We start from the raw sequence: 54,563 nt of genomic DNA on the forward strand, positions 1-54,563 counted from the left end.
TTCCGGTTTCGCTATCGTCAACGATGAACTTCAGTTCACCGCTGATAAGACCTACTACGAGCCCAAGATTAACCCCGACAAGACCGTGGTTAACTCAGAGGGTGTAGAGGTCGATAACACCCGTGTACTACCCGGCCAGGAACTGAACTACCAGCTGACCCTCTCAGCTGCTGACCTGGCAGATACCACCAGCGAAGTGACCAAGCTGGGCAAGTACGATAACTACGATGAGACCAAGTGGGCCCCGACCGGCGAGTTCACCGTCGTTGATTCAGAAGGCAACACCGTTTCTTCTGACCAGTTCACCGATGAATGGAACCTGGAAACCGGCGAAGTCACCATCTTGGCCAAGAACCCTGCCGAACTGGTCGGCAAGGACTACACCATTACCCTGCTTGGTCATGTGAAGCAGGACGCCACCCCCGGCGAGTTCACCAACCAGGCAACCCAGCTGACCAACGAGGATAAGACCCTCACCAAGGTCGTCCGTAACTACGTCCCTGTTATCGCCCCGTCTAAGGTTGATACCTCAGCTACCGATGGCTCCAACATCGACGGTAAGGCTGTGACTGTAGGGGATGTTATCTCCTACAAGCTGGTTGAGGATACCACCAACCTGGAAAACACCGCCGACACCATCAAGGTCTCAGGTATGGTCGATGACTTCGATGAGCGCTACGGTCAGGTTGACGCCTCCCAGGTACGTGTCTACCAGGTGCCCGGCGATACCGACACCTCCACCCCCGAGGCAGTATCAGCTGCTGTGAAGCTTGATTCTGCAAAGGACGTCACCGATTCCTACACCATCACCAACGGTGAGGTCGAGGGCTTCACCAACGGCGGCGCTGTAGGCATCTCTTCCATGATGAAGACCGATGGCGAAGGCAAGGTTGTTCTGCCGATGGGCTACAAGTACATCCACGTACTGCCCTACACCGTGACCGCTAACGCCGATGGGGACATTCTCAACACCGCATGGCAGGTCACTAACGATCACCGCACCCAGACCGAAACAGTTGCGAACAAGCTCAAGGAAATCAACCCCACCAAGGACGTTGTTATCAACGTTGGGGATGGGGACTCGATTGACGGCACTGAAATTGCTCTGAACACCGTCTTTAACTACGAGCTGAACTCTTCAACTCTGCCTGCTGATCGCGCTGGCCTGACCGATTCCTGGTCAATCGTTGATGACTGGGACGAGTCAAAGGACGCCTACGAGGGTAACTTCAAGGTTCTTTCTCAGCACTCATTCGTTGATGAGAACGGCGCTAAGGTCGATGCCGGTGAGGACATTACCCGTTACTTCACCCAGAAGGTAGAGAACGGTGTTGTCACCTACGATGCAACTGAGGCATTCCTTGAGCTGATGTCGTCAGAGGCTAACCGTGCAACTGAGCAGGGCTTTAGCGTCTACATGCAGGTTGAGCGTATCGGCACTGGTGAGGTCGAGAACACTTTTGTGGAGAACTACAACGGTGAAGAGCTGACCTCTAACACCGTGAAGACTTTCACCCCTGAACCGGTTGTTCCTGTTACCCCTGAGAACCCCGGCACTCCTGATGTGCCCACTCCTGGCACTCCTGCTGTGGTCAAGGGTGAGGGCGCTAAGACCGGTGGCCAGGCATCTGTTGCTGGTATCCCCGTAAGTGGTTTGTTGACTGCTGGCGGTGTGCTGCTAGCTGGCTTTGTCGGTGCTGGTGCGTGGGCGCTGGTGGCTGGGGCCCGAAAGAAGAACAGCTAGCACCCTTTGAGTGTGCCAGCGAGGCATAGTACAGACTGGCTCTCTTCTTGCCCCCGCTCTCATCCCCCTGGGTGTCTTGATTTAAATCCATTCTTTTGTACACGTGTGGTAATGAGTCATTGAGGGATTTTGCTCACGATAGATACCCAAGGGGGGGAGAGCCTAGGGGCAGGGAGGCTGTAGGTTCTGGTGCTTTGCTGGCCTTTGATAGGGGGCGGTGAACTCGTTTCAGGGTTCACCGCCCCTCTTCCTTAAGGGGTGAAGACCTAGGAGCAAGGTAAAAAAAGGGGGAATAAGAACAATGACACAGAAGAAGACGATGACGGCAATGGTAGGTACTGGGCGGAAAGCGCGGGCGGTACTAGCTGCGCTGCTGGCTGCCCTAGTGCTGGTGGTGGGCACTGCGTTGGCCGGTGGGTTCTTCTCGGGCTGGGTTATCAAGGATGGGCAGGTCTATGCCCCGTATCAGCTACGGCACCCGGAGGCGTCGGGTGAGGTCTTCGAGCAGGACGGCCAAGAATACTATGAGCCTGCCTATGGGTTCATGGCTGAGAATACTGACCCGACGGCTGAGTTTTCTACTCCGCAGGTAAAGAACCTAAACCCAGTACCTGCCCGGTGCACGGGTGAGGCGCTGGGCGAGGTGATCCCTGAGCCTGGTTCGTGGGTGGTGCCGTCTTTGTCGGATGGGGCTGGTGGGTATGCTACGGGGTATTTCACGGATGGGTTGTTTTCTGATGGTATTCCGTCTGCTCCGGGCGGGGAGCGGTCGGTACTATCGGCGCCGTTGGGGGCTAAGGGTAAGGCCTCTGTTCTGGCAGGGCATGTGAATATGGATTTCCCGGATGACCGGCTTTCGGGGTGGGGGTTGTTGCACTATATCGATACGTGCGCGCATGTGTATATCACCGATAGTGACGGGGTGACGCGCGAGTACCAAGTGATAGTGATTGACACGATTAAGCAGGGAGAGACTGAGACTAATCCTGGCTTGTGGGGCTCTGCTGAGCTGACCCCGGAGGAATGGGCGAAATATGGCACAGACGAACTGGCGTGGTTGCTGAGCTGTTCGGGTGCTTTTGTGGGGGATTCGGGTGTGGGGAATACTTTCCTCTTTCCCTATACGGATAATCTGCGGGTGGGATTGACACCTGTAGCGACAGAGTAAAGGGGCAAGCGGGCAGACTATTATGAGGCACCCCGGGGGTGTTCCTTGTGAAAAGTGAAGGTGGCTCTCTCTGAGTTTCAGAGAGAGCCACTCTTTACTTCACTGAGCCTCGTCAGTGAGCTGGGAGTTGAACCAAATCTTTGTAGCTACACCGGCAAGAGCAGGTACAGCCAGGAAAAGTAAAAACTTAAGATACGGTTCACCTACTATATGCAGGGTAGGTAGATACCGGAACGATATGATACCTAGCCCCAGAGTGAAGAAAATTGCTAGGAGTGTATGCTGATTTTCTTTTCTTTTTGCGGGAAAGCTTGTAAATCCCCAGCAATATGAGACAAAAATAGAGAACGTTGCGATAGTAAGGAGGTGAATCATTAAATATCCGGGAATCCTGCGAACTGAACGCCTAGGTCATAGCAAGAGCCAATATCTAAAATACCTACAAGAGCTTCATCTCCATCCCTGAGGATTCTTTGCAATATTTTATTTGATTAATAGATGTTGTTATGCAAATATTATTCTAGATTTTTTATTTGCCTAAATGATAAAAAGCTTGAAACAATAATTACTGGCAAAATAAACCATAGTATAGTTCCTATGAACTCCTGTATGAACGATAGATTGGGGATAAAAAGGAAAACGGTAGCGCAAGTAACAACAATCATTATGGGAAGATTCTTGATAATAACCTTTTGGCGCTCGGGAGACACCTTATCCCTTAGAATATAGGAGGTTAGAGTGAGCGTTGAAAGCAGAAAAGAAGCTGCGTATATGAAGAGCTCAATAATTAGCATAATAACCCTATCCTAGGGACGGCCAGCCTAAGAACTCTACACCAAGCTGATAACATGAACCAATTCCAAGAGCGTTCGCAAGTGTCCCGCCTCCGTACTTAAGAAGTTCTTCAACTGCGGCCGCGGCGCCATCGTCGATCTCTTGCTTAGAGAAGAAGTATTTTCGAATTTTATCAACAACCTGATCCATCTTGCCACCTAGCTTCTCGTATGCTTCAGTAAGCTTTTTCGAGTTTTTAATGACTCTCTCAGATTTTGAAATGGCAGCTGCAAGTTTGGCGCCAGGTATTGCGATAAGGGCAATCTCTCCTGAACAAGCCAGTGCGGTTCCTGTAGTCTGCCACCATTCAGGATCTGCTGTAACAGGGAAAGCCGTGTCATGAGAGAACTCAACATGCTGAGTCAGGGTTGAATCTTCAATCTCAAACCAAGTCTTTACGGGATTTCCGTTAGCATCATAGGCCCAGGGCTTCTTAACTTCCCCAATTACTAGCTGGTCTTCATTAGAGATGTCAACAGAGCCATCTTCATCCATCGCTAGGAAAGTTCCATCTTGCAGCGCGAGATCAAAGGAGTACTCGCTAGGCGCGCTTGAAGACTCAATCGTGATGACGCTCTGCGCTCCAGTTTCTGTTGCTCCTGTCGTGATGGAGGCAGCATCACCTATCTTTGTTGAAATCTGTTGATCTTCTTCATCGAATCGAATGAGACTATCTATGGAATGGTTGTTGGTATCAGGGGCTTGGACTTCAGTCGGATCCCCAACCTGTGTTATCTCTTGAATTGGAGAGCCGAGGTCGAAAGCGGTTTTCTGTCCTTCCATGGACGAGACAGGGGTGTAGCTGTCGAGAATCTCCTGAATGAGCCGGTCAGTATTCTGGTGTGAGCTCTCTATGGTGGTTGCTTGTGCTACTGGTGCTGTAACTATACTTCCTGAGACAATCAGGGCGAGAGCACCTGCCTTATGGAAGAATCTCATGGCTTGTACCTTTCATCTGTGTTGAGTGAACTGAGCCATTCATCAGCTGCCTGACTGATTTGATAGTAGGCACACTTATGTTTTCTTCTCAAACTATGCGTATATGCTTGATGCTTTCACTTACAGATGGTAGGGGTGGGTATGGTGTTTGCGTTTAGTTGCGATTGCTTCCATCCGTCCTCCTCCTTGCGCTCTTTGGGGTGTTGCGCCAGTCTTTGCATCTGAACCCTGGTGCTATTGCTAGGTATTGTGTGTGCCTATTTGGCTATCTTTGATCTTCAATAAATAGAAACAAATCTTAGGTGTTATAAATATTTGAATGTTCTATGGCTAATTATTACGATGTGATCTCATGCTACTTGGGAGTATAAGCTTCAGTGAGTAAAGGCTCCTACGCGCTCATGAGGTCTATAAAGTTAGCTGTAAATTACCTCTTGCTGATGCGGTAGCTATTGGGCTGTTCTTGTGGCAGTAGCTCTTCAGGTGCTGAATAGCCTAGTTGCTCCAACTTTGCTATGAGAGCATTGCTTTCGCCAGGGCGGGCTAAGTAATAGAGAGTATGTAGAGTCTCTCCAGATAAACTAAGAATTTTTGCTTCATAAAGGTCCTCATGGCTGGGAGAGCTAGCGATGGGTGAGTAGTGATGGCGGGGCTGCTTGCGGGTGCTGAGAGTATAGGTTGTATTTTTCATGAGATTTTTCCTTGTTTGGGGGCAGTATGATGTGCAGGTAAGAGAGGCAGTGTCCTGAAGAGGGTGAGCGTGCTACTGCTAAAGCCCTTGACTGATTGAGTGGAGTCAATGTGCCCGCGAATTATCTCTCCTCGCCGGTGAAGGTAACTATGGGCATAATTTTTTCAGCAGTACGGTTGCTTGCAGGACTTGACTGAAGATTGGGTCTTTTAATCCGTGGGTCGTGGGTTCGAGCCCCACAGGGCGCACAAAACAAGCCCCTCACCTGGTAAAGCAGGTGAGGTGCTTTTTCTGTATGGGTCGAGCGGGCATGTTTTGGGCTTCGTCAAGGAACGGCCGTCCAACTGTGGCACTCGCCGCCAAATGTGGCGGTGCTGCTGCCACATTTGACGGTGGGTGGAACATGTTGTGCGTATGAACAAGTGTGGGCATCCCCTGGGTGCTAGGCGACACACGCCTTAATATTTTCTCTGTAAAGCTTTTCTTTTGGGGTAAGCGGGCGTAGTATTTATTACATCAATGAAATGCAACTTCGAAGGAGAAGATGACCATGTCACGCGAATTCAAGACCGTAGCTGTTCTGGGTACCGGCGTCCTGGGGTCTCAAATCATCATGCAGGCAGCCTGGCACGGCAAGAAGGTATTTGCCTACGACGCCTTCCCCGAAGCCCTCGAAAAACTAACCGACCGCTGGGCCTGGATCCGTCAGGGCTACGAACAGGATCTTCCCGACTACACCCCCGAAAAGTTCGACGAAGCCATCGCCCGCATCGTCCCCACCAGTGACCTCAAAGAAGCGGTCGGCGACGTTGATATCGTCATCGAGGCTGTACCCGAAAACCTCGACCTCAAGCGCGAAACCTGGGCTAAGGTAGGGGAGCTGGCTGACGATCGCACCCTGCTCGCTACCAATACCTCGTCTCTGCTGCCCTCTGACTTTGCAGACGCCAGCGGCCACACCGACCGCTTCCTGGCTATCCACTACGCCAACCGCGTCTGGATCCGCAACACCGCAGAGATTATGGGCACCGCCAAGACCGACGAAGAGAACATCAAGGACGCCATCCGCTACGCCGAAGAAACCGGCATGGTTCCCGTCCACGTCCACAAGGAACAGCCCGGCTACCTGCTGAACTCCCTGCTCATTCCCTGGCTCGACGCCGGTGCGAAGCTCTACGTCAATGGCGTAGGCACCCCCGAGGAAATCGATAAGGCATGGACCATCGCCACCGGTACCAAGTCCGGTCCCTTCGCCGCCTACGACACTGTAGGCTTCAACGTCGCCTCCCATATTGCCTCAGCGAGTGACGACGAGACCGTTCGCGAGTTCGGTGCCAAGCTCAAGGAAGCTCTCGACGCTGGCTTCAGTGGCGTTGCCGACCGCAAGGGTTTCTACCTCTACGACGAGGACGGCAACATCACCGGCGCCAACGACTACTGGACTGAAAACTTCGGTCAGTAAGCTCAAATCCCTCTCCTCTGCACAAGCTGCCCGGGAGGTCCTGACACAGGATCTCCCGGGCAGCTTTCAGTGTTGGATTCAGTTGACCATGCGGTTAGCGTTCAACGGGGCGCAGACCGGCAGGGTCCTCTGCGCCCCATTCAGCCCAGGAACCGTCGTAGACAGCCAGCTCGGTATAGCCCGAAACGTAGGCGGCCAGGGCGTCGATACAGGCAGTGACGCCAGACCCGCACGAGAAGATGAGGGTCTCAGCATCCCCGGCGACGGCGTCAACGGCAGCCTTCACCTCTTCGGGGGCGCGGAAGCGCCCCTGTTCATCGAGCAGAGACGTGAAGGGCAGATTGACTGAGCCGGGAATATGGCCAGCCCGAAGACCCGGACGGGGTTCGGGTGCGGTGCCGGCAAAGCGTTCGGCGCTGCGGGCGTCAATGACGGCGGCGTCCTCCCGCTCTGCAAAGGCCTTGGTGGTGAGCGCGTCAACGAAGAGGCCGCGGTCTTCTGCCACGAATGAACCGGGAGTAAAAGGCCCCTCGTTGAGAGGGAGTTGGCTGAACCCAGCTGCCTCCCAAGCGGGTAGGCCGCCGTCAAGGACGGCCACGTTGTCGTGCCCCATAGCCACAAACATAAACCAGCCGCGAGCGGCAGAAAACATGCCCTGGCGGTCATAGACCACGATGGCGGCGTCCTTGCTGATACCCAGAGCGCGTACCTGAGCTTCAAAGTCCGCGGCCTCCAGCATGGTGTGTACCCCTTCGGGTGCGCTGAACTGTCCGTCAATATCGAAGCGGCGGGCTCCCGGAATGCCCGTGCTTGCCCCGGCGAACTCGCCCACTGAGGCGTCCAGAATAACCAGGTTAGGGGCGGCGATATTAGCCGAGAGCCACTGGGCTCCCACGATGGGAAAGCGCAGATGAAGAGCGGAAGTTTCGGGCATGATCAGCCTTTCAGTGAGGTGTTGTTACCATCCCATGCTACTGACATGGCAGCTGCCTGTGAAAGGCTGCGCCCCGGCGTCCTGCCGTATCGAAGGCAAGGACATCGGGGCGCAACTAGCCGGGCAACCGGAGCTTGGGTCTGGGCGGCTTAGAAAATGCCGGTAGCCTTGCGGCCGGTGTCGGTCAGGGTAATCTCGCGGGAGTCACGGTTCTGGTCGTTGCCGGTTGAGGTATCCCCGGCGATGCGGCCTACCTGGGTGACGGTGATGTAGTTGCGCAGGCGGCCTTCGGAGGTGAGGCCATCACCGAAGTTGAGATTGGCAACCAGCTGGGTTTCACCAACCTTGATGGGGTTGGCCAGGGTGACCAGGAAGCTGCGGGTTGAGGTAGCAGCGTTGAAGCCCAGGTGCCTGACTGAATATCTGCCTGACTGAATATCTGCACTGGGTAGGTGTATAAGCACGTAGACCTTGACGGGGTTAGCAAGAGTGCTTTGGGGGTAACTATCTCGTCGCTGTCGTTTTCACTAGCTATGACGGCAGGTCATTAAAAGTAAAGAACCGCATACCACTCTGAAGAGTTGGTATGCGGTTCTTTATAAAGTCATCCGGTTACTTTTTCTGTTGCTTAGAGTCACGGCTATTCCAGAGGAACCAGCCCAACCCAACAAGCAATGTAAACAACCCGAATAAATAACTTACGAGAAACTCTTTCAATGCAGCGGCAGAGCCGTGCAAAATACCTTCAACGCCAGTCAATGCCAACGCTAGAGGAAGAGGAAGCACAGCAAGGACAAGTACGGTAACGACAATGGAAATTAGATTCTTATTTTTCACTAAATAAACTCTTTGGTCGGGTTGGCATAAACCGGCGTGACAGCCGTCCCAGCAGACAAGGTCGCGGAGATAGCGATGCATAGAGTGGTAGCAAGACCACGGTAGGGAGCTTTCATAGGGGGCCTCCGAGGGGAGTTAAGAGTGAGCTATGTGTGACTTTAGTCATAGTATTCTCTCGGCTCCTAGAGGTTGTCAAGAGGCTTTTTCAGATTGGCAGGGCTGGACCAGAGTGAGGGTAGTCTCGTGGCAGACGGACGGAACCGTAATACCCTGATTAAGCTCCGTAAGTGTCGCCCTAGGCTTAGTTCCAGGCTTGCTGCACTGTTCTAACGTTTAAATTTAATTTTTCTGCAATCTGCTTCTGTGTGTATTCGGCCTCTTTTAAAGCCTGAATTTGTGTCTTGCGCCCAATACTCTGGGCGCTATGAACAGCCCTAGAAGCATTCGCACCTTTAGCTAGCGCATAGCTCTGTGCCTCGGTCTTTCGGCTGCCACCCTTACGCCCAATCTCAGCCATAAACTCACGCAAGGCATCAGGCATAGGCTCCCGCCCCTGGGAACCTGTTTTCGGGGTGTACTTCTCACGCATGAACTTCTGAACACTCCTTACGATTCCAGCGACCTCAGACAAGGTTAACGGCGGATTGCACCGTTCGTGCAGCTCATAGGCTTGGGCTTCAAAGCCCCCGCCACGGTAGGCAGTACGCCGAATGGTCTGAAAAATCGTCTCGTTACGTTGACCTGCCTCTAACTCGCCCCAAATCGGCGTAGGACGCGCTAGGTGGCTCTGGGGGTCTTCAGTCGCTAGAAAGGCTCTCAGGGGCTCTGAGAAGGCTTTGAGGGCATAAGGCTGGCAGTCAGCCAGAAAAACCACATCAGCACCCTCATAGAGCGGATTACGGTACTTGGAGGGGGGTAGCGGGTTCACCGCGTTATCGCCCTGGCGGACCTGGCGCAGAAGCTCTGCAACGTCCCTCGCGAACTTGATAGGCGTACAGTGGGCTTTGGCTGTCAGAAGGACGCCCTCAATGAGCAGAAAGCTTGTACGCCTTGAGCGGTAAAAACTAGGGCGTGGGGCTGGATTTCAGAGGGCAGATCAAAGACATAATTTGCGGCGAAAATGTGGTCGATGTCGATAACCGGGTGACGACTTTAAGGTTGTATAGACTTGACGTTTTCGGGGTAAAATTTTGTGGCCCACCTTACTTTTCCTGGTGTTTACCGAACCCTCGCACGACCCTGTTCGCTATTGGTGAAAGTTGCGGGGGTGCTGAGCTACCGTTTCGCCCACTGAGCCAGCCACGGGCGTCCGCTTGGCCCTCCACTAGACTGAGAAGCAAAACCCCGCAACCCCTCAAGGAAGCCATGCCCATCAACAACGCAGAAACCGTGACCATCCTGACCACCGGCGGCACCTTTGACAAGGTCTACTCCGTAGCCGGTGAACTCGAAATCGGTGAACCCTCAGTACCCGAGCTGCTCAGCTACGTGCTTACCGATACCGCTTTTGAGGTTCAAAGCGTGCTCAAGCTCGACAGCCTCGATATGGTTGATGCTGACCGCGCCGTGCTGACCGAGGCCCTCGACGCCGTGCAGAACGACCATGTCATCATCACCCACGGCACCGACACCATGCCCGAAACCGCCCGCTACCTCGAAGCCAACGCCACCCTCGGCAACAAGGTAGTTGTGCTCACCGGGGCCATGCAGCCGGCGTCTATGCGAAAGTCCGACGCCAGCTTCAACCTGGGTGCAGCCGTCGCCGCCCTCAACCTGCTCGAACCCGGCGTCTACATTTCGATGAGCGGCCGTATCTTCCCCGCTTCAGCCGTCAAAAAAGACCGGGCCCGCGGCATCTTCGAAATCGCGTAAACCCTGGTGAGCGGGGCTATTGGCCGGTAGGCTTAAAATAAGCATCGGCCACCCACTGACCAGGAGGACCCCGTGAGCCAGTACCCCGGCAACGACAACACCACCGGTAACTACCAGCCCCAGCAGCCCCCCACCTACCCCAACCAGGCCCAGCCCCCGGCCTACTCGGCAAGCCAGCCCGGTCACTATACCGAGCAGGGAGCCTACGCTGGCTACGCCCAGGCTTACGGCCAGGGCCTACCCGCCCACATGGATGCCCCCGAGCGCCCGCAGGCCCTCAAAACCGCCAGCCTCATCATGTACGTGATGATTGGTCTGGGTGTTCTGGGGTCTATTCTGGGCACTATCTTCTACCAGGAGATTCAGCAAGCAACGAGCAACAGCATCCTCTCCCTCTTCAGCGGGATGATGACCGAAGAAGACATCGCTGCGGCGGAGGCTGAGATAACTGCGAGTGCAGATACAGGTTTCGCCACCGCCGGTCTCATTATGGGTCTGGTCTTTGGTCTTATCTGGTCTGCCCTGCTCGTCTTCTTCACCATCATGATGAACAAGGGTCATAACTGGGCCCGTATCGTTCTGACCGTCGTGGCGAGCTTCCAGATTCTGAACCTGCTCATGGGTGCGTTGACCCTGCTTCTGGTCTTCCACTGGACCATGCTGGTAGATCTGCTCGCTGGCGTGCTAGCTATCGTCTTTTTGGTCTTCGTCTGGAAGAACCCCGTCTCAACCTACATGCGTCAGATTAAGGCCTACCAGCAGTGGAAGCTGCAGCAGGCCTACCTGGGCGCTGACCGGGGTCAGCGCTAGTGCCCCTGCCCCAACAGCAGTCAGACCCGGCCGTGGGCGGCGTCCTTTCGCCCGGGAGCCTGCGAGCCGAGGCCACCGAGCTCCTTGCCCGCCTGACCGGCAACCCCGCCGCCACCTTCCACCCCGGCCAGTTCGAGGCCATTGAGGCCCTGGTGCAGCAGCGCCGCCGGGCCCTGGTAATCCAGCGAACCGGCTGGGGTAAGTCGGCGGTCTACTTCCTCTCCGCCCTGCTCCTGCGTAGGCGGGGGAGCGGGCCCGCCCTCATCGTCTCGCCCCTGCTGGCCCTCATGCGCGACCAGGTAGAGGCTGCTGCCCGCGCCGGGGTGCGGGCAGCTATGGTTAACTCATCGAACGTGACCGAGTGGGACGCCGTACGGGCTCAGCTTGCTGCCGGTGAACTCGATGTGCTGCTGGTAGGCCCTGAACGGCTCAATAACCCCTCCTTCCGATCAGACTGGCTGCCCGAGCTGGTGCGCACCTGCGGCCTGCTGGTCATTGATGAGGCCCACTGCATCTCTGACTGGGGGCACGACTTCCGCCCCGACTACCGCCGTATCCGTGACCTGATCGCGGCCCTGCCCGCCGGCGTTCCCGTGCTGGCTACCACCGCAACCGCTAACGAGCGGGTGGTGCAGGATGTCGCCGAGCAGCTCGGCACCCGGCAGCAGGGTAGCGCGGGCTCCACTGACGACGTGTTTATTCTGCGGGGCCCGCTGTCCCGCGACTCGTTACGCCTGGGCGTCCTTACCCTACCTACCGCCAGCGATCGCCTGGGCTGGCTGGCCACCCACCTTGGCAGCCTGCCGGGCTCTGGCATTGTCTACACCCTGACCGTTTCGGCGGCTGAAGACACCGCCACAGCCCTGCGGGCCGCTGGCTACGAAGTGCTGGCCTATACCGGTAAAACCGACCCCGACGAACGGCGCGAGGCCGAAAGCGCCCTGAAAGAAAACCGGGTCAAAGCCCTGGTCGCTACCAGCGCCCTGGGAATGGGCTTCGATAAGCCTGACCTGGGGTTTGTGGTGCACCTGGGTGCTCCCTCCAGCGCTGTGGCCTACTACCAGCAGGTGGGCCGAGCTGGTCGTGGCGCTATTAAGGCCGATGTGCTCCTGCTACCCGGCAGTGAAGATAAGGAAATCTGGGACTACTTCGCTACCGCCTCGATGCCGACCGAAGAAAACACCGGTGCCGTGCTGGCGGCGCTGACCGAGGCAACCGCTGCGGGCACAGAACTGAGTGTGCCTGCCCTCGAAACCCGAGTCGATGTTAAGCGATCCTCTCTTGACCTGCTCCTTAAGGTCTTAGCGGTGGAAGGGGCTGTAGAACGCGGCGCCCGCGGCTGGGTGGCGACCGGAGCCCCCTGGCACTATGACGCCCCCCGCTACGCCCGGGTGCGCCAGGCCCGTCAGCGCGAGCAGGAAGCCATGCTGGCCTACCAGCACACCGATACCTGCCGCATGGTCTTCCTCGCCCGCGAACTCGACGACACCACAGCCCGGCCCTGCGGCATCTGCGACGTGTGCGCTGGCCCCTGGTACCCCACCGGCTTCAACCCTGCCCTGACCGAGCAGGCAGGGGCGTCCCTGGCCCGCGTGGGCGTACTCATTGAGCCGCGCGGCATGTGGCCCACCGGCCTTGACCGCCTGGTTCCCCAGGCGGTACATGAAGTCACCGGCAAGCCCCTGCGCGGCAAGATCGCCGAGGCTGAACGCGCTAGTGAGGGCCGGGCACTAGCCCGCCTGACCGACCTGGGCTGGGGGAACCGCCTGCGCGAGATTTTTGCCCCCGGCCCCGACGGGCAGGCTGCGGACGGCCCCGTCCCCGCCGACCTGGGCCGAGCCAGCCTGCAGGTGCTGGCTGAATGGGGATGGGAAGAGCGCCCGGTTGCCGTTATTGGGCTGCCCTCGCCGGTGCGTCCGCAGCTGGCATCCTCGCTGGCCCGCGGTATCGCCGCAGCCGGACGCCTGGCCGACCTGGGCGACTTTGAACTGGCGGACGCTCCCGCCCACTTCGGCGGCAACAGCGTCTTCCGCTGTGCCGGGGTACTGAACGCCTACCGCCTACCACCGGCGGCAGCCGACTATCTGGCGACCAACCCGGGCCCGGTTCTCATCGTCACCGATAGAATTGACTCTCGCTGGTCAACCACCGTCACCGCCCGTACCTTGCGGGCAGCCGGTGCGACCGCCGTCCTGCCCTACGCACTGGCCCTCACCAACTAAGCACGCGCCGAAGGAACCATGCCCCGATCCGCCCTGCCCACGCGTCCGCGCAACCTACAGCACGAAGCCCTCATGCGCCAGGCCATCGATCAGGCAAAACTGGCCCTAGCCAGTGACGATGTGCCCATCGGAGCGGTGGTTGTGGACGCCGCCGGGCAGGTGATCGGGCGCGGCTACAACCGGCGCGAAGCCGATGCCGACCCTACCGCCCATGCCGAAGTCATCGCGATTCGGCAGGCCGCCGAACACCTGGGGAGCTGGCGGCTAGAGGGCTGTACCTTAGTTGTCACCCTCGAACCCTGCCTCATGTGCGCCGGGGCTATCCTGCTGGCCCGCCTGCCCACCGTGGTGATGGGGGCCTGGGAAGAAAAAACAGGGGCTGCCGGGAGCGTCTACGACGTGCTGCGCGACCGCAAAGTCAACCACTGGGTAGAGGTCTACCCCGGCGTGCTTGAGAGCGAATGCGCCGAGCTGCTGACTACTTTCTTTAGAAAACATCGGTAGTAGGGGAAGGCCTACCCTAAAACGCCCGCAGAAAACTGCACAGCCGCCCCACAATCATGTATCTTTGAAAAAGGAATACTATTTTTTCAAATACGGTAAGGGGGCAGGCGTGGCCAAACAACAGGTAGAAGCGGTCGTCTACGCACACCAAACACCGGTGGTCGAGGCGAGCAGTCGCCGCCCCGGACGCACCAACAAAACCCAGCTCAAACTCTTTGAAGCTGCCATGGACATCATGAGCGAGGGTGGCCCCACCGCCACCACTGTCGAAGACATCGCGGAGCGGGCCGGGGTCTCAAAGGGCACGGTCTACTACAATTTCGGGTCGAAGAAGACCATGATTGACCAGCTCCTGCAATACGGTGCCAAGCTACTGCTGGCCGAGATGACCACGGTTGCCAGCAACCACGACGACCCCCGAGAAGCCCTGCGGAGCGCCCTGCACGCCGCCATTATCTACCTGAGCGAGCACCCCGGCTTCGCCCGACTGTGGGTATCAGAGCTCTGGCGGGCCGGTGCCGACTGGTCGCCCACCACCGACCTGATTCGTGCAGACATCATGCGCTTTATCCGCGAGCTCATTAGCCGCCTGGCTACCCGCTACACCGTGCGCACAGACCGCTCCATCGAGGGGGTCTCCCTCATTATCTTTGGCGCGGTCTTCATGCTCTCCATGGACGAAACCCGCCACGGCGCAGAGCGCACCCCCGACGAGGGAGCCGAGCTGGCTATGCTCACCATCGACGGCTACATCCAGGGCTAGAGCCCTGCCTACTGGCCCCACTGAGTTGAGTGACCAGGGTATCTAGGGTAAAATTTCCAGAGTTTGGTGACGTGTCCGAGCGGCCGAAGGTGCAACACTCGAAATGTTGTGTACGGTAACCCCGTACCGAGGGTTCAAATCCCTCCGTCACCGCCAGCGATAAAAACCCGTTTCCCCTAGTGAAAGCTAGGTGGGGCGGGTTTTTTCATGCCCGAAACACACCATCAGCAACATTTCCGCACATAAATACCACGTAAATGCGTAAAGGCAGTGACACTAATCGTGTCTGTAACTGTGGCACCGACCGCCACATGCGGCACTCGCGAACACAGCGTCGGCTGGCAACTCTTTACGGACTGGCGCCCAGTGGTAGCTTTTAACTATGCGTATTAAAGTTCTGGACCACCCCCTGGTTGACCACAAAATTACCGTTCTTCGCGATAAGAACACCCCCTCCCCGATTTTCCGCCAGCTTGTTGACGAGCTCGTCACTCTGCTGGCCTACGAGGCTACCCGCGAGATTCGCGTTGAGCCCCGCGAAGTTGAAACCCCGGTTGCTACCACCGTCGGCTCGCACATTGCCAACCCCCGCCCCCTGATCGTGCCGATCCTGCGCGCCGGTCTGGGCATGCTAGAGGGCATGACCCGCCTTATTCCTACCGCTGAGGTGGGCTTCCTGGGTATGGCTCGCAACGAGGAAACCCTGGATATCGTCACCTACGCCGAGCGTCTCCCCGAGGATCTCACCGGCCGTCAGGTCTATGTGCTGGACCCCATGCTGGCCACTGGCGGTACCCTGATCGAGTCCATCAAGTTCCTGCGCGCTCGCGGCGCTGAGCACATCACCTGCGTATGCGTACTGGGTGCCCCTGAGGGTATTGAGGCCCTTGAGAAAGGCGTTGACGGCCTTGAGAACGTCGACCTCTTCCTGGCCGCCCAGGACGAGCGCCTCAACGAGAAGGCCTACATTGTGCCCGGTCTGGGCGATGCCGGTGACCGCCTCTACGGGGTCGCTGAGTAGGGATTTTTTAGCTCACTGCCTTTAGCCTAGGGGTAGCTCGCCAGGTGGCGGGCTGCCCCTGTTTTTGTAGGGGCGGACGCCTGCTGCGGGCCCGGTACGTGATGGCAAATAAATTGCATGGTGAGATTTACTCATAAAAAGGTATTGACATTTGAATTTCAGGCGTTCTAGCTGTCTGGTTTTTTCGGTAGGTAAAAATATGCAGAAAACCGGGGGTGTCAAGGCTTTATTCAGAACCTAGAGTGTAAAAGTATGCCGTGGGGTGTAAGAGTTTTCATGTTTGCTGACGCCCACCCAGAGGCTAGACTCAGATAAGTTGAAAAAATACACGAATATTACTTGCTTTAAATACAAATTCGGACAATGATTAAAAGTAGACAGCAGGCCCACCCGCACACGGGGTTTGCTTTCTAGCGGAACCACACACTAATGCTCGACTCATACAGGGAGAAGGTAGGCAAAATGTCAGGTGCACCGGGGTATGTTCACATCTCGCAGCGCAACCGTTCTGCCGCTCAGCGCCAGCAGGGTGTAGCCGGTCATAGCCGTGGTATTGCAAAGCAGCAGCCCGCTAATCTTCGCCCTATGACCTACAAGCCTGAGCCTCCGCGCGCAGCTGCGCAGGAGAACGAAGCTCGCGGCTTCGTCATTTATGTTGGCCTTAGCGAAGAAGCTGCCGCTAACCATGGAACCTCTTTGGTGCGAATCGTCCAAGATACCCGCGCCTATGTGCAGAACCAGGTGCCTGGCGCAGAGTCCTACGCCGCTGTGGCGCTGGCCCCTGCCGATGCGCAGGGTAGCGACCTTGAGGTCGTCCGCAATGCGCTGGGCGACCCCACCGCCGTGCATTACCAGCCTGAGGCGGTACCGGCGTCCGCTCATCACGGTGGCGAGGACGCCAAGCCCACCCACTCAGTGGGCGTGCTGATTGATCTTTCCCGCCGCGAGGTTTACCTGGACGGCGAACTGCTCAACCTCACCTACAAGGAGTTTGAGCTCCTCAACTACCTGGTTGAGAACGGCCAGCGCACCGTTGCCCGCGAAGAGCTGCTCACCAGCCTGTGGCGTGATGCGGAAGAAATCCCCAATGAGCGCACCATTGACGTGCATATCCGTCGTCTGCGCTCTAAGCTGGGTCGCCTGTCGAATACCGTGCGTACCGTGCGCGGCCAGGGCTACCGCTTCTACGAGCACCCCGAGGTTGTTGTCTGGGCGGCACCGGAATACTCCATCTAGGCTTACACCCACCGTGCGAAGAGCGCCGCACTCAGCTATAGAAGCTGGGTGCGGCGCTCTTTATATGCGCGGACGCTCCCGCCCGGCTACCTGCTACCGGGGGAGCGGGCGGTAGTAGAGTAGAGGGCATGACTGTTCCCTCTCTGAAAACTTCTCTTGTTGGCTCTGGACCCATCAAAACTGTCTTTTTGCACGGTCTGCTGGGGCGGGGCAAGAACTTCACCCGAATCGCTAAGGGGCTGGGGGAGGGGGTGCAAACCCTGCTCGTTGACCTACCCAACCACGGGGCTAGCTACTGGACAGAGAGCTTCGACTACCGGCAGATGGCGGACTTGGCAGCTCAGGCCGTTGAAGAGTTTGGGGCTGGGGAACCTGTGGTGCTCATGGGCCACTCGATGGGCGGCAAAATCGCTATGCTGCTGGCCCTGCGCCACCCCCACCTGGTGAGCAAGCTGGTCGTTATCGATATCGCCCCGGGGGAATCTAAGGGTAGTTTTGAGATTCTCATGGATTCTATGCTGAACCTGCCGATCGACACCTACACTACCCGTTCCCAGGCCGAAGCTGACCTGGCAGTCAATGTGCCAGCTGCCGGCACCCGAGCTTTTCTTCTACAGAATCTGACCATGTCAAAGGCTGGTAACTCCTGGGAGCCCAACCTGCAGATGCTCCGTCGCCACCTGCCCGAGATTATGGGCTGGCCGGGGGCTGACGGAGTTTTTGAGAAGCCTGTGCTGTGGGTTGCAGGCGGGGACTCCCCCTACATCACAGATGCTGACCTTGAGCCCATGAAAAAGCTCTTCCCCCTGGTACGCCGTGTGGTGATCAAGGGGGCCGGGCACTGGGTGCACTCTGAGAAGCCCGAAGAGACCGTTTACCTGCTCAAGCGCTTTATTGGTCTCGACGGCTAGGATGGGTGTATGACCGACTTCGCCCTACCCCGTCACGACGCCCGCACTCTCATTATCATGCGTCACGCTGAAGCTGACTGGGGGCTTGACGACTTCAATCGCCCGCTGACCCGTCATGGGAGCGAGCAGGCCCAGCGGGCCGGGGAGTGGTTGAAGGAGAAGGGGTTGATACCCGAGATGCTGGTCAGCTCAGCGGCACTACGCACCAGGCAGACCACAACCTGGGTTTCAGATGCCCTGGGAGAAAAGGCCCCTACCGCCAGCCTGGATGAACGCCTCTACAACGCGCCGGCCTCAGCCCTGCTCACAGCTATCAACCGCACCCCTGCCGGGGTGCAGTCCCTGATGCTGATTGCCCACCTCCCCGGAGTGCAGGACGCCGCCCTACAGCTTGCCCGCCCCGATTCAGAGTACGAGGCGCTGATGGATGCCTCCTACGGGTATGCCCCATCGTCCCTGACCGTTTTTGAGGTAAGCGGTGACTGGGACCAGCTGATTGAGGGCGAGGCCCGCCTGACCCATTTCGCAAGCTTTTAGCGGGAGCTGACGGCGGGCGTCCGTACCTGTGGCGCTAACCGCCAAATGTGGCGGCGGCATCGCCACATTTGGCGGTCAGTAGCACACCTGCCAGCGGAGTGCCGTGAAGGTACAGAAAAACCCCGGTCGACCAAGGTCAACCGGGGTTTTGTGGCGGAGACGGGGGGATTTGAACCCCCGGTCGAGTTTAACCCCGACCCTTCATTAGCAGTGAAGTCCATTCGGCCGCTCTGGCACGTCTCCATAGTCTGTGTAGAGGCTCGTCAACGTGGCCTAGCAACACAGCTCTACCCATACTAGCGACAAAAGTAGCGGCGGTCAAAACCCCGTGAGATGCAGGTGCTAACCCTGGAGCTTGCTGTGGGCTACTTGATAAAATGGCACAGATAACACTCAGCACCCAACGGTAAGGAAATCGGCATGTCAGAATCGTACAACCAGCAGAATCCCCAGAATTCAGGTCAGAACTACGGCTCCTACAGTGCGCCCAGCGAGCAGCCCTACGCCCAGAACTACAACCAGCCCTACGGTCAGGTTGCTGTAAACCCTGAGGGACAGAAGCACGCCCAGAACGCCATGATTTTCGGCATTCTGTCCATCGTGATTGCGGGCCTCGGCGTAGTTTTCGGTCCCCTTGCCCTTTCCCAGGTCCGCAAGGCTGAATCCTACGGAGCTGAGGCAACCGTCGGTAAGGTCACCGGCTGGATTGGTCTGGTGCTGGGCATCCTCTCCCTGCTCTTCATCATCGCCTACATTGTCTTTATCGTTGTTCTGGTCAGCACTGCTGGTACATCTTCTACCTACTAGCGTCAGAGTTTCTTACTGAGAGAACGGGGGCAGGTTAAATACCTGCCCCCGTTTTATGCCCGACTCCGAGCATGAAAAAACCCGCTCCCTTACGGAAGCGGGCTTCGTGGCGGATGGTGTGGGATTTGAACCCACGAGACGGGGTTGCCGCCTACTGGTTTTCAAGACCAGCTCCTTCGGCCGCTCGGACAACCATCCAAACTGTGCTGAGCACTCCTACCATGGTACACAGTTGCCGCCCCAAAGCAAAATAGTGGTCTTTGTGCCCTTGCTCTCGTTAGGCTGAGGTGTAAGGGTGGGAGGTAAGCGTCCGTCCGCCTAACTGCCCCGGTAAGGGGCAGAAAACCCTGTGAGAAAAGGAGTCCCCATGCGCGCCATCCTCGAAGAAGAACACGGCGGCCCCGAGGTGCTGATCGTGAGCGAGCAGCCTACACCGACACCCGGCCCCGGCCAGGTGCTGCTGCGTGTGGCGGCCAGCGGGGTAAACCGGGCGGACGTCTCCCAGCGGCAGGGCTTTTACCCTCCGCCCCCTGGGGCTAGTTCCATCTACGGTCTGGAGGTCTCGGGCACGGTGGAAGCCGTGGGGGAGGGTGTCGACGAGGGCTACCTGAACCTGGAGCGGGTCGCCCTGCTCGCTGGCGGTGGGTATGCCGAGTACGTGGCGGTGGATCTGAGCCATACCCTGCCGGTGCCTGAAGGCACCAGCCTCGAAGACGCCGCCGGCCTCATTGAGGTGGCTGCAACGGTCTACTCCAACCTGGTTCTTACCCTGGGAGTTGCACCCCGCCCCGAGGGAAACGACGGTAAAACCCTGCTCATTCACGGTGGTACCGGTGGCATCGGCACCCATGCTATCGAGCTGGCCCGAGCCCTGGGGCTGCAGGTTTTTGCCACCGGCGGTAGTGATGAAAAGTGCGATTTTATCCGGGCGCTGGGCGCTGAGGCTATCAACTACCGCACTCAGGACTTTCGCGAGGCCGTCCGCCAGCTTACGGACGGACGCGGGGCCGACTACATCCTGGACGTTGTGGGGGGAGCCTACCTAGAAGAGAACATTAAGACCCTGGCGGTAGATGGCTCTATGGCCGTCATCGGCCTGCAGGGCGGCCCCAAGGGGCAGCTCAACCTGGGCTATATGCTCCCGCGCAGGCTGAGCTTACATGCCACGTCTCTGCGTTCTCGCTCAGCAGTTGATAAGGCCCGCATCGTGGAGGGCGTGGGGCGGGTTGTGTGGCCGCTGATTGAAAGCGGGGAAATTTCGATCCATACGAGTGCTGCTTTCCCGCTTGAACGCGCATCAGAGGCGCACAGCCACCTGGAGTCCGGGGAGCACCGGGGCAAAATCCTGCTGATTCCCTAGGGTGCGTCCTCCTGTTCAATCCCCGGTAGGTACCATCGTACTCAGAAAAACCCACGAACTAGCTGGGTATTTTTGAGTGCGATGGTACCTTTCACCGAGGGGGTAGATGTTAGGGTAACCTAAGTATGTAGACCTCGTGAAAGGAGTAGCCGTGGGTATCAAAGACTTCCTGCAGAGCCGCAGGGACGACGCCGAGCTTGGAAAAGGCCTCTGGCGTCGGGCCCACGACCGCTTCGTACGCGGTCTTGACCGCTTCCACCAGATCCTCGAACGCGTCCCCTCCGGGCCTACCCTCGAAGAGCTTGTGCCCCTGGCTAATGATTTGGCTGACCTGCTGCCGCGCGTCCGCTCTATCGCTAGCGAGGCCCAGCGCCTAGCTCCCAGCGCATCAAACGACATCCCCGCCTCGCCCTCTGGCGTCTACTCCGACCTGCACCGGGCTCTCTCCAAGGCCGGTAACTCCCTGGCTCTCTGCGCCGAAGCCCTGGCTATGACCCGTTGCTCCGGTGACTGCACCAGCAGCTGCACCCGCACCACCATTATCGCCCGCCGGGTTGAGACGGTAGAGCAGCACGTTGCGGACGCCGAAGCCCGCCTCGAAGCCGCCCGGCAGGAAAGCTTGACCCCGGCGTCCTGACAGATTCTGTCACCTATATCGCGTAGCTATCCCCCAAAAAGCGCCTGCCCGGTGCGGTGACGAGCCGGTAAGGTAGTTGGGTGCCCGTTCGCGCTTTTCAGGGCACAAGGGCACCGCAACACCATGCGCACAGCCACACACCGCACCTGAACCAGAGGGGACTTCTACGCCATGAACCGCTACGCCCACATTGACGCAATGCGCGCTTTTGCGGTGCTTCTGGTGGTGTTTTCCCACGCCGGGCTCACTTTTGTGCCGGGTGGGTCGGGCGTGACGATTTTCTTTGCTATCTCGGGTTTCATCATCACCTACCTGTTGCTGCGGGAGCGTGATAAGACCGGCGGGTTTGATGTGTCGGGTTTCTATATCCGACGCCTGCTCAAAATTGCCCCGCCCCTGATTCTGGCGATTGTGCTACCCACGCTGGTGTACCGGTCGATGGGTGGGGCCGTCGATACCCTGGATTTTCTGGGGCAGATTTTCTTCTTCTTTAACCTGCGCTACCTAGACTCGCAGATTACGGTGCTGCCGGGTACGCACGTGATGTGGTCCCTGTCGATTGAAGAGCAGTTTTACTTGGTCTTTGCCCTGATTTGGCTGGTGCTGGTGCGCTGGACTGCCTACCGGCGGGCCCTAACTGTGCTGGGTGTGGCCGTGGTGCTCTACTCGTCGCTCTCCCGCTGGGTTCTCCACGATGCGGGGGCTAGCACCGATCGCATCTACTTCGGCACCGATACCCGCATGGAAGCTATCGCCATCGGTATGCTCACCGCCCTCTGGTACCACCGCTACGCAGCGGACGAGATGGTGCTGGGGCGCGAGGTCACCGGCCGTCGCTACCGGTCGGGGGCCCTGATTCAGGACGGACGCACCATCCCACTTCTAGGGCGCAACTGGGTGCTTTTCGTCGCCCTGGGGGTTTACCTGCTGACCCTGATTATCCGTGATGAAACCTTCCGCGATACGGTGCGCTATTCGCTCCAGGCCTGGGCAGCATCCGCCGTGATGCTCTGGGGTCTGGTTGCTTCGCGCCAGCCGCTGGGTGCTACGGTGCACCGCCTTCTAGCATGGCGACCCTTACAGCTCATTGGCCTGTCGAGCTACAGCATTTACCTGGTGCACGATGTGCTTTTCAAGGCCCTGGAACCCCACCTGCACGGGCTTCCGACTCTGGCCCAGGTAGCCCTGCTGGCCCCGCTGGGTGTTGCCGCCGGTGTAGCCATGTACCTGGTCGTCGAGGTGCCGGTTATGCGCTTTAAAGACCGCTACTTCGGGGCAAGCTGGAAGAAGCAGGCGGCAGCGGCCGATACCCCCGGCCCCATGGGAACCAAGAGCTAAAGAAGAGCTAGAGCAGCCCCTCGCGGCGGGCTGCCGCAATCGCTGCAGTGCGGTTATCAACCCCCAGCTTGGTGTAGATATGCACCAGGTGGGTTTTGACCGTAGCCTGAGAAATAAAAAGGGCCTCAGCCAGCTCTTTATTGGTGGCTCCGGTGGCCAGTAGTTTCAGTAGTTCCATCTCCCGGGCCGATAGGGAAATAGCTGGCCGCTGCATGCGTTCCATCAGGGCCGCAGTGATCTCGGGCGAGAGCGTCCGCTCACCCCGCGCCGTCGCCAGCACCGCCGCCTGCACCTGCTCGGGCGGGGCGTCCTTGAGTAGATAACCCAGGGCTCCGGCCTCGATAGCCGCAACGATATCTCCTTGGGTGTCAAAGGTTGTCAAAATGAGTACCGGCGGCCCGCCCGCAGCCTTGAAAGCGCGGGTTGCTTCGATGCCGCCCATGGGCTTCATCTGAATATCCATGACCACCACATCTAGCGCCGCACCAGCCTGTGCCTGGTCGGCGGCTACGGCGAGCGCAGCTGACCCGTCGGCTGCTTCAGCTACGACTTCGATGCCTTCAAAGCTTTCGAACATGGCGCGCAGGCCGGCGCGGACGACGGGGTGGTCATCAACGAGTAGGGCGCGGACGGTCACTGGGCCTCCTGGGTGGGTAGCGGCTGGTGGGGTGGCTGCTGACTGGTCTGGTTGAGGGGGATCCGGGCTGTGAGCACTGTGCCTTCACCTGGGGTGCTTTCAATGTCTAGGCTACCGCCGATGCGGGTGACTCGCTCGGTGAGGGAAGTGAGCCCGTAGCCGGTTCCGGTGTCGCTGAGGGGGCTGGTTTTGAGGGTGGCAGACCCCAAGGAATGAGGGGTGAATCCCCGGCCGTTGTCGAAGACATCGAGGGTGATGTCGTTTGGCCAGATGCTGAGGGTCAGAGCAGCGCGGCTTGCCTCGGCGTGGGCTGCGACGTTGGCGAGGGCGCCCTGGGCTATGCGCACGAGGGTTGCTGAAACCTCCTCGGGCAGGGCCTTAGCGGTTTCTTCGTCACCTTCAAGAATAAAGGCGCAGGTGAGGGGCTTACCTGCGGCTCTCTGGGCGGTTTCGGTGGAGGCGGCGAGTGCCCTGAGCGCCGAGACCAGGGAATCGTCGAGGGCGGGGGAGGAGAGATCTCGGATAAAGCGGCGGGCTTCGGCCAGGTTGGCGGCGGCAGAGTCCTGGATGACGCGCACCTGGGCGGCTGCGGCGTCCGCCTTTCCCTCTTGGAGGGAGGACGCTGCTGCCCGGGAGACCAGCACGATGGATGAGAGCCCCTGGGCGAGGGTGTCGTGGATTTCGCGGGCTAGGCGCTCGCGTTCTTCGAGCTTACCGGCGCTGTACTGCTGCTGGACGAGTTCTGCCTGCACCGCGCGGAGCTGCTGGGCGAGCTGGTACTGGTGGGCGGCGTCGGCTCGTAGGGCTCGGTAAGTGAAGGAGATGACGATAGCTAGCAGGGCGCCGAGGGTGGGGCCGATGAGGTAGCCGGGGGCTAGGCCTTCTGCCAGCAGGTAGTCGAGGCCGAAACCGGCAGGGCCGACCAGGGGCAGGGCAATGGCCAGGGCGCAGAGGACGAGGGTGGCGGCTACCCCCGCTACAGGGGCGAGCAGGTGCAGGTAGAGGAACATGATGGGGAAGACCACCCAGGTGAAGGAGCTATCGAGCGCCATAAGCCCCAGCCACAGCAGGGTGATGATCAGCAGCCACAGGTAGGCAGGAGTAAAGCGGGCTGCCTGCCGGTAGCGGGCGGACGCACCTGGCCGGGGGAAGAGGTCGGGGAAGGTAGCCGGTAGTCCCCGCCGGTTCTCGTAGACCGTTCCGGCAAGGTAGATGCCCCCGAGTACCAGTGAGAGTACCCCGAGCGCGGCATGACGTACCTGGTAGACGCTACCGATCAGGGCTAGCACCGCACCGAAGCACAGCAAAAAAGCGAACATCACGTGCAGGCTCACTCGCAGAATCTTGAGCACCAGCAGGGTCTGGTGGGAGGACGCTGCGGGTGGGGGAGGGGGCTCGGTCATCATAGAAATTCACTTTACCTTTAGCTGAGGCTGGGCAGGTTTTTTAGGCTGTGTGCAGAGAAAAACCTGCACACGCACCAAGAACCCTGCACAGCTAGCGGGGAGCACATCAACCAAACGGTTGATTCCAGGTTCAACCCTTACCCCGATGTGGGCGGTGCCGGTGGAGGGCTTGAATAGAAGTATCAAGTTCTCCTGCATCTGAAAGGTAGTGCTGTCGTGTTCGTTGGTTGGCGTGACATTCTCTTTGCTAAGGGTCGTTTCACCCTGATTGGGGCGACTGTAGCCCTGATTACCCTGCTGCTGGTCATGCTCACCGGCCTCACCGGTGGTCTGGGCAACCAGAATACCGATGCCCTTGAAAAGATGGGGGCTGACCGCTTTGTCTTCGCCCCGTCAGAAAGCGGTGGCAAGGCGTCCTTCACCGATTCTGCTGTCACTGCCAGCCTGCAGGACGAGTGGCAGGCAGCCGGTGCGAGTGCCACCCCGGTTGGTTTCCTCACCGGCAAGGTGGAGGGTAACGGGGCCGCTTCCATGAGCCTGATTGCCACCCCGGCAGGGTCTGACCTGACTGAGCGCACCGCGCCCCTGATCCAGGGCACTGAGCCCGGTGACGGCCAGATCGCCCTACCCGCCGGTGTCGCTGAAGAGATTGGCGCGACTGTGGGCGATACCGTTACCTTCTCGGGCACCGACGTAACCGTCTCAGGCATCACCGAAGACACCTTCTACTCCCACACCAACGCAGGCTGGGTAACCACCGCTACCTGGCAGAACATCACCCACCAGCGTGAAACCGAAGGGCAGGACGCCGTACTCGGCACCGTCCTGGCCGTAACCGGTAGCGCAGACTACGCAGCCACCGCAGATGCCACCGGAACCCAGGCTTTGACCACCCGCGAGTCCTTCGCAGCCCTGCCCGCCTACTCCTCCGAGAACGGCTCCCTCAAAACCATGCAGGGCTTCCTCTACGGTATCTCTGCCCTGGTGATTATCTCCTTCTTGACCGTCTGGACCATCCAGCGCACCCGCGACATCGCCGTCATGCGCGCCCTGGGCGCCTCCCGTGCCTTCCTCACCAAGGACGCCCTCGCCCAGGCAGCGGTGATTCTCGCCGTCGGTGCCGCCCTCGGTGCCCTGGTGGGCTGGGGGCTCGGCACCCTGGCCGCAGGAGCCGTACCCTTCCAGCTCTCAGCCCTCACCATTGCCGGCCCCGCCGCCGGCATCTGGGCCCTGGGCATGGGCGGCGCCCTCATCGCCCTGCGCCGCGTCGCCACCGTAGACCCCATGATTGCCCTCGGCGGCAACTAGAACAGTCTGCCAAGAGGGATCGGGTGCGCTTTCGCCTGCCGACCCTCTCGGCACTCGCGCCGGGGCGCTCGGCCGATTCACGCCAGCCCCGAGCCAGCAGGCTCCAGCACACCCGCTCCCTCTATCTAAACTCGCTTACCTCCCCTGAAAGAGACCATTCATGACTGACCTCCTCACCCGCCCCCTGGCCGAAGAAACCCTAGCTGCCCCCAGCGTCCTTGAACTGCGCGACATCGTGCTGGACTACCCCGACGGCGTAGACGAGCAGGGAAACCCGCGCACCATGCGCGCCCTAGATCACGTGAACCTCACCGCGAGCCGCGGCGAGTTCATCGCCCTGACCGGCGCCTCCGGCTCGGGTAAGTCCTCCCTGCTATCGGTTGCCGCCGGGCTTATCACCCCCACCGCCGGGGTTCGCCTCATCAACGGCACCGACACCACCGCCTACAAGGACGCCGACCTCGCAGCTCTGCGCCGCACCGACATCGGCATTATCTTCCAGCAGCCCAACCTCATTGCCTCCCTCACCGCCGTCGAGCAGCTAGAACTCACCGCCCGCATCAGCGGCGCCCGCGGAGCAGAACTCAAGGCAGCCCGTGCCACCGCCGCCGACCTGCTCGACATGGTAGGGCTGGGTGACGCCGCCAACCGCCGAGTACACCAACTCTCCGGCGGCCAGCGTCAGCGCGTCAACATCGCCCGCGCCCTCATGGGATCACCCTCCCTGCTCCTGGCAGACGAACCCACCAGCGCCCTCGACGCCGAACGCTCCGCCGCCATCGTCGAGCTCCTGGCCAAGGTCACCGCCGAGTTCAACACCGCAACCCTCATGATTACCCACGACCTCGAACAGGTGCAGCTCACCAACCGGGTCGAGCACATGGTCGACGGCCGTCTAGAGGGGTCACCGGCAGCCTAGGTTTTACTCCGAGAGACAGCCACCCTGCGGGCGGGTAGGCAGGGTAAACTTGAAGAGGTCAAAATAACCTTTACAAGGACACACCCGTGATTAACTTTCACCGCAACGAACGCGCAGCCTCCCTGCCCGCCCGTCTCTCCCGCTCCTGGCTACTGGTCTCTGCCGCCGCAGACGAAGAAACCATCGCCGCAGCCCTCGAATCAGAGGCCGACTCGGTCATCATCGACTTAGAGGACGGCTGCCCCGAAGAGCAGAAGGACGAAGCCCGCGAGCACCTCAAAACCATGCTCAACAGCGGCGCTTCAGCCTGGGTTCGTATCAACGGTATTGAAAGTGACCACTGGGCCAAAGACCTTGAAGCCCTCAACCAGGTCAGTGGGCTCAAGGGCGTCATGCTGGCCATGACCGAGCACCCCGACCACGTCACCCGCACCGCCATGATGCTCCCGGCAGGTACCCCCGTCATCGCCCTGATTGAAACCGCCCTGGGCATGGTGAACGTTGTGCGTATCGCCAAGGCCCCCGGCACCTTCCGCCTGGCCTTCGGCGTGGGCGACTACCGCCGCGACACCGGCGTATCAGATGACCGCATCGCGCTGGCCTTTGCCCGTTCCCAGCTGGTGCTAGCCTCCCGCGTGGGCGGCCTAGCCGGCCCCATCGATGGGCCCTCGGTGGGTAAGTACGGTGGTGACCTCCTCCAGGACTGTGCCATCACCACCAGCCACGGTATGACCGGCAAACTCACCCTCGACCCCGCCCAGGCAGAAACCATCAACGTCGGGCTAGCCCCCAGTGCCGACGAGATTAAGTGGGCTCGAGAACTCCTGCAAAAGAGCGAAGGGGATTCCGTGCCCCAGGACGGCTCCTACCTGCCCCGTCTTGCCCGTGCCCGCAAGGTTTCATCGCTGGCCAAGACCTATGGCCTGTGGCGTAGCTAGAAGAACTCCCAGGTGGCAGCGGTAGGATAGGCAGCGTGAAGAAATATCTTGGTTTTCAAACGCGCAGGACGCCCAGCGGCGGCTTCTCCCGCGGGTTCCTGCTGCTCTTTGCCCTACTCCTTGTGCCCTCACTGGCTCTCTGGGGTTTCTACCGCTGGCTCTTTGCCAATGACACCCACTTGCTGGTGGTACCTTTCTTGGCGGTTATCACCGCCTGGATTTGGGCCTACCTCATCGGGTACGGGGCCGAAAACCACCTGGACGAGGGCTAGCCCGCCCGCGCAGGCTCGGGTGTCGCCAGAAGCGGGCGGACGCGTCCGCACGGGTGGTCTATAGACAACAAAAAATCTCGCGGCCCGCACCTGAACCGGTGCGGGCCGCGAGATTTTGTTGATGGAGCCCCCAGTCGGATTTGAACCGACGACCTTTTCTTTAAGAGCCGTCGGAACGTCATAAAGCGTCACCATCTACGCGCCCTACAAGCTGCCTAGACATCATCACTTAGTATGATTTTGAAACACTTTATGAAGACATGCCCGCCGTAAGCCTGTGGATTCAGTACCAGAAAGCTGCCAACCTAGCCCCTAGAACCATCAAGGCCCGCGCTGAACTAATGCGGACTCTCGAACAGTGGGCAGGCAAGACCGCCCTCGAAGTTACCCAGCTAGACCTCGTACGCTTCATGGCCCGGGACGTCTCACCCGCTACCAGAAGCACTTACGCCACCATCTTCCGCGTCTTTTACAGGTTCGCCACAGACCAAGGCTTTATCGAAAAGTCACCCATGGACGGCGCACCCGTACCTAAGCGCCCAAAGTATGCACCCCGGCCTGTCGAAAACGTCCAGCTTCACCGCGTCCTAGCAGCAGCCACCCGGCGTACTACCCGGGCCATGATTCTACTAGCAGCCCTAGCGGGTCTACGCGTTCACGAGATAGCCAAGATACGCGGGGACGACTTCGATTTAGACCGGGGCACCGTTACGGTTGTCGGCAAGGGCAACAAGCGCTCTGTGATTCCGCTGCATCCCGTCCTTATCGAGCTTGCACGAGAGATGCCGGACGTCGGCTATTGGTTCACACACTGGGAGCGGCCAGATGAGCCCATCAACGCCAAAAGCTGCGGACAAGCAATAAACCGCGCCATGCAACGGGCAGGGGTGGACGCCACGGCCCACCAGCTGCGCCACTGGTACGGGACGGCCTTACTTGAGAACGGCGCTGACCTGCGAACGGTACAAGAGCTGATGCGCCACGAGTCCCTAGCGACTACCCAGATTTACACGCGGGTGACGTCGGAGCGTCGCCGTGACGCTATCCACGCCTTGCAGCTTCCGGCCTAAACCTTTAATCGAACCTTAAACTAAAGCGCCCCTCAACCCTTAATTAAAAGTTGAGGGGCGCTTCTGCCCAAAATAAAGGAGGGGGAGGGCGAGGGAGCTACCCCCGCCCTCTTATCTCTAGTCCTTATCTCCCAGCAACTTCAGCAGCTTCTCGACGATACCCAAAAGGCTATCGACAATAGCCACCACAGCAGCTAGAATCAGAACTAGATTTAGAAGCGTAGCGAGCACTTCTAAACCTCCTTTATTTTTTTATGGACGCGCCCGGCAAGCACCGGGCGCGTCTTTTATGCTACCAGCACCTAAGCGCCAAAGGTACGCAAAAGCGGGTCAAGAATAGCCAGTGTCAGGGCGCCTAGTGCAGTGCGCTGTAGCCAGCGCTGGGCGTCCTGAAGCTCTTTCACATCTGCCTCAAGCGCTGCCAGCTCTGCCCGGTGCACCCCTTCCCTCTTCATCTCGGAGAGGTCTTTCTCGATGCGCTGCATGCCTCGGTAGACCTCAGCTAGGGTAACTTCCGTTTCCATTTTCACCCCCTACAGGCGGTAGGGGAGTGGTGGGGGAGGGGCTACGCGGGGGTGCCAGGTAGCCACCCAGGACGCCCCCGGCGATACCCAGCAGCCCGGATAGCGCCTGAACGCCGGTATCGTCCAGCCACCGGGTTAGGGCGAAAAACTGGACTAGCAAAATGGCTGCGTAGGTGCCAGCAGCTACACCGGTGGCGCTGCCTACCGTCACCGGCCCTACAACCTTTTTCGGCTGCATCGGCTAGTCCCAAATCTTGAGCACGGTACCAACATTCAGGGCCACGCCCGGGTTACGAGACTGAACCGCTCCACGGCTGTAGCCGTAGTATGCATCAATCTTCTCCCAGGTATCGCCGGGCTCCACAGTCCAGCGCAGGGGGCCGGGGATGTAGACGCGCTGCCCGACGTTGATGACGTTCGCGTTCACGATGTCGTTATACTTGGCAATGCGGTTGATGGTGGCCTCAGATGCTTCGCCGTAATAGTACATCGCAATCTTGTGGAGGGTATCGCCTGCATCTACGCGCCAGTAGGGGCCGTCATTTTTAGCAGCGGTAAAGGAGCCGGGTACTTCCACGGTGCCCACGTTGGTGGAGCCGGTAGGAGCAGCCGGCGGGCGGTAGAAGTAGACCACGGGCTTACCGTTAGCTACCCAAATCTGGTCGTGGTTATTGATGGTGATGCCGTTGTAACCAAAGCTGCAGTGGATCATGTTTTCAGAATCCAGCATGATAACGATGTGCCCAAACGCGCCACCGGAGGCGCCGCGCGGGCCCCAGATTCCGACGTCGCCGCGCTTGACATCGTACCCGCCCTGGGCGTTCTGAGGTACGCGAGTCCAGCCCATCTTTTCAAAGTCGGCGTGGAGGGAGTCGGTGTTATCGGGGCCGTCCTCGGGCCACAGACCGGCGAAGGTAAAGGCTGCATCTACTGCGCTGGAGCAGTCGTAGGAGTGCGGGCCATAGCGGTAGGCCATGGAGTAGGTGACGGGCGCGGGCCCGCCCTTTCGGCGCTCGTACATCCAGTTGATGGCGGTTTCCATCTTTTGGGGGGTGTAGGTCATTGTGTTTTCTTCTTTCTTTTGCTGGGATAAACCAGCACGCAAAACTAGGGGGGGGTTAGACGATGCCAAAGAGGTTCTTGGCATCGGAGGTAGCTGCCTGAATTTCGGTGTCACTCAGGGCGCGGGGCCAGACTTTGAGCAGGCCGTAGTCTTCGCGCACTGTGGAGCTGTATACATTGGTGCCTAGGCCGTAGAGGACGCCGCTACCGGGTTGGAGAGAGAGGGGGGCCCCGGCGCTAGTGCCATTGATCCAGGCGCTTACGGCCCCGGCTTCTAGGCGCAGGGCGTAGACGGCCAGCCCCACCGGGGGAGCCACTGAGTAAGTGCCAGTGGTAGCCCCTGCTACGGTCAGGCGGGAGGTTCCACCGCCGCCGATAGTCCAGCCGGGCACACGCACCTGTGCGGATTTGTTGGCTACCAGGGAGGCGACGATAAGGACGGTGCAGGCCCCGGGCGGGGTGGCGCCGGTGGCGGTCATGGCGGCGCTGCCCTGAGGGATGGAGACCACCGGGGCAGTGCCGTCGGTGAAGCTGTTTCCGGCGCCGGTGGTGGCCAGGTTGCGGCCACCAATCATATCCGGCAGGGTCTTCACATCGGTTGCGTTGCCCCCGCGTAGGGTGTGGGCTAGCCAGAGGTTTGACCCATCGAGCGGGCCGATGTTCGGGGGTGTCCAGACCGCTGCGGGGTCAAGAACCGGCGCCCCGGTAGGGATGCCCTTAGCTAGATACTGTGCCATTTAATTTCCAATCTTTGTGTAGTTCCAACGAGTCATAGTCACAACTTCGATTTCACCGGCGTCACGGCGGGCTTTGAGCCGGTCAAGGAAGCCCTCAACCCCGGCGCGGGTCATGCGCTGCGCGGCCCCGCCGCCCTCGATGTAGCAGGCGTGTAGGCCCAGGATGACGCCGCCACCGTTGGCCACGGCTTTATCAATGAGCTTTTCGCCAATGCCCCCGGCTGACACACCGGCGTCGCTAGGGAAGTCAAGCCATTGACGGCCTGCGTTCATGCGGGGGGAGCCGTCCAACGGGTGGACGAAGTCGCCTATCACGGGGTTGTTCATGGTGCCGGTGGCCCAGGCGTGGCCGTAATTTACCCAGCGGTCATAGGCGGTGCCTACCAGGGCAAGCTCGCCCTTAGTGCCAATGAGGGGCGCGGTTTTATACTGGACGCCCTCAGGGAAGTCGCAGCCGGGCGGGATGAAGCCTAGGACGTCTTGGCCGGTCTCAGCACGGAGGCGGTCGCGGGAGCCTATGATCTCGGCTTTCATCTGGGCTACGCTGGTCACGTCGGCATGGGTCGCCCCGTGATTGCAGATTTCCACCCCGTCGGCGGTGGCCATAGCTTTCACATCTGCCCAGCTCTTACCGGCGCTAAACCCCGCGTAGGAGTAGCCAGGGTCAAAAGTGTTTCCGTTCAGTGCCCAGCTCCAGGGCAGGGCGCGGGATTTCATCATGGGTGCGAAAATATCCAAGGTGGCAGCCGGGTAGTCATCTGCCACGATGGCCACCAGGGCCTTAGCGGTGGTGCGCCGTGGCGCTGCCACTACCCGGCGGGCGCGGGCGCGTAGTAGCTCGCGCTGGGCTACATCGGGCAGGGTTTCCACCTGGCTCTCGACATACTCGGACGACACCCCGCCACCTACAGGACGGCCCCTATAGTTGGTGCCTACCTCGAAAGTACCGTCGCTGGGCGCGTTGATGACCTGGAGCAGGCGTTCATCACCTGCTGCGGGTACTCCCAGGGTGCCCAGGGCGTCGCCCAGGGTCTCACCTGAGAGCATAGGGGTGCTGCGGTAGTTCGAGCCCAGGGTATAAATGCCCGGTTCTGCTGCGTTAATAGGCACCATAGCCCGCTCGTCAAGGGCAGTGTTCAAGGCGCTGATAGCGTTTAGAGCCTGCTCTTCACGGGTGTAAGAGGTTTCGGCGTTGGTGGTAATAGCTGCTGCACCTTTGCGGATGTAGTCGCTTTCTAGGGGCTTGATGTAGGTATCGGTCATAGCTCATTCCAAAGTTCTGTGTAGTCGCTCCATCTCATTTCCCCTGCTGCTTCCCAGGTCTGAGGCTTCGGCCAGATTTCTTCCATCCTGTCGCCTAGGATGTACTCAGAGGGCCACAGGGATAGCTCTAGGCGCCAGGCGTCGGGGGTGATAGTCTCGCGGATCTGTTTGGCGATATACATGCCCCTTAGGTACGGCTGCCAGTCACCTGAGAAAAACACGGGGTCGTCCTGCTGTAGGGCCAGCAGGTAGCCCGCTTGGTGGCGGTGATGCTCTGAGGGTGAGGTCAAAAGGTACAGCAGGTCAACGGTGATTGATTCTGGCCGCATGGTCACGTAGAGGGTTCGGTACTCATAGGCCGTGGCGTACTGGCTAATCTGCTCGGTTTCTCGGCGGACATAAGACCAGTCCACTTCCTCCACCGTGAGAAAGGAGTTATCTGCACGGGGGGTGAACGTTATGTAGCCCTGGGAGCCGTCGGCCTTGGTGGTGAGGATGCGCCTGGTGACGTTCCACATGTCCAAGGTCTGGGAGTGGGTGGCCGGTGAGATAGCTGCGGAGCGGGTCAGGTGTGGGGCGGTCTTAGCAATCTGCGTGATAGCGTCTTTACGCGCCTGGATGCTCCACACCTGAATTTGACGTACCCCGGGCACCTCGCGTATCTGTAGCCCTAGGTCTGTTCCGTAGCGGGTGGCTACGGCCTCGAAGGTGCGCTTTTCATCGCTTGGTGTGTTATTGACGATGGCGTCAAAAGTACCGTGCGTGGTGGCTGTTAAGATCCCTGACACATTCTGAAAATTGGCGGCGCGGGCTACCACTATGCCGGTCTTCATCCCACCGGAGATGAATGGGTCGTAGTTGGATTTCTTCATCATGGCTATCCAGCCAGATGAGGCGATGGTGGTCTGCTTGCGAGTGGGGGAGCGGTCAGTTACAGAGACGATACCTGTGCGGCCCCAGAATCTTTCCTGAATGGCGGAGGCTGTGATGTTCCCGGCCATCTTGGCTACCAGGTCAGCCCCGTAGGCGGTCAGGTTGACGCGGGCACGGGCGCCCACCACATCCGTTACTTCACCCTTGAGCACATACTCGCAAGTATTGACCGCAAGTTCTGGCTCGGGGGAGTCTGACCCCCGGGTGATAGTGATGGAATGAATCTGGTCATCATGGTAGGTGCCCGTTGACGAGTTATAGGCCTGAAAGAGCGGCTGGGAGGGCTTGAGCTTGCGGTACAGGCGTGAATCGCCGGTAGTGGCCATTTAGATTCCTCCCATCAGGATTTGCTTTTCTCGTAGTAGACGTTCAATTTCGGTGGCGATGGCCACCCGGTCACCAATGACCCCGTTGAGGTTGATGGTGATAGAGGGGGCAGCGGTGCCGGTGCCGGGGGTGCTGGCCTGTGCCCGGGCGCTGGTTGGCTCAACAGTGGGGGTGCGGTAGCGAACATCAGGGGTGGTTAGCTGGATGCCTGCCCCTGCTGCGGTGAGCCGGGTGGCCATGGTCTCTACCGCGCGGACGGCCTTGGGGGCCATTTGCTGAACGCCGATGGCTAGACCCTCGGAGGTGAACCTACCGATGGAGCGGAAGACGCGCGAGGGTGATTTGATGCCTAGCAGTTTCTTGGCGCCGTCGATGGCGTCGCCCACGGTGTCTTTGACGGCCTGCACGGCTTTACCGGCTGCGCCCTTGATACCTGAGACCAGGCCGTCGATGATTTGGGAGCCCATGGTCTGCATCTTGGCTCCCCAGTCAGAGAGGGCCGAGCTGACTTTGCCGGGTAGTTCGCGGAAGAAGTTCACGACGTTATCTACCCCGCGTAGAATCGCGTCGCCTAGGGCTACCATGCCCTCAGTGCCAGCAGAGACGATGTAGTTAAAGAGGCGCCCGGCTATGTCGATGACGCTGGTGAGCAGGTTGCCGAAAAGCTCGATGATACGGAAGGTGGTAGACCAGACCAGCTCACCGATGAATTGCAAGCCGCCGATGAAAACGGACTTAATCAGCTCAAGGCCGGAGGTGACTGCGTTGCCGAGGAATGACCACATCTCGCCCCAGTCGCCGCGTAGAGCAGCGGTTAGGGCCTTGAAGATATTGGTAATCAGACCAGCAGCAGAGGAAATGATGGAGCCCAGCCATGTCATAGCAGAACCGGCGACATCAGCCAGCCAGGAAAAGACCGGGCCCAGCACGCCGCCGATGAACTGGGCTACCGGGGCGAGGGCGGTGAGCACGGCCCCGCCAAATTCCACGATGGCGGTGAACATGGGGGTAAGGGCGTTCATCACGGTGCCCAGCAGGTTCATGAAAGAAGCCCCCAGTGATTGCAGGGCAGGCATCACGGCCCCGATAATGGGCTGTATCAGCCCGATAAAGGCCGCGCCCAGGTTGACCAGGGCAGCGCGGAAGGGCTCAGAGGTAGCTAGGGCGTAGACCAGGCCAGCGGCCAGGGTAGCAATACCGGCGCCGATGGCTAGCACCGGGGCCAGGGTTGCGGTGAGGGAGAGCCCTAGGGCGCTAAAAATAGCTGAGAGGGTGCCGATGCCGGTGAGCACAGGGGTAACGGCAGCGGTGACCGCGCCCCATGCGGTGATAAGGGTACCAATGAAGCCAACAATATTGATAACGACGGGCACCAAGGCAGCTATCACGCCGGTGATAGCCAGAATGGCAGCAGCGAGAGCCGGGTTAGCCTGTACCCACCCGGCGATAGCTGAGACCACGGCGGTAATGGGCGGGGCGATAGCGGTAATGATTGAGGCCAGCAACGGGAGCACGCCGGAGGCTAGCCCGCCAAAGAGGTCAAGGGCTGCACCCAGCAGCGGGGCCAGGCTCTCGAAGATACCGGCGATGGCGGTTATGCCGGTATTGATGCCCTCAAAAGCTGAGATCAGACCACCGGCCACAGCGGGGTGTGACAGGACGGCGGCGACACCCTCAAGGATGGCACCAAAAGCACCAGAGGCTAGAGGCAGGATAGCGGCAATGGTGGGGGCAAGGGTAATAAAAGCGTTGCCCAGAGCAGTCATGCCCGGGCCCAACAAGCCCACGGCCTCATTCGCTGCGCTAAAGACCTGCACCAAGGCACCCTGAAAAGCTGCGCCGTTTACTGCTGCGTTGATGGCTTCAAGACCACCAGCAAAACCGGCCAGGCCAGTGCCCCCGGCCTCGTTAGCAGCGCGGGTAAGCCCGGCAAAAATGCCGGTGATAGAAACGATGGAGTCCCACAGCAAGCCCAGATTGGTCAAGCCGGTATTAATCCATCTCCACATGTTGCCGTTGGCGGTGGAGGTCTGTACCCAGTTTTCAAAGGCCCAGCTGATTTCATTGAACCAGCCAGCGAAAGAGGGCAGGTAAGTGGAGCCCACCGCCACCAGGCCCAACAGACCGTTGACCAGGGAGCCAACGCCGTCGCCCATGATGTCCAGGGCGGTGCCGGTGTTCTCAATGGTGGTGGTGATAGCGTTGAGGCCCTCAGAGCTTGAAAGCACTGAGGATATGGCGACGGCCCAGCCTGCAAGCTGGCTAGCAATATTGGCTAGCCCGCCCTCGACGGCGGGAATGAGAGTGGTGACCATGCCCCTAATGGGCTCAGCTGCACGTTCCCAGAAGCTCACAGAGATGGAATCTTGCAGGGAGCTAAAGAGCGGGGCGAGGTCACCTAGGTATGTCCCGGCGTCCTTGAGCGCGGCAGCCAGCACGCCACCGGCCAGGGCGATAGCGCCCATAGCCCCGGGCAGCAGCAGGGCTACCGGCACAATGGAGGCAAGGGCGCCACCAAGGGAGAGGATGGAGCCTACCGAGGATAGAGCAACGGCGGCCAGGGAGGTGAAGACGGTGGCCATGAAAGAAAGCCGGGTGGTGCTGGTGAAGATGCCCGCGGTTACGCCCTGGATGGACGCGGCGGCTCGCTGCAGGCCCGCTACTGCTGCGCTGGTCTTCTTCATATGCATGACCGCGCTGCGCGAGTCGCCCACAATACGCACCGATAGAATGGCTGACTTAGCCACTGCTCTTACCTAGCTTTCTTCATCTTCCTCAAGCGCTATCTCAAGCGCGGTTGCTATTACATAGCCGGGTTCCTGCTCCCAGACGCTATAGGGGATGCCGGTTCTCATAGCCAGGGCTACGAGATTCCGGCCCATTTCCCCTACTTGGTAGGGAAATCCTCGTCACCCTCAGTCAGGTCTTCCTCGCCCTGCTCTTCGAGCCATTCACAGCGATCCTCGAACTCTTCAAAGGGGAAGTCGTAGACGCCGTCAATCTGGGTCAGGGCGTACCAGGCCATAAAGGCCATGGCCTGATCGGGAGCTTCCTGGGCGGTAGGCCAGCGGCGGGCACGTGCAGTGCGCCCATACTGAAGCTGGGCCTTGAGGGGGAGCTTGATGGAGTGTTCTGCGCCATCGGTCATGAGCAGATTGATACGGGGGGCTTTAAGTGCCATGAGTTATTTACCTTTGATTTGAGCTACAACGAGCTGCATGTGGATTTCGTACTGTGGTACCCACACCGGTTCTGTTGCTTTCGCGGTGGTGGTGAGCCAGGGCTGGGCCTTGATGTTGCGTGCTGGCCAGCCCCAGTGAATGGGGCCTGCGTAGGGTACGCGCTTGAAGCCTGCGCGGACGATACCGGCCCGGGCGGTTCCTGCTGCACGAATGGTGCTTTTGAGTTTTCCGCTGCGGACGGGGGCGGTTGATTTTGAGAATGAGGCGACGGTGGCGGCGGCCTCTTTGTTGACCTTTTTGAAGTCGGCTATGTCGTAGCCGGCTTTTTTCAGGGTCGCGCGTAGTCGCCGCGCACCGTCAATCTCTACGGCCATTAGCCTGCGTAGTCAGGGGTGATGTCGGGACGTCCGATTACGGGCAGCTCCATCTCAGAGGAGTTGGTCTTCTTGACTTCGCCGCCGAGCTTGCTTGCTCGAATGCGTACCTTGCCCTTGGCTTGCAGGGCGCCTTCCTTGTTCGGGACGAAGGTGAAGGGCAGCGTCTTACCGGCGTTCTGGTAAAGCCAGTAGTTCAAGGATTCTGCGGTGTAGTCCTGGAGCAGGTCGAACTTGAGCGTCCACTTCTCAGTTTCATCGCCGCCGTAATCTTCGCCGGAGAGGACGGAAACGTCATCGTCCTTGTCGTATTCTGGTTCAAGTTCGGTTTTGGTGGTCATGGCGCCGAACTCTTGGGGGGAGCCGGTTTCGCCAATGGTGAGCAGGCCGGGGCCTAGTTTCTGAAGTTCTGCCATGGTATTAGTCCATTTCTGTAGTGGTCGTGGTCAAAAGATTGCAGGGGTAGGGGCGCCCGTTATCGGGCTGCCACATCGAGAGCTGGGCGGTTTCCAGCTCCAGCGGGTCGCGGATATCGGCGGTGATAGCTTCGAGCTGTTCCCACGCTTCTAGCGCTGCCCGGTGCGGTGATATGAGAATGAATCGCAACTTGTATTCGGTTACAGTCCAGGTCTCATAGGTGGCGTTCTCAACTTCGATGAGGATGACGGGTTCACCTGAGTTGAGGTTCCCGTTAGCTTCCTCAGGGTCGAGGGTGGCTAGCACCTGGTGCCCGGCCTCTTGCAGTGCGAGGTTGGCGCGGGTAGCCCAGCGCCGGGCTATCTCAAGCTGGCTCATGCGATGGGCACCCCCGTCCAGGGCTTGAGCAAGATACGTGCAGCGTGCAGCGGGTCGGCGCCGATTCGCATAAGCTCCAGTCCCTCACCGTTATCAAATTGCGCGATGCCGTTCTGTGCGTTGCGGCGCCAGAAGAGATCTGCGGCGGTTTCGATGATGGCTCGCTCATGGATTGAATCGGGCACGGTTACCCCGGCGATGTGCGCGGCCACAAGGTCAGCTGCCTCTTGGGTGCAGCCGTTGATGTAGTCAGTGACCTGGCCGGTTTTGACCTGCTGCGCTACCTGTGGGGCTAGCTCTTCAACTGTTTTCATTAGCTACTACTCGCGTGATGCGCCGAAGTTTACAGGCAGCAGGGCATCGGGGTAGGGGGTCAGGTGGGTCATGTACCCGTAGATGCTGAAATCCTGGGAGAGGTTCAAAACGTTCTGGTCTTGCAGGTGGAAGGGCGCACCCGGTGATTCGAGGGTACGGATGGCGATGGGGTCGAAGAAGAGGGCACGGTTTTCGACGCCGTTGAGCACGCGGATAGGCAGGCCCAGCAGGTTGCCAAAGCTCTTAGGCAGGTTCAGCTCACCTACCACGTTGACGCCGGTGCCGGTGAGGGTCAGCAGCGGGCGGCCATCGGCCCCGGCTTCACGGGCAAGGATCTTGAAGATGTCCTTAGAAATAGCCAGGTGGGTCAGGCTGTAATTACGATCTTCAAAGATTTCGGCAGCGTCTGCGATGGCATCAATCCAGTCGAAGGCGCCGAAGTCGGTAGGCACGTTGACTGCGTGACCTGCTGAAGAGTCTGCGGTGTGCTTGGCCAGCAGGGCGTCGGCTTCCTTGATGATGTGGGCCTTGATAGCGGCCTCGGTCTGGGCGCCGTATTCCAGGCCCATAGCGCGGAGCATGTCGTTCACTACCCATGATTCGGAGCGGTCGATAACCTGCTGCGAGAGAGTGTTAGCGCCGCCGTAGGTCTCAACGGGGGCTGAGAACTTTTCAACGGTGAAGCCTGCGCCCTTGGCCAGGGGGTCAAGTTCCTTAGCCTGCTTGGCGACAACGGCGTTCTTGGAGGTCTTGATGTAATCCACGGTCATGCCCTTAGAGGGCAGTGCGCCGGTGTCAAACATGTTAGTCCAGGGGCGGCGCTTGACAATTTCGCGGGTGAGGTCGCCCAACCAGCCGGGGGTGGTGGCCATCTTTGAGGGGATGTCGGCGGTGGTCAGGTCGCGGTAGAGGGTTGCAGCGTCCTCATGGCGGGGGTCTGAGGGGGTGGCCAGGGCCTTGACCATTTCGCCAAAGGAGTCAAAGGCAGCGGCGCGGGCGACGTAGGCGGGGGTGTCGTCCACGGGGGCGGGGGCAAATTCACCGGCGGCGGCACGGCGTTCGAAGTCGTTGAGCTTGGTGCTGAAGTCAGTGGCCACGGCGTCCAGCTCGGAGCGGGTGATGGTGTCCATGGTGATGGGTTCTTTCTTCTCGATGGATCGGGATTCGGTGACCTGGGCGGTCTTGTAGGCGGGGAAGGCTGTTAGGGAGTACTCGATGACCTCGATGCGTTCGTGGACGATGAGGGGGCGTTCTTCGCCCTCAAGGTTTTCTTCGCGCCACTGGATGGGCTTGAAGCCAACGCTGAGGCCGGTGAGGGTTCCGTCATTCAGCAGCGTTCGGGTCTCTTCACCTAGGCCGGTGGTACTGAGAGCTGCGGTAATCTGCATTCCCTCATCGGTGCTGGCAGATTCTGTTACCCGCCCCACCAGGCGTTCCATGTTGTGGTCTCGCAAGATGGGAACGCCGGAGCCGGTGCCGTCCTCTACACAGCCGGGCTCGAAGCGCTCAGAGAACCAGGGGGTTTCATAGATTTCGGTGTAGGACAGGCCTAGGCCGGTGAAAGAGCCGCCATCGGCGCGGATAATCTGGCCCATGGTGCGGGTGGCGTGGCCGTGCGAGTCTGTTAGGTCGCTAATTTTCAGGGGCATTGCTGGCCTTTCCTACTTTCTGGAGCTGGTCTATCTGGGAATCTGTGAGCGGCTCTAGGCCCTCGCGGTGGCGGGCTTCATCGGGGGTGATAAAGCCGGAGCTGATACCTAGTGCGTATGAGGCGTAGCGGGCAGCGGTGTCGCCGCGTAGCAGGGCTTCGATGTTGAAGCGGGCTTTTGCCCCCATCGGGGCTAGCTCAGAAAGGGCTTCCTCGATTTTTCTTAGGTACTCGATCAGGGTGAAGCGGGTGAATGCTACCCATTCCTGCTCTACATTCGAGTAGGTGAGGCTGTTGCCGTCGAGGGATACCAGCATCAAGGCCGATGGGATGCCAAAGAGCCGGGCTATATCGGTGACGGTGAATTTTCGGACGTCCAGCCACTGGGCATCTTCTGGATTCAGCAGCAGGGGGGTGTAGGTGAGGTCGCCACCGAGGACGCGCACCCGTGAGGGGTTATCGGGGTCTTGCGCTGCCATATTCCAGGCTTTCATGGTGGCCTGTGATTCGGCTGCGGTCTTGATGGAGGGGCCGGTCAGTAAGCCACTGGGCTGGCCTGATTTGTTGAACCAATTGGTGGAGAAGTCGCGTACTTCGATAGCCCCGGCGATTTCCTGGCGTGCAGCCTGAATGGGGCCGAGCCCCCGGCTTGCACCGGGGATAGGCATAAACTTCTGGTGAAGAATCTCAGCCTGTTCTTGCCCCGCGTACCAATAGGTGATGTGGCCGGTCTTGGGGTTTTCGGAGATGGTGACCTCGCGCGGGGGAAGTACCTGCACGCGCAGAATATCGCCGGTCTTGCCGCGTACTACGCGCAAGAAGAGGTTGCCGTCAGTGGCCAGGGATAGCACAGCTTCTTGAATCCACTGGGTACGGGTGGTGGTCGGGTCGGGTCGGCGGATAACTGAGGCCGTTGACTCTACCGGCAGCACCTTTTGCCCCCGGTGCTGTTCTATGGTGAGCTGACCGGCTGCGGTGGAGATGATTTGCAGGGCGCGAAAGACTGGGATAAGGCCCAGTGCGTCGGCGGCGGCGGCGGGCTCGTAGCCGTACATGCGTTCGGTGGCTACCCGCAGGGGCACGTAGTCGGCGCGGGGATCCACTAGGGTGCCATCGTCACCGGCGACGGCGCGGGCTTCGATGGTCTCGAAGGCGCTGCGGACGCGGTGGCTGATGGCTTCTAGCGGGGTATTCATAGAAGCGATTTAAGCGTTAAGGGCGCGAGTGTTAAAAGAAACGGTGGCCATTAGTGGCCAACAGTGGCCAACAGTGGCCAATAGCGTCCACCTAGTAGGGCAGCGCCAGAGCTGGCACCTTATCAGCTTGCGGGTGCATGACGGCATAGACGGCCACGGTTGCAGCTACCAGGGCGTGAATTTCAGCCGGGGTCTTATCGCGCGAGAAGCGCCTGACCCCGTTGGACGTCTGAGGCACAGCGTAAGAGAGCTGGGCGCGCACTTCATCAGCAGCGGTGCCCGCCGGAATGTGCAGGCACCCCTCAATAGCGATAAGGTTCAGCAAGTTCTCAGTAGCTTGGCCGTATTCGGCCAGGCTCAGGGCGCGCACATCTGTACCTGCTGCGGTAAGTTCGGTGGTGATGCGCTGGGAGGGGCCGCCACCGTCGGCCACGATGGTAGCGCCCCAGTCTTCTGCCAGCTCGCGCACGGTATCGGCCACCCAGGCTGTGCCGGGGGCTTGCTTGTAAATCTGGAAACATGGTGCATCGTTTTCGAGCCAGCCGATGACCACAGCAGCGGCCTTAGAATCTTTGGCTACCTCGTAGGCTATGACGGCCTCGGAACGGTCAGCAGGCGGGGCGGTAATGGTCGGCAGCTCGTCCCAGAGGGAAAGGTCAATGATGGCCGTGCGGGCGCCGCCTACGCGGTTGCCGTAGGCGCGGATAAAGGTAGACCGCTTCTCTAGCGATTCCTTGGCCTTTTCGGCGCGCACTTGTAGAGCCTCTTCGTCAATCGTGTTACCAAGAGCGGGGTGGTATTGCCACCACACAGCAGGGTCGAAGGGGTCGGCGTTCTCTGGTACTGAGTATTCGATGTAGCACAGGTTCGGGTCGGCACCTGCGCGCCCGGTTTCCACCAGCTCGTTCATGAAGTCAGATTCAATGGTTCCCATGGTGGAGAACATCCAGACCTGCGCGGACTTGCCTAGGGTAATCTGGGCGGGTTCAGCTGCACCTAGGAGGGCTTCACCTAGGGGCTTGTCGTAGTGCCAGATTTCATCAAAGCTCACCAGGTGCGGGTGTTCGCCATGCAGGGCCGAATAGGTGGGGGAGAATCGCGTGACGTGGCAGCCGGGTTTGTCGATTAGCTTGATGCCCTCACCGCCGTTGGAGCGCTGGGAGCTAATGACCATCTTCATCGGGGAGCCCTCAACTAGCTCGATCAGTTCAATAATACGTTTGCGGGCGTCCTGCCCAGACTGGGCAGTGTACCAACAGGCAGCAGGTACGCCCCGGGTCATCATCCGGTGAATCTGAACCGGCCCCATGAGGGTGGTTTTCCCGGACTGGCGGGGCACGGTAATCAGAACGTGGGTGTACTTGTAGATTCGCCGTCCCCTGGCATCTAGCTTGAATTGACTGGCTACATCGATGGCGCGGCGCTGCCAGGGCATCAAGGTGAAGCCCAGCAGCTTGGCAACTCGCTCTACCTCGTGTAGCTCGCTTTGATACTGAAAATCACGGGGCGGATGGTAGGCAGGCTCAGGGGCGTAGCGGAAAATCTCAGTACGGTAATCCATGATGCAGGCGGGTTAGCTCAGGGGGGTAGGGGTGTTGGGCTGGGCCGTGATGGCGTCAATCAAGTTATCGATGGTCATGCCAGCGGCTTCAACGGTCTTTTCGAGCTTGGGCAGCTCAGAGAAAACACTGTTGACGGCGTTGAGGTACATGGCCTTGCCGGAGAGCTTGCCATAGCGGGCACCCCTATCCCACTCGCGGGCAGCTTCAATGGCAAGAACACAGTATGCCTCTTCTGCCTGGGTGACCAGTCCAATTTCTTGCATGTAGACCACCGTGCGGCGGGTGGCGGCCTCAAGATTGCCGACTTCGTGGGCCGGTTCTTCGAAACCTGGCAGCAGGTCTTGAGTTGTGTCGCGTAGTGCGTTTTTATCTTGAATTTTGGCGACTTTTTGGGCGGGTGTGAGGGTCATTTTTTTGTGTCCTTTTCGTGGGTTGACGTGGGGCAATTTTTTTATAGAAGCCGGGGGAGGGGAAGAACAGGCGCGGGCTGTTCTAGGTGCACTTCGGCTCAAAAAACGCGGAATTATCGATGATTCGTGAGCCTTCGTCGATGTCATCATGCCTATCTGAGTAGTTGCACCTTGCGTGTGCCAGTCCCAGGTTGCTTAGCTCATGACTTCCTCCATTTCGTTGCTTCTTTTTGTGCTCAATCGTGGCTTCTTTCGCGCTTCTGATTGGTCTTCCACAGATGCAGCAGACAAGACCATACAGCGCAATGAGCTGCGCCTTGAGCTGCTGTCGCTGTTTGTATGGGATCTGCTCCCACTTCATGAGCTCTTGGTCTGCTGCTCTGCGATGTACTTAGCTATCACTGCTGGTGCGTAGCGCACCTGTGAGCCGATGCGGATATGCGCCGGGGCTGTGTGGGTTTCCGTGCGCCACCGGCGTAGGGTGCGAGGGGCTACCCCCAGTATCTCGGCGGCCTGTGCCTCAGTGAGTAGGCGGGGCTCGCGTAGGCGGCGGGCGGGGTCATAGGCCACGGTGGGGCACTCCTTGAGGGCGTAGGGCTAGGTTGGTGGCACGGATGGCGAGGTGATAGGCGCGGGTAGCTAGCTGGTAATCGTTGAGCACGGCGTCGAACTCGTCGGGTGTTAGGGTGAGGTCTTGGTGTGCTGCGGTGAGCCTATTGGCTGCGTAGGTGAGGTTGTTGCGGGCGGCGTCCAGGGTGTTCAAGCTCAGTCCATTACGTTGTGAACCAGCAGGCCAGAGAGGACGCCGATGGTAATCGTGAAGGCGTCTTCATCTGACATGCCGAGGTTGGCGAGAAAGGCCGTGAATACCAGGGCTATGAGTGATACCAGCAGAATCACGGCGAACTTGGTGAAGATGTTCATGGGGGGCTCCTTAGATGTAGTGGCCTATGTTGTTGGGTGGTCTAGGGGGTAGGGGCTTGCGTGCTTGCTCCTTGGCTAGTGCTGCGCGGCGTTGTGCAAGGAGAAGTCTGACTTGCTCGCGCCCTTGTCCGCTTCCTCTACTGCTTTCACTAACCGTTCCCATGCTTCTACCATTGCTGTGGTTTGGGCAGCGGTAAACAGTTTGGCCGGGGATTCGACGCTCACCGACGACTTCACATCCTGGCTCGGTGCATTCGAGCCAGCGCCAGTAGGCGCCGGTGTGCTCTGGGCAGTAGCGGGTGTCGTAGGAGCCGGTTGGCCTGGTGCAGACGAGACATTTCCGCTGGCTGATAGCTTGTGCTGCAACCACCGGGGCGGGGCGTTGTTGGGAAGATTGATTGACGGGATCATTCTTTGCTTTCTTCATTGCCCTGCGGTTAGCCAGGGGTATGACGTTGTTTTCATCGGACACGGAAGCTGACCTTTCGAGCCCTGGCCTTTCTGTGCTCTCGTTCTGCTAGCCATGCCTGATAGCTTCTTAGGTTGTCTTCTGCTGTGGGTCTTAGGGCTCGTGGTAGGGCTGTACCTCTAGGGGATAGGGGTTTATCTGCTCTTACTCCCTGCCCTGGCTCTTGTGCTGCGTAGTGAAGAATCACCATGCCCTACTCCTTTCTGTATGTATAGTTATGCAGTTCTATACGGGCACCCGCTTTCATCTCTCATTGGGAGCGAGGGAGGGAGCGGGATGCCCCATATCCCACAAGCAAAAGGGAAAGTGGATACACTTCCCCCTTAGTCGTGAGATATGGCGTCTTTTGGGACTCTCACCGGTCGGTCGGTCGGTCGCTTACAGACGGCCCTGGGCATTACTCCAGGACAGTGGCGGCGTGTATGCAGAGATCTGGCCCATCAGCTCAGATGGGCGCCCTGTGGGCACAGTTTCGGCACTCCTTCACCCCATAGCCTCGCGGTCTATGGAAGCAACTGCCTGCCTCTGCATGCGTGTATAGAACTGCGGTAACCCTCTAACGGCCAACTACCGTGCTTCCTACAGTCACGGCTCCCCTATTTGGTCTAGATGCCGGGGTTAGCACCTCTGATATTTAGTTATGGGTCTAGGCGGTTTCCAGCCCTGCCTAGCGGGCCACTGGTGTAGCAATCAGGCTCTTATGCCCTTGCTTTCGTGCGAGTACCCGGAGTCGAACCGGTAGCCACCCATATAGCAATGAATCGAAGCGTGCAGCCCCAGGCTGCGCCATACTTGCTTGTTCCCTGCCTAAGCCGTTCGCGGTAGCTCAGGCAGGGCTCTAGAACACACATATTCGGTTATTTAGCTACCGCCCCGGAAGAGCTAGGGGGTAGCCGTGCCCTGCGCTGGAGTCGAACCAGTTTGATTGCGTGCGGTTATCCTCGGAACACTTACCCTTACTACTTTTTGTGTAGATAGGTTGATTGATTCAGTAGGTTGCAGCCCCAGGCTGCGCCCGCAGGGCTTGCCTCTAAAGAGGCTGGTTAGAGATGGTGAGTAGGCAGTCGCCACAGATGGGGCATAAGCCGTCATAGAGCTTGAAAATGCCTTCCACCATAGATGTCTTGACGTATTCGCAGGTTGCAATGGTTTCATCGCAGTCAGTGCAGAATATGTGAAGAGTCAGAAACATCTATGCTGCCTGTGCCTCGTTGATGCCGAGGAAGTCGGTCATAGCGGCCAGATCTTCGCGCAGGTTCGCGGCCCGGGTTTCCTCGATAGAGAGGTCTTGCTTCAGCTTCTCGATCTTGTCGGTAACAGCCTCAAGGTGCAGCGTGGAAGTCTCGTACTGACGGCGTACGGTGTCGAAGATGGCTTCAGAGGGGACGGGGATAGTCTTCTTACGTGACATGGGGTTTACCTTTCGTAGGGTTTAATAATTCACATGCTTAGTTTGATAATTTCGGTGGCCGCTTTGGCCCTTTCAGCGTTTACCTATCTCAGAACATCGATCTGGAGAAGCGTCGATAAGGTGCAGCTTGTTGGGCGTATCTCTTATGAAAGAAGCGGGGTAGTTGAGCAATACCCCTCAGTTCGCCCAATTGGCTTTGGTTCCAGCTGGAGAAAAGCAACCATCGAGAATATTGGTGACCATCCAGCTCGAAACGTCACCATGAAGATCATTGGTAGCGACGGAAAAGTAAAGAACGAACGAGATGTTGCTGAAGTCATCGGCTCTCACAGCTCCTTTTGGGTGCGTACGGACCCCATTCCTGATGAACAGGAAACTTGGATTATTGAATGGGATCACCCGCATTGGGTGATGCGCCTGTTCAAGCGTCGTCGGCGCTGGGTTCACTTTTTGAACGATTAGCTCGTAAAATCTTGAGGTTTCTCAGGGCTAAAAGGTTCATCACGATGGCAGCGACGGCGGTGATGAGTGCAGCTACTTCAAGCCCTGTCATTAGTCTTTTCTTTCTGAGAGCAGCTGCTGAATCTCTTCGTAAATCTCCCGATTTCCCTTTGGAAGATTGAGAGTGAAGTTGTGAATTGTTGCGGTCTCTTCTTTGGGGGAGGCCGCTTCTTTTATGGCTTCTGCGATGATTTCAGCTGCCACGATGATTGAGGCTGACCGTAGGCTGAGGTTCATTTGCCCGTCGAAGTCAAAGAGGTCCATACACCTCAGTTCTTCGAGACGCTTTGCAATGTCCATTACTCACCCCTTATCTTCTAAATTCTCACCACACACAGGGCACTTTGGTTCAAACTCCATGCCAAACCCAAAGCGAGAAGCATAATCAGGCCTGACCTGCACTTTTGCCTCAATACACTCATAGGGGCAGGCCATTTCAAAACTGATACTTTCCATCATTTACCCTTTCCTGCGGTCTGAAGTTCGCGCATTACGCGGAAGTGCTCAATTTCAGTTGGTTCAAAGAGGAAAGCGCCGCGTAGTCCAGGAACCTTAGTCTTGGCAGACAGTTCCCCTGCATGGACTTTTCGAATGACAGTTTGCGGTGTCACTCCCAAGCGCCTTGCTGCATCAGCTGTTGTTACCAAGCGGTTAGAACTTTCCATAGGGACAGCTTACAACCTTTAACATCACACTGCAACTGTCCATAGGGATATTGTTAAACGTTTAGCGCAAGAATAGACTTAGGCGTATGACTAGAGCTGAACATGCACGTGGATTTGTCCCCCAATGGACGCTTGGCGACAGGCTGCGAAAAGCGCGCCTAACCACTGGGTTGGGGATTGTTGAATTTGCCGAGAAAGTGGGCATTTCAAGAGTTACTGTCAGGAATGCAGAGAGCGACAGAACGGAGCCACAGACCAACACAATCAAGCTGTGGGCATTGGCCACGGGGGTTAACTACGAGTGGCTATTAAACGGAACAACGCCCCCACCGGAAGATGGTGAAGGCGTTGCTGAACCGGGAGCCCCCAGTCAGATTCGAACTGACGACCTTTTCTTTACGAGGGAAATGCTCTACCCCTGAGCTATGGAGGCCTGCTCCCACCCCTTTATCGGGGGCGAACGAAAGAAAACTTTACCAGAAAGAGAGGGCTGCAACCACCGGTTACGGGCACTGCTGACCAAAAGCATGGCACCTCCAACCCTAGATTTTGTGGCCTGCAACACTAGAATGGATGGCATGACAAGTTCACAGCGTTCCGGGCTGCACCCCCGCCCGGTTTTCAATCAGCTCCCCAAGTACGCCGCAGGTAAACCCCCGGCGCCGGTTGAGGGGCTTACCCAGTACAAGCTCTCATCGAATGAGAACCCCTTCGGTCCGGTGGCCTCGGTTGCTCAGATTCTGGCTGAGTTCGATACCATCCACCGCTACCCCGACCCGCTCTCTACCGCCCTACGTACTGCGCTAGGGGAGCACCTGGAGGTTGACCCCGAGGATATCGTCACCGGCGCAGGAAGCTTAGGTGCCCTGACCCAAATTCTGACCACCTTTGCAGGTACCCACACCGACGGTGTGCAGGACGAAGTTATCTACGCCTGGCGTTCCTTCGAGGCCTACCCTATCTGCGTTGGCCTGGCCGGTGCTAAGAGCGTGCAGGTGCCCAACCTGCCCAACGGCGCCCACGATCTGGACGCTATGGCAGCTGCCGTGACCGACCAGACCCGCGTCATCCTTATCTGCACCCCCAATAACCCCACCGGCCCGGCCGTCACCGAGTCCCAGGTGCGCAACTTCCTGGCCAAGGTACCCAGTGATGTACTCGTGGTGATTGACGAGGCCTACTTCGAGTTCTGCGCGGCCTCCGAGATTCCCGAGGGTCAGGAACCTCCCGTCAACGGTCTGGACGTCTACCCCGACTACCCCAACGTTGCTATTCTGCGCACCTTCTCCAAGGCCCAGGGCCTGGCTGGCCTGCGCGTGGGCTACTCCATCACCCATCCCGAGGTCACCGCCCACCTGCGCGTGGGTGCCACTCCCTTTGCGGTCAGTGCCCTGGCCGAAAAGGCCGCCGTGGCCTCCCTTGATCACAACGACGAGGTTATGGAGCGCGTGGAGCACCTGGTCGCTGAGCGTGAAAAAGTCGTTGCAGGGCTTCAGGATCTGGGCTACTGGGTGCCCGAAACCCGGGCCAACTTCGTCTGGCTCCCCCTGGGTGAGCACTCGGCAGCCTTCGCTGCCCTGGCTGAAGCCAACGCCCTGTCCGTGCGCGCTTTCGCCGGCGAGGGTGTGCGTGTGAGCATCGGTGAGGACGAGGCCAACGCCCGCCTGCTCACCATCGCAGCAGAGTTCGAAGAACGTACTGATAAGCCCCTCTAGGGCAGGCGGACGGTAGGCGGGCGGTGTCATCTGCCCGCCTACCTCAACTTATTTGCAATTAATCCCTCAAAATTCTAAAAATGGACCCTCTCTGCCCCTGAGCAGGCGTAGGGTTAAGAAAAGGTATTAACAGAGCACAACCGGAGACCCCCATGTCACAGACGCAAAACCCCAGCAACCCTTGGGGAACGCCAGAGCGTATCCAGCTCATGAACGAAGCGGGTGAGACCACCCCCCACACCAGCTTCTCGCCCTACGTCGACGAACTGACCGGCGAAGACCTCAAAGATATGTACCGCACCATGGCCCTGACCCGACGTTTCGACGACGAAATGACAGCGCTCCAGCGCCAGGGGCAGCTGGCCCTCTGGGTACCTTCCCGCGGGCAGGAAGCAGCCCAGGTGGCGTCCTCCCGGGCTCTTGCCGCCAACGACTACATCTTCCCCTCCTACCGCGACCACGGGGTGCTTCTCGAACGCGGTATCACCCCCGAAGAAATCACCCCCCTCTTTAGGGGCTCAGGCACCCTGGGCTGGGACGCCAAAAAGCACAACGTGCACTCCTACACCCTGGTGCTGGCCGCCCAGGTACTCCATGCCACCGGCTATGCCATGGGGCTGAACCTCGACGCCGAGATCCAGGCAGAAACCGGTCAGGCCCAGACCGGCCAGGGTCAGGCGACCGACCCCGAACAGGACGCCGAGAAGCCCGCCGTAGCGGTCTACTTTGGCGACGGGTCAACCACCGAAGGCGACGTACACGAATCTATGATCTTTGCGGCCAGCTACAACGCGCCCGTCCTTTTCTTCGTGCAAAACAACCACTGGGCCATCTCTGTGCCCTTTAGCGTGCAGTCCCGCGTGCCCATCTCAACCCGCGCCGCCGGCTACGGCTTTGAGGGCCTGCGCGTGGACGGCAACGACGTGCTAGCCGTCTACGCCGCCACCCGCTACGCCATGGACAAAATCAGGGCGGGGGAGGGGCCCGTGCTGATTGAGGCAGAAACCTACCGGCTCGGCCCCCACACCACGGCCGACGACCCTACCAAGTACCGCCCCGAAGACCACAGCGCCACCTACGAGCCGCTCGACCCCATGGTGCGTCTCGAAGCCTACCTGCGTTCAACCGGCCAGGCCGACGACGCCTTCTTTGACGAGGTCACCGCCTACACCAAAGAGCAGGTGAAGGGCGTCCGCTCCTACGTCCTTGCCAGCGAACCCGAGACCTTCGAAACCTACCTGGACCGCGCCTACGCGGCCCCCCACCAGCAGGTGGAGGACGACCGTGCCTTCTACCGCGCCTACAACGACGGCTTCGAGGAGGACTAACCCATGTCAGAACAGAACCCCCAGCAGGGCACCGAAACCCTCACCCTCGCCAAGGCCATCACCCGCGCCCTACACGATGAAATGACCGCCAACCGCAAGGTTCTGGCCCTGGGTGAAGACATTGGCAAACTCGGTGGCGTCTACCGCGTGACCGACGGCCTGCAAAAGACCTTTGGTCCCACCCGCGTCATGGACACCCCCCTGGGCGAATCCGGCATTATCGGAACCTCCATCGGCATGGCTCTGCGCGGCTACCGGCCCGTACCCGAAATTCAGTTCGACGGCTTCGTCTTCCCCGGCTTCAACCAGATCACCTCGCAGCTGGCAAAAATGCACGGCCGCACCCACGGTCAGTATCAGGTGCCCGTTACCGTCCGTATTCCCTACGGCGGCATGATTGGCTCGGTAGAGCACCACTCGGAGTCACCCGAGGCCCTCTTTACCCACACCCCGGGCCTGCGCGTGGTGACCCCCTCGTCCCCCCACGACGCCTACTGGATGCTCCGCAAAGCCATCGCCCACCCCGACCCGGTCATCTACTTCGAGCCCAAGCGCCGCTACTGGATGAAGGGTGAGGTCAACTTTTCAGATACCGACTTCGACCCCTTTACCGCCCAGGTGGTGCGTGAGGGCGATGATCTGACCATCGCCACCTATGGCCCCCTGGTCCCGGTTGCCCTGGCAGCGGCCCAGGCTGCTGAAGAGGACGGCCACTCCATCGAGGTGCTCGATCTGCGTTCCCTCTCGCCGCTTGATCTGCCCAGCATTGAGGCTTCGGTGCAGAAAACCGGGCGTCTTGTGGTGGCCCACGAGGCCCCCGCTTTTGGCGGTATTGGCTCAGATATCGCAGCCGCCATCACCGAGCGCTGCTTCTATCACTTAGAGGCCCCCGTGATTCGTGTCGGTGGCTACCATATTCCCTACCCGGTCTCTCGCGTTGAAGAAGAGTACGTGCCCGGCATCGACCGCCTGCTCGAAGCCGTTGACCGTTCCCTGGCCTACTAGCCCGAAAGGCATACCATGTCACAGATGTTTAACCTGCCCGATGTGGGCGAAGGTCTGACCGAGGCTGAAATTCTCAGCTGGAAGGTTGCCCCCGGCGATACGGTCGAGATCAACGACGTACTTGTTGAAATCGAGACCGCTAAGTCAGTGGTCGAGCTACCCTCCCCCTACGAGGGCACCGTGCAGGAGCTCCTGGTTGCCGAGGGCGAGACAGTAGAGGTGGGCACCCCCATCATCGCTATTGCCGGGGAAGGCGCCGAAGAAAGCGGGGGGAGTAGGCTTGCTGCAGAGCGTCCGGACGCCGCCCCCCAGCAGTCTGCCGCACCGGCAGGGGAGCAGGGCGGCGGCAACGCCCTGGTAGGCTCAGGCCCCAAGGCCGACCCCGTCAAGCGCCGGGCCCGTAAGAAGACAGCCGCTACCCACCCGGTTGCTGCCCAGCCCGTCGCCGTCCCCCAGCCTGCGGGACCTGCCGGCGCTGCTGCGTCCGCTCAGGTACCCGCCTCTACACCGTTGGGCACCGACAGCCGCCGTCAGCTGCTGACCGGCCTGCCCGCCCGCGCGGGCAAGCTCCTGGGCGAAGGTGGCAAGGGAATGCTCCGCCGCCTGGGAAGCCATGAGCTGCCCGCAGAAACCGGCACCAGTGAGGTGCCCCGCCGCCAGCCCCTGGCCAAGCCCCCCGTGCGTAAAGCAGCCCAAGACATGGGCATCGACCTAGCCCAGGTCACCCCCACCGGGGACCAGGGGCAGGTCACCAAACGCGACCTGCTCAACTATGCAGCCCACCTGAGCCTCACCGAACAGGCCAGCATCACCGATACCACCGACCCCACCAGCTTCTGGATTCCCGCCGGTGCTGGCGGCGATCGTATCGAACGTATCAAGGTCAAGAGCGTCCGCAAGGCCACTGCCAAAGCCATGGTCGAGTCAGCCTTTAAGGCGCCCCATGTCTCAATCTTCGTGGATGTAGACGCCACCCGCACCATGGAATTCGTCAAGCGCCTCAAAAAATCACCCCAGTTTGAGGGCGTCAAAGTCACCCCGCTACTGATCCTGGCTAAGGCCGTTATCTGGGCAACTGCCCGCACCCCGCAGGTCAACGCCACCTGGACCGACTCCGAGATTCAGATTAAGCACTTCATGAACCTTGGCATCGCCGCAGCCACTCCGCGCGGCCTGATGGTCCCCAACATCAAGGATGCCCAGACCATGAACCTGCGGGAGCTGGCGATCGCTCTCAACGACCTGACCACCCGGGCCCGCGAAGGCAAAACCCAGCCCGCCGAAATGCAGCAGGGCACCATGACCATCACCAACATCGGCTCTCTGGGCATTGATACCGGAACCCCGATTATCAACCCCGGTGAGGCTGCCATCGTTGCCTTCGGCACCATTAAGCAGAAGCCCTGGGTCGTAGACGGTGAAGTAATTCCCCGCTGGGTTACCACCCTGGGCGGGTCCTTTGACCACCGCGTCCTCGACGGCGATCTGTCGGCTAAGTTCCTGGCAGACGTCGCATCAATCCTTGAGGAGCCCGCGCTCCTCCTCGATATGTAAAGGGCAGAAAAGCACAAGGCCCGGGCACTCAAAGAGCGCCCGGGCCTTGCAGCACACGGTAACCTCGCTGGCTCCGTCGAAAGTTCAACCTGATGGCTAAAAACCAACGGAACGAGTGTGAACAGAGTGAGGCTCCCGCCGGTTAGGGCGGGAGCCTCACAACGCCAAGGTACGAAACCTGGAGCATAATCCGAATTATCTCCCCCAAGAAATCCGAATCTATGGGCACTGAGCCCACATAAGTTCAGGTCTCGTAGGTTACCTTATGCCCTTGAGGTGCTCCTATCGATAATCTCTGGGTCAGTCCCCCAACGTCGCCAGAACACTGAGTCCCCCGACTCAGTGCAAGAAACACTCAAGTTACTGTAAATCTTAGTCGAGGGTGGCTCGGTCTGTATGTCCTCATATAGGGCGACACTAGCGCCTACACCGTGGGTAGGAGGCTAACCGCTTCCCTCAAAATGCCCACAAGACTGCCCCACCATAGATAAGGTGCCCAGACTAAATAAGCTCTAGAAACGTTCCACCACGCCGGTCTGAGAAATCTCAATGGCACTAGGTTCTTCGTCCTCTGAATTGCCATCGTGCACCAGCATGACAGCGGTCTGATCGTCAGCGGGGAAGGCACGCACCGTGATAGTACCGCCTGACGCGTTATCAAAAAGATCAACCGCACACTGGGTAAGCGCCAGCGATACGCGGGAGGGTAGGGCCGAGCCGCGCTCGTCCAGAATATCGACCTTGACCCCGCGCTGGCGGGCCAGCCAGGCGGCGTCCAGAATCTCCTTATTCACGATGTAGCGACCGCGAATCGTATCGCGCAGCTGCGCCTCGGTGAAGCGGAATTCGTCCATCTCGGCGCGGGTCACCGGTGACTCGTTATAGGCGATGCGGTGCAGCATATCCTCGGTCAGGGCGCGGACCTCCTGCACACGCTGGGTAGCGATAGCGCCCATATCGGTCTCTTCGGCGCGCCCGGCGTCCGCGATAATGCGCATACCGCGGGCCTGCCTGGTCTTAGAGACCGCCTGCTCAATCTGCTTGGGCACAATCATGCTCACCAGCATGAGCAGGAAGGGGATAGCAAACTCGGTAGAGAGCGTCAGGCGGGTATCGAAATAGTTGGTGTGCCAGCTCAGCACCAGCACCACAAAGCCACAAAAGAAGAGCCAGCCAAAGAAGGTATGACGGCGCAAGACCAGCCCCGCAGCCAGCAGGGTGTAGGCCATGAGGGGCCAGGAGAGATTGGAGAAGGTAATCGAGTGGCTGATAGCGCTCAGCGTAGTATCAACCGAGTTAAGCCCCAGCACCATGATGATGGGCATCATGACGTCGGGCAGGGCCAGACGCTTGGTGGGAAGGAAAACCGGTAGTGTAGCCAGGGCGTAGAGACTCAGCAGAATCGCCCAGTGGGGGGCGCGGGTGACGGTGTAGTGGTCGTACCAGAAGAAGAAAGACCCCAGAATCAGCAGGGTGACGGTACCCA

The 54,563-nt window shown here is 59.2% G+C and carries 60 protein-coding genes, 4 tRNA genes and 1 pseudogene (1 of these 65 running past the window's edge); 28 read left to right on the forward strand and 37 right to left on the reverse strand.

What is annotated here, in order from left to right; genetic code table 11:
- On the forward strand, window positions 1–1,744 hold a 1,744-nt coding region (locus tag ACRCJM_RS04675), incomplete at its 5' end, for an LPXTG cell wall anchor domain-containing protein (protein ID WP_431463986.1).
- 301 nt (window positions 1,745–2,045) lie between these two features.
- Window positions 2,046–2,912, forward strand: coding sequence for a hypothetical protein (locus ACRCJM_RS04680; protein WP_431463987.1), 867 nt, complete (start codon window positions 2,046–2,048; stop codon window positions 2,910–2,912).
- Window positions 2,913–3,713: 801 nt separating this feature from the next.
- Here the strand turns inward: ACRCJM_RS04680 and ACRCJM_RS04685 are convergent.
- Both ACRCJM_RS04685 and ACRCJM_RS04690 read right to left on the reverse strand, forming a co-directional pair.
- Window positions 3,714–4,685, reverse strand: a complete 972-nt coding sequence (locus tag ACRCJM_RS04685; RefSeq protein WP_431463988.1) for a hypothetical protein — start codon at window positions 4,683–4,685, stop codon at window positions 3,714–3,716.
- A gap of 427 nt (window positions 4,686–5,112) precedes the next feature.
- On the reverse strand, window positions 5,113–5,376 hold the full coding sequence (locus ACRCJM_RS04690; RefSeq protein ID WP_326504144.1) for a hypothetical protein: 264 nt from the start codon (window positions 5,374–5,376) through the stop codon (window positions 5,113–5,115).
- A 550-nt stretch (window positions 5,377–5,926) separates the two neighbouring features.
- Between ACRCJM_RS04690 and ACRCJM_RS04695 the strand changes: the two genes are divergently transcribed.
- Window positions 5,927–6,838, forward strand: coding sequence for a 3-hydroxyacyl-CoA dehydrogenase (locus tag ACRCJM_RS04695; protein ID WP_431463989.1), 912 nt, complete (start codon window positions 5,927–5,929; stop codon window positions 6,836–6,838).
- Between the two features lie 94 nt (window positions 6,839–6,932).
- Here the strand turns inward: ACRCJM_RS04695 and ACRCJM_RS04700 are convergent, their stop codons facing one another.
- From ACRCJM_RS04700 to ACRCJM_RS04715, 4 genes are all read right to left on the reverse strand, one after another.
- Window positions 6,933–7,772, reverse strand: a complete 840-nt coding sequence (locus ACRCJM_RS04700; protein ID WP_431463990.1) for a sulfurtransferase — start codon at window positions 7,770–7,772, stop codon at window positions 6,933–6,935.
- A gap of 149 nt (window positions 7,773–7,921) precedes the next feature.
- Window positions 7,922–8,236: a hypothetical protein gene (locus tag ACRCJM_RS04705; protein WP_431463991.1), complete on the reverse strand. Its 315-nt coding sequence runs from the start codon at window positions 8,234–8,236 to the stop codon at window positions 7,922–7,924.
- Window positions 8,237–8,384: 148 nt separating this feature from the next.
- Window positions 8,385–8,609, reverse strand: a complete 225-nt coding sequence (locus tag ACRCJM_RS04710) for a hypothetical protein (RefSeq protein WP_431463992.1) — start codon at window positions 8,607–8,609, stop codon at window positions 8,385–8,387.
- Window positions 8,610–8,910: 301 nt separating this feature from the next.
- Window positions 8,911–9,483: a primase alpha helix C-terminal domain-containing protein gene (locus ACRCJM_RS04715; protein ID WP_431463993.1), complete on the reverse strand. Its 573-nt coding sequence runs from the start codon at window positions 9,481–9,483 to the stop codon at window positions 8,911–8,913.
- 491 nt (window positions 9,484–9,974) lie between these two features.
- Between ACRCJM_RS04715 and ACRCJM_RS04720 the strand changes: the two genes are divergently transcribed.
- The 10 genes from ACRCJM_RS04720 to ACRCJM_RS04765 all read left to right on the forward strand — a co-directional run bounded on the left by ACRCJM_RS04720 (window position 9,975) and on the right by ACRCJM_RS04765 (window position 18,485).
- Window positions 9,975–10,481 (forward strand): asparaginase domain-containing protein, encoded by a 507-nt coding sequence (locus ACRCJM_RS04720; protein ID WP_431463994.1) that lies wholly within the window; start codon window positions 9,975–9,977, stop codon window positions 10,479–10,481.
- Between the two features lie 72 nt (window positions 10,482–10,553).
- Window positions 10,554–11,291 carry a hypothetical protein gene (locus tag ACRCJM_RS04725; protein WP_431463995.1) on the forward strand — a complete coding sequence of 246 codons (738 nt, stop codon included), beginning with the start codon at window positions 10,554–10,556 and terminating at the stop codon, window positions 11,289–11,291.
- On the forward strand, window positions 11,291–13,513 hold the full coding sequence (locus tag ACRCJM_RS04730) for a RecQ family ATP-dependent DNA helicase (RefSeq protein WP_431463996.1): 2,223 nt from the start codon (window positions 11,291–11,293) through the stop codon (window positions 13,511–13,513). The genes ACRCJM_RS04725 and ACRCJM_RS04730 overlap by 1 nt, the downstream gene beginning before the upstream one ends.
- 18 nt (window positions 13,514–13,531) lie before the next feature.
- Window positions 13,532–14,017: a tRNA adenosine(34) deaminase TadA gene (gene tadA, locus ACRCJM_RS04735; RefSeq protein ID WP_431463997.1), complete on the forward strand. Its 486-nt coding sequence runs from the start codon at window positions 13,532–13,534 to the stop codon at window positions 14,015–14,017.
- A 109-nt stretch (window positions 14,018–14,126) separates the two neighbouring features.
- Window positions 14,127–14,780 carry a TetR/AcrR family transcriptional regulator gene (locus tag ACRCJM_RS04740; RefSeq protein ID WP_431463998.1) on the forward strand — a complete coding sequence of 218 codons (654 nt, stop codon included), beginning with the start codon at window positions 14,127–14,129 and terminating at the stop codon, window positions 14,778–14,780.
- A gap of 65 nt (window positions 14,781–14,845) precedes the next feature.
- Window positions 14,846–14,936: transfer RNA gene (locus ACRCJM_RS04745), tRNA-Ser, on the forward strand.
- A 226-nt stretch (window positions 14,937–15,162) separates the two neighbouring features.
- Entirely contained in the window at window positions 15,163–15,801 is a 639-nt protein-coding gene (gene upp, locus ACRCJM_RS04750; protein WP_237207283.1) for a uracil phosphoribosyltransferase, read from the forward strand.
- Window positions 15,802–16,263: 462 nt separating this feature from the next.
- Window positions 16,264–17,037 carry a winged helix-turn-helix domain-containing protein gene (locus tag ACRCJM_RS04755; RefSeq protein ID WP_237185177.1) on the forward strand — a complete coding sequence of 258 codons (774 nt, stop codon included), beginning with the start codon at window positions 16,264–16,266 and terminating at the stop codon, window positions 17,035–17,037.
- A 128-nt stretch (window positions 17,038–17,165) separates the two neighbouring features.
- Window positions 17,166–17,948, forward strand: coding sequence for an alpha/beta fold hydrolase (locus ACRCJM_RS04760; RefSeq protein ID WP_431463999.1), 783 nt, complete (start codon window positions 17,166–17,168; stop codon window positions 17,946–17,948).
- A gap of 9 nt (window positions 17,949–17,957) precedes the next feature.
- On the forward strand, window positions 17,958–18,485 hold the full coding sequence (locus tag ACRCJM_RS04765) for a SixA phosphatase family protein (RefSeq protein ID WP_326504165.1): 528 nt from the start codon (window positions 17,958–17,960) through the stop codon (window positions 18,483–18,485).
- A gap of 151 nt (window positions 18,486–18,636) precedes the next feature.
- On the opposite strand, the gene ACRCJM_RS04770 is transcribed toward ACRCJM_RS04765, so the two are convergent.
- Window positions 18,637–18,728: transfer RNA gene (locus tag ACRCJM_RS04770), tRNA-Ser, on the reverse strand.
- Window positions 18,729–18,905: 177 nt separating this feature from the next.
- Here ACRCJM_RS04770 and ACRCJM_RS04775 point away from each other — a divergent pair.
- Window positions 18,906–19,292: a hypothetical protein gene (locus ACRCJM_RS04775; RefSeq protein ID WP_431464000.1), complete on the forward strand. Its 387-nt coding sequence runs from the start codon at window positions 18,906–18,908 to the stop codon at window positions 19,290–19,292.
- Window positions 19,293–19,399: 107 nt separating this feature from the next.
- On the opposite strand, the gene ACRCJM_RS04780 is transcribed toward ACRCJM_RS04775, so the two are convergent.
- Window positions 19,400–19,490 (reverse strand) — tRNA-Ser (locus ACRCJM_RS04780).
- A 169-nt stretch (window positions 19,491–19,659) separates the two neighbouring features.
- Here ACRCJM_RS04780 and ACRCJM_RS04785 point away from each other — a divergent pair.
- The 3 genes from ACRCJM_RS04785 (at window position 19,660) to ACRCJM_RS04795 (ending at window position 22,627) form a co-directional block, all read left to right on the forward strand.
- Window positions 19,660–20,652, forward strand: coding sequence for an NAD(P)H-quinone oxidoreductase (locus tag ACRCJM_RS04785; protein WP_431464001.1), 993 nt, complete (start codon window positions 19,660–19,662; stop codon window positions 20,650–20,652).
- 151 nt (window positions 20,653–20,803) lie between these two features.
- On the forward strand, window positions 20,804–21,289 hold the full coding sequence (locus ACRCJM_RS04790) for a dehydrogenase (RefSeq protein WP_431464142.1): 486 nt from the start codon (window positions 20,804–20,806) through the stop codon (window positions 21,287–21,289).
- A 171-nt stretch (window positions 21,290–21,460) separates the two neighbouring features.
- Window positions 21,461–22,627 (forward strand): acyltransferase family protein, encoded by a 1,167-nt coding sequence (locus ACRCJM_RS04795; protein ID WP_431464002.1) that lies wholly within the window; start codon window positions 21,461–21,463, stop codon window positions 22,625–22,627.
- A gap of 7 nt (window positions 22,628–22,634) precedes the next feature.
- Here ACRCJM_RS04795 and ACRCJM_RS04800 read toward each other — a convergent pair whose 3' ends face one another.
- Together ACRCJM_RS04800 and ACRCJM_RS04805 are read right to left on the reverse strand one after the other, a co-directional pair.
- The gene (locus ACRCJM_RS04800; RefSeq protein ID WP_431464003.1) at window positions 22,635–23,264 is read right to left on the reverse strand and encodes a response regulator; all 630 of its coding nucleotides are present in this window, start codon (window positions 23,262–23,264) and stop codon (window positions 22,635–22,637) included.
- Window positions 23,261–24,670, reverse strand: coding sequence for a sensor histidine kinase (locus tag ACRCJM_RS04805; protein WP_431464004.1), 1,410 nt, complete (start codon window positions 24,668–24,670; stop codon window positions 23,261–23,263). The genes ACRCJM_RS04800 and ACRCJM_RS04805 overlap by 4 nt, the downstream gene beginning before the upstream one ends.
- Window positions 24,671–24,886: 216 nt before the next feature.
- On the opposite strand from ACRCJM_RS04805, the gene ACRCJM_RS04810 reads away from it, so the two are divergent.
- The 5 genes from ACRCJM_RS04810 (at window position 24,887) to ACRCJM_RS04830 (ending at window position 29,177) form a co-directional block, all read left to right on the forward strand.
- Window positions 24,887–25,978, forward strand: a complete 1,092-nt coding sequence (locus ACRCJM_RS04810; protein ID WP_431464005.1) for an ABC transporter permease — start codon at window positions 24,887–24,889, stop codon at window positions 25,976–25,978.
- A 160-nt stretch (window positions 25,979–26,138) separates the two neighbouring features.
- Window positions 26,139–26,897 (forward strand): ABC transporter ATP-binding protein, encoded by a 759-nt coding sequence (locus ACRCJM_RS04815; protein ID WP_431464006.1) that lies wholly within the window; start codon window positions 26,139–26,141, stop codon window positions 26,895–26,897.
- Between the two features lie 86 nt (window positions 26,898–26,983).
- Window positions 26,984–27,835, forward strand: a complete 852-nt coding sequence (locus tag ACRCJM_RS04820; RefSeq protein WP_431464007.1) for an HpcH/HpaI aldolase/citrate lyase family protein — start codon at window positions 26,984–26,986, stop codon at window positions 27,833–27,835.
- 35 nt (window positions 27,836–27,870) lie between these two features.
- Window positions 27,871–28,107, forward strand: coding sequence for a hypothetical protein (locus ACRCJM_RS04825; protein ID WP_237205643.1), 237 nt, complete (start codon window positions 27,871–27,873; stop codon window positions 28,105–28,107).
- Window positions 28,108–28,367: 260 nt separating this feature from the next.
- Window positions 28,368–29,177: a tyrosine-type recombinase/integrase gene (locus ACRCJM_RS04830; RefSeq protein ID WP_431464008.1), complete on the forward strand. Its 810-nt coding sequence runs from the start codon at window positions 28,368–28,370 to the stop codon at window positions 29,175–29,177.
- Between the two features lie 302 nt (window positions 29,178–29,479).
- Here the strand turns inward: ACRCJM_RS04830 and ACRCJM_RS04835 are convergent, their stop codons facing one another.
- The 23 genes from ACRCJM_RS04835 to ACRCJM_RS04945 form a co-directional block, all read right to left on the reverse strand.
- Complete coding sequence (locus ACRCJM_RS04835; protein ID WP_431464009.1) at window positions 29,480–29,701, reverse strand: hypothetical protein; 222 nt, start codon at window positions 29,699–29,701, stop codon at window positions 29,480–29,482.
- Window positions 29,676–29,939, reverse strand: a complete 264-nt coding sequence (locus ACRCJM_RS04840) for a hypothetical protein (RefSeq protein WP_431464010.1) — start codon at window positions 29,937–29,939, stop codon at window positions 29,676–29,678. The genes ACRCJM_RS04835 and ACRCJM_RS04840 overlap by 26 nt, the downstream gene beginning before the upstream one ends.
- Window positions 29,940–29,942: 3 nt before the next feature.
- Window positions 29,943–30,764: a peptidoglycan amidohydrolase family protein gene (locus ACRCJM_RS04845; protein ID WP_431464011.1), complete on the reverse strand. Its 822-nt coding sequence runs from the start codon at window positions 30,762–30,764 to the stop codon at window positions 29,943–29,945.
- Between the two features lie 55 nt (window positions 30,765–30,819).
- Entirely contained in the window at window positions 30,820–31,500 is a 681-nt protein-coding gene (locus ACRCJM_RS04850; RefSeq protein WP_431464012.1) for a hypothetical protein, read from the reverse strand.
- Window positions 31,501–32,763, reverse strand: coding sequence for a polysaccharide deacetylase family protein (locus tag ACRCJM_RS04855; RefSeq protein WP_431464013.1), 1,263 nt, complete (start codon window positions 32,761–32,763; stop codon window positions 31,501–31,503). It lies immediately after the preceding gene.
- On the reverse strand, window positions 32,760–34,022 hold the full coding sequence (locus tag ACRCJM_RS04860; RefSeq protein ID WP_431464014.1) for a hypothetical protein: 1,263 nt from the start codon (window positions 34,020–34,022) through the stop codon (window positions 32,760–32,762). The genes ACRCJM_RS04855 and ACRCJM_RS04860 overlap by 4 nt, the downstream gene beginning before the upstream one ends.
- On the reverse strand, window positions 34,023–36,770 hold the full coding sequence (locus tag ACRCJM_RS04865) for a phage tail protein (RefSeq protein WP_431464015.1): 2,748 nt from the start codon (window positions 36,768–36,770) through the stop codon (window positions 34,023–34,025).
- A 9-nt stretch (window positions 36,771–36,779) separates the two neighbouring features.
- Window positions 36,780–36,905 (reverse strand): hypothetical protein, encoded by a 126-nt coding sequence (locus tag ACRCJM_RS04870; RefSeq protein WP_431464016.1) that lies wholly within the window; start codon window positions 36,903–36,905, stop codon window positions 36,780–36,782.
- Window positions 36,906–36,910: 5 nt separating this feature from the next.
- Window positions 36,911–37,204, reverse strand: coding sequence for a hypothetical protein (locus tag ACRCJM_RS04875; RefSeq protein WP_431464017.1), 294 nt, complete (start codon window positions 37,202–37,204; stop codon window positions 36,911–36,913).
- A 3-nt stretch (window positions 37,205–37,207) separates the two neighbouring features.
- Window positions 37,208–37,579, reverse strand: a complete 372-nt coding sequence (locus tag ACRCJM_RS04880; RefSeq protein WP_431464018.1) for a hypothetical protein — start codon at window positions 37,577–37,579, stop codon at window positions 37,208–37,210.
- Window positions 37,579–37,995, reverse strand: coding sequence for a hypothetical protein (locus ACRCJM_RS04885; RefSeq protein WP_431464019.1), 417 nt, complete (start codon window positions 37,993–37,995; stop codon window positions 37,579–37,581). Before ACRCJM_RS04885 ends, ACRCJM_RS04880 begins: the two co-directional genes overlap by 1 nt.
- 4 nt (window positions 37,996–37,999) lie before the next feature.
- A complete protein-coding gene (locus tag ACRCJM_RS04890; RefSeq protein ID WP_431464020.1) occupies window positions 38,000–38,374 on the reverse strand; it encodes a hypothetical protein in 375 nt (124 codons plus the stop codon).
- Window positions 38,371–38,688 carry a hypothetical protein gene (locus ACRCJM_RS04895; RefSeq protein WP_431464021.1) on the reverse strand — a complete coding sequence of 106 codons (318 nt, stop codon included), beginning with the start codon at window positions 38,686–38,688 and terminating at the stop codon, window positions 38,371–38,373. The genes ACRCJM_RS04890 and ACRCJM_RS04895 overlap by 4 nt, the downstream gene beginning before the upstream one ends.
- Before the next feature lie 6 nt (window positions 38,689–38,694).
- The gene (locus tag ACRCJM_RS04900; protein ID WP_431464022.1) at window positions 38,695–40,338 is read right to left on the reverse strand and encodes an HK97 family phage prohead protease; all 1,644 of its coding nucleotides are present in this window, start codon (window positions 40,336–40,338) and stop codon (window positions 38,695–38,697) included.
- Window positions 40,322–41,533, reverse strand: a complete 1,212-nt coding sequence (locus ACRCJM_RS04905; protein WP_431464023.1) for a phage portal protein — start codon at window positions 41,531–41,533, stop codon at window positions 40,322–40,324. The genes ACRCJM_RS04900 and ACRCJM_RS04905 overlap by 17 nt, the downstream gene beginning before the upstream one ends.
- Window positions 41,534–41,624: 91 nt before the next feature.
- Window positions 41,625–43,094 (reverse strand): hypothetical protein, encoded by a 1,470-nt coding sequence (locus ACRCJM_RS04910; RefSeq protein ID WP_431464024.1) that lies wholly within the window; start codon window positions 43,092–43,094, stop codon window positions 41,625–41,627.
- A gap of 12 nt (window positions 43,095–43,106) precedes the next feature.
- Window positions 43,107–43,505, reverse strand: a complete 399-nt coding sequence (locus ACRCJM_RS04915) for a hypothetical protein (RefSeq protein WP_237236071.1) — start codon at window positions 43,503–43,505, stop codon at window positions 43,107–43,109.
- 82 nt (window positions 43,506–43,587) lie between these two features.
- Window positions 43,588–43,866, reverse strand: coding sequence for an HNH endonuclease (locus ACRCJM_RS04920; protein ID WP_431464025.1), 279 nt, complete (start codon window positions 43,864–43,866; stop codon window positions 43,588–43,590).
- Window positions 43,863–44,075 (reverse strand): helix-turn-helix transcriptional regulator, encoded by a 213-nt coding sequence (locus tag ACRCJM_RS04925; RefSeq protein ID WP_431464026.1) that lies wholly within the window; start codon window positions 44,073–44,075, stop codon window positions 43,863–43,865. The genes ACRCJM_RS04920 and ACRCJM_RS04925 overlap by 4 nt, the downstream gene beginning before the upstream one ends.
- Window positions 44,065–44,268, reverse strand: coding sequence for a hypothetical protein (locus tag ACRCJM_RS04930; protein ID WP_431464027.1), 204 nt, complete (start codon window positions 44,266–44,268; stop codon window positions 44,065–44,067). Before ACRCJM_RS04930 ends, ACRCJM_RS04925 begins: the two co-directional genes overlap by 11 nt.
- 2 nt (window positions 44,269–44,270) lie before the next feature.
- A complete protein-coding gene (locus ACRCJM_RS04935) occupies window positions 44,271–44,429 on the reverse strand; it encodes a hypothetical protein (RefSeq protein WP_431464028.1) in 159 nt (52 codons plus the stop codon).
- Window positions 44,430–44,504: 75 nt separating this feature from the next.
- A complete protein-coding gene (locus tag ACRCJM_RS04940; protein ID WP_431464029.1) occupies window positions 44,505–44,654 on the reverse strand; it encodes a hypothetical protein in 150 nt (49 codons plus the stop codon).
- 1,436 nt (window positions 44,655–46,090) lie between these two features.
- Window positions 46,091–46,309, reverse strand: a complete 219-nt coding sequence (locus ACRCJM_RS04945; RefSeq protein WP_431464030.1) for a hypothetical protein — start codon at window positions 46,307–46,309, stop codon at window positions 46,091–46,093.
- Between the two features lie 54 nt (window positions 46,310–46,363).
- Here ACRCJM_RS04945 and ACRCJM_RS04950 point away from each other — a divergent pair, with 54 nt between their 5' ends.
- On the forward strand, window positions 46,364–46,771 hold the full coding sequence (locus tag ACRCJM_RS04950) for a hypothetical protein (protein ID WP_431464031.1): 408 nt from the start codon (window positions 46,364–46,366) through the stop codon (window positions 46,769–46,771).
- 90 nt (window positions 46,772–46,861) lie between these two features.
- Here ACRCJM_RS04950 and ACRCJM_RS04955 read toward each other — a convergent pair whose 3' ends face one another.
- Together ACRCJM_RS04955 and ACRCJM_RS04960 are read right to left on the reverse strand one after the other, a co-directional pair.
- Window positions 46,862–47,110 (reverse strand): hypothetical protein, encoded by a 249-nt coding sequence (locus ACRCJM_RS04955; RefSeq protein ID WP_431464032.1) that lies wholly within the window; start codon window positions 47,108–47,110, stop codon window positions 46,862–46,864.
- A gap of 155 nt (window positions 47,111–47,265) precedes the next feature.
- Complete coding sequence (locus tag ACRCJM_RS04960) at window positions 47,266–47,475, reverse strand: helix-turn-helix domain-containing protein (RefSeq protein ID WP_431464033.1); 210 nt, start codon at window positions 47,473–47,475, stop codon at window positions 47,266–47,268.
- 86 nt (window positions 47,476–47,561) lie between these two features.
- On the opposite strand from ACRCJM_RS04960, the pseudogene ACRCJM_RS04965 reads away from it, so the two are divergent.
- Window positions 47,562–47,783, forward strand: a pseudogene (locus ACRCJM_RS04965) (helix-turn-helix domain-containing protein); the annotation flags it as partial.
- Between the two features lie 53 nt (window positions 47,784–47,836).
- On the opposite strand, the gene ACRCJM_RS04970 reads toward ACRCJM_RS04965, so the two are convergent.
- Window positions 47,837–47,908 (reverse strand) — tRNA-Thr (locus ACRCJM_RS04970).
- A 145-nt stretch (window positions 47,909–48,053) separates the two neighbouring features.
- Here ACRCJM_RS04970 and ACRCJM_RS04975 point away from each other — a divergent pair.
- The 4 genes from ACRCJM_RS04975 to ACRCJM_RS04990 all read left to right on the forward strand — a co-directional run bounded on the left by ACRCJM_RS04975 (window position 48,054) and on the right by ACRCJM_RS04990 (window position 53,077).
- A complete protein-coding gene (locus ACRCJM_RS04975) occupies window positions 48,054–49,190 on the forward strand; it encodes a histidinol-phosphate transaminase (RefSeq protein ID WP_431464034.1) in 1,137 nt (378 codons plus the stop codon).
- Window positions 49,191–49,342: 152 nt separating this feature from the next.
- Window positions 49,343–50,518: a thiamine pyrophosphate-dependent enzyme gene (locus ACRCJM_RS04980; protein ID WP_431464035.1), complete on the forward strand. Its 1,176-nt coding sequence runs from the start codon at window positions 49,343–49,345 to the stop codon at window positions 50,516–50,518.
- Between the two features lie 3 nt (window positions 50,519–50,521).
- Complete coding sequence (locus ACRCJM_RS04985; RefSeq protein ID WP_431464036.1) at window positions 50,522–51,523, forward strand: alpha-ketoacid dehydrogenase subunit beta; 1,002 nt, start codon at window positions 50,522–50,524, stop codon at window positions 51,521–51,523.
- A 15-nt stretch (window positions 51,524–51,538) separates the two neighbouring features.
- Entirely contained in the window at window positions 51,539–53,077 is a 1,539-nt protein-coding gene (locus ACRCJM_RS04990) for a dihydrolipoamide acetyltransferase family protein (protein WP_431464037.1), read from the forward strand.
- 512 nt (window positions 53,078–53,589) lie between these two features.
- Here the strand turns inward: ACRCJM_RS04990 and ACRCJM_RS04995 are convergent.
- A protein-coding gene (locus tag ACRCJM_RS04995; protein WP_431464038.1) for a hypothetical protein crosses the window boundary here: on the reverse strand, window positions 53,590–54,563 show its 3' portion. It continues 43 nt past the right edge of the window; 974 of the gene's 1,017 nt are visible here — the last part of the coding sequence; its start codon lies beyond the right edge, outside the window; it ends in the stop codon at window positions 53,590–53,592.

It is taken from the genome of Rothia sp. L_38, assembly GCF_050689125.1.
Lineage (GTDB): Bacteria > Actinomycetota > Actinomycetes > Actinomycetales > Micrococcaceae > Rothia.

What these genes read in the sequence shown, in the direction of transcription:
- ACRCJM_RS04680 (WP_431463987.1), top strand. Translation starts at nt 2,046, where the DNA reads ATGACACAGAAGAAGACGATGACGGCAATGGTAGGTACTGGGCGGAAA.
- ACRCJM_RS04685 (WP_431463988.1), bottom strand. Translation starts at nt 4,685, where the DNA reads ATGAGATTCTTCCATAAGGCAGGTGCTCTCGCCCTGATTGTCTCAGGA.
- ACRCJM_RS04690 (WP_326504144.1), bottom strand. Translation starts at nt 5,376, where the DNA reads ATGAAAAATACAACCTATACTCTCAGCACCCGCAAGCAGCCCCGCCAT.
- ACRCJM_RS04695 (WP_431463989.1), top strand. Translation starts at nt 5,927, where the DNA reads ATGTCACGCGAATTCAAGACCGTAGCTGTTCTGGGTACCGGCGTCCTG.
- ACRCJM_RS04700 (WP_431463990.1), bottom strand. Translation starts at nt 7,772, where the DNA reads ATGCCCGAAACTTCCGCTCTTCATCTGCGCTTTCCCATCGTGGGAGCC.
- ACRCJM_RS04720 (WP_431463994.1), top strand. Translation starts at nt 9,975, where the DNA reads ATGCCCATCAACAACGCAGAAACCGTGACCATCCTGACCACCGGCGGC.
- tadA (WP_431463997.1), top strand. Translation starts at nt 13,532, where the DNA reads ATGCCCCGATCCGCCCTGCCCACGCGTCCGCGCAACCTACAGCACGAA.
- upp (WP_237207283.1), top strand. Translation starts at nt 15,163, where the DNA reads ATGCGTATTAAAGTTCTGGACCACCCCCTGGTTGACCACAAAATTACC.
- ACRCJM_RS04755 (WP_237185177.1), top strand. Translation starts at nt 16,264, where the DNA reads ATGTCAGGTGCACCGGGGTATGTTCACATCTCGCAGCGCAACCGTTCT.
- ACRCJM_RS04760 (WP_431463999.1), top strand. Translation starts at nt 17,166, where the DNA reads ATGACTGTTCCCTCTCTGAAAACTTCTCTTGTTGGCTCTGGACCCATC.
- ACRCJM_RS04765 (WP_326504165.1), top strand. Translation starts at nt 17,958, where the DNA reads ATGACCGACTTCGCCCTACCCCGTCACGACGCCCGCACTCTCATTATC.
- ACRCJM_RS04775 (WP_431464000.1), top strand. Translation starts at nt 18,906, where the DNA reads ATGTCAGAATCGTACAACCAGCAGAATCCCCAGAATTCAGGTCAGAAC.
- ACRCJM_RS04785 (WP_431464001.1), top strand. Translation starts at nt 19,660, where the DNA reads ATGCGCGCCATCCTCGAAGAAGAACACGGCGGCCCCGAGGTGCTGATC.
- ACRCJM_RS04795 (WP_431464002.1), top strand. Translation starts at nt 21,461, where the DNA reads ATGAACCGCTACGCCCACATTGACGCAATGCGCGCTTTTGCGGTGCTT.
- ACRCJM_RS04805 (WP_431464004.1), bottom strand. Translation starts at nt 24,670, where the DNA reads ATGATGACCGAGCCCCCTCCCCCACCCGCAGCGTCCTCCCACCAGACC.
- ACRCJM_RS04815 (WP_431464006.1), top strand. Translation starts at nt 26,139, where the DNA reads ATGACTGACCTCCTCACCCGCCCCCTGGCCGAAGAAACCCTAGCTGCC.
- ACRCJM_RS04830 (WP_431464008.1), top strand. Translation starts at nt 28,368, where the DNA reads ATGCCCGCCGTAAGCCTGTGGATTCAGTACCAGAAAGCTGCCAACCTA.
- ACRCJM_RS04835 (WP_431464009.1), bottom strand. Translation starts at nt 29,701, where the DNA reads ATGGAAACGGAAGTTACCCTAGCTGAGGTCTACCGAGGCATGCAGCGC.
- ACRCJM_RS04840 (WP_431464010.1), bottom strand. Translation starts at nt 29,939, where the DNA reads ATGCAGCCGAAAAAGGTTGTAGGGCCGGTGACGGTAGGCAGCGCCACC.
- ACRCJM_RS04845 (WP_431464011.1), bottom strand. Translation starts at nt 30,764, where the DNA reads ATGACCTACACCCCCCAAAAGATGGAAACCGCCATCAACTGGATGTAC.
- ACRCJM_RS04850 (WP_431464012.1), bottom strand. Translation starts at nt 31,500, where the DNA reads ATGGCACAGTATCTAGCTAAGGGCATCCCTACCGGGGCGCCGGTTCTT.
- ACRCJM_RS04855 (WP_431464013.1), bottom strand. Translation starts at nt 32,763, where the DNA reads ATGACCGATACCTACATCAAGCCCCTAGAAAGCGACTACATCCGCAAA.
- ACRCJM_RS04860 (WP_431464014.1), bottom strand. Translation starts at nt 34,022, where the DNA reads ATGGCCACTACCGGCGATTCACGCCTGTACCGCAAGCTCAAGCCCTCC.
- ACRCJM_RS04870 (WP_431464016.1), bottom strand. Translation starts at nt 36,905, where the DNA reads ATGGGCCGGAATCTCGTAGCCCTGGCTATGAGAACCGGCATCCCCTAT.
- ACRCJM_RS04875 (WP_431464017.1), bottom strand. Translation starts at nt 37,204, where the DNA reads ATGGCACTTAAAGCCCCCCGTATCAATCTGCTCATGACCGATGGCGCA.
- ACRCJM_RS04880 (WP_431464018.1), bottom strand. Translation starts at nt 37,579, where the DNA reads ATGGCCGTAGAGATTGACGGTGCGCGGCGACTACGCGCGACCCTGAAA.
- ACRCJM_RS04885 (WP_431464019.1), bottom strand. Translation starts at nt 37,995, where the DNA reads ATGGCAGAACTTCAGAAACTAGGCCCCGGCCTGCTCACCATTGGCGAA.
- ACRCJM_RS04890 (WP_431464020.1), bottom strand. Translation starts at nt 38,374, where the DNA reads ATGAGCCAGCTTGAGATAGCCCGGCGCTGGGCTACCCGCGCCAACCTC.
- ACRCJM_RS04895 (WP_431464021.1), bottom strand. Translation starts at nt 38,688, where the DNA reads ATGAAAACAGTTGAAGAGCTAGCCCCACAGGTAGCGCAGCAGGTCAAA.
- ACRCJM_RS04900 (WP_431464022.1), bottom strand. Translation starts at nt 40,338, where the DNA reads ATGCCCCTGAAAATTAGCGACCTAACAGACTCGCACGGCCACGCCACC.
- ACRCJM_RS04905 (WP_431464023.1), bottom strand. Translation starts at nt 41,533, where the DNA reads ATGAATACCCCGCTAGAAGCCATCAGCCACCGCGTCCGCAGCGCCTTC.
- ACRCJM_RS04910 (WP_431464024.1), bottom strand. Translation starts at nt 43,094, where the DNA reads ATGGATTACCGTACTGAGATTTTCCGCTACGCCCCTGAGCCTGCCTAC.
- ACRCJM_RS04915 (WP_237236071.1), bottom strand. Translation starts at nt 43,505, where the DNA reads ATGACCCTCACACCCGCCCAAAAAGTCGCCAAAATTCAAGATAAAAAC.
- ACRCJM_RS04920 (WP_431464025.1), bottom strand. Translation starts at nt 43,866, where the DNA reads ATGAAGTGGGAGCAGATCCCATACAAACAGCGACAGCAGCTCAAGGCG.
- ACRCJM_RS04935 (WP_431464028.1), bottom strand. Translation starts at nt 44,429, where the DNA reads ATGAACATCTTCACCAAGTTCGCCGTGATTCTGCTGGTATCACTCATA.
- ACRCJM_RS04945 (WP_431464030.1), bottom strand. Translation starts at nt 46,309, where the DNA reads ATGTCACGTAAGAAGACTATCCCCGTCCCCTCTGAAGCCATCTTCGAC.
- ACRCJM_RS04955 (WP_431464032.1), bottom strand. Translation starts at nt 47,110, where the DNA reads ATGGACATTGCAAAGCGTCTCGAAGAACTGAGGTGTATGGACCTCTTT.
- ACRCJM_RS04960 (WP_431464033.1), bottom strand. Translation starts at nt 47,475, where the DNA reads ATGGAAAGTTCTAACCGCTTGGTAACAACAGCTGATGCAGCAAGGCGC.
- ACRCJM_RS04975 (WP_431464034.1), top strand. Translation starts at nt 48,054, where the DNA reads ATGACAAGTTCACAGCGTTCCGGGCTGCACCCCCGCCCGGTTTTCAAT.
- ACRCJM_RS04980 (WP_431464035.1), top strand. Translation starts at nt 49,343, where the DNA reads ATGTCACAGACGCAAAACCCCAGCAACCCTTGGGGAACGCCAGAGCGT.
- ACRCJM_RS04985 (WP_431464036.1), top strand. Translation starts at nt 50,522, where the DNA reads ATGTCAGAACAGAACCCCCAGCAGGGCACCGAAACCCTCACCCTCGCC.
- ACRCJM_RS04990 (WP_431464037.1), top strand. Translation starts at nt 51,539, where the DNA reads ATGTCACAGATGTTTAACCTGCCCGATGTGGGCGAAGGTCTGACCGAG.